This window comes from Enterobacter sp. PP-008-ECC_S150 (genome assembly GCF_045257065.1).
In the GTDB taxonomy this organism is placed as follows: Bacteria; Pseudomonadota; Gammaproteobacteria; order Enterobacterales; family Enterobacteriaceae; genus Enterobacter; species Enterobacter chengduensis.
Genome location: NZ_JBJHHG010000027.1, coordinates 1 through 55,927, shown reverse-complemented (window position 1 = coordinate 55,927; position 55,927 = coordinate 1). Strand labels below are relative to the sequence as shown.

The window sequence follows — 55,927 nt, the reverse complement described above, 5'->3', positions numbered from 1 at the left end:
TAAACTGATCTGCATCGTTGTAGCGTTCCAAATACCACCAATCCCGGTTTTCATCTCGTGGCGTTTTAAACTCGAACGGGGAGACGGTTTGCTGTTTGGAGGGTGCTTTCCTTGCCGCTGGTTTCTTCGTGGGCTTTGGCTTGGGTGCTGGCTTCACTTTTTCCGGCGCTGGCGCTTCCTCTTCCGGTGCTTCGTCAAGGTCACACATCGGATCGTCGCTTTGCTCCTCCGGCTGAACGGCTGGCGCGGATTCTTTGGCGTTACCAAACACGGGATGTTTCAGACAATCCACCCAGACAGGCTTTTTTGCCGTCCCGGTGTTACGTTCGAGAAGAAATAATTCTGGAGTGAGATCGACAACTGTCCATTCGTAAGTTTTTCCAAATCTCTTTTTGGTTAGCAGTCCGGCGGCTTCCATTCTGCCAATTGCACTGCTCACTGTACCAACGTCAGAAACACCGATTGCCTCAGCGATACTTTCAATGGTGTCGTAGTGCTTACCAGTTGTATAATACTTATTGTCTGTTGATTGGTCGGTGAATAAATGAAATCTCTTTCGGAGGATCATGTATGATAATTTATCGTTACCGATTAGCTTTACTGACTCGCCTGTTTTGAGATTTGTAATTCGAGTTGCTGATAATAATGCTTCTTCGATTGAGGCGTATTTGTATACTTCCCCGTCGATAAAGTTGTTCTTTGCCATCGTTGTTTGCTCCTATGTATGCTCAGTAAATTACGAATGCTCTTCATTTAGTTTTCTCCGCTTCTCATTCGTGGGGTGGGTGTTAACGCTGGAACGCTGCTATTACGCGCCAGCTTTCGAGTATTTGACCGCCAGACTTTGGCATTCTTCAAGAAGGAGTGCGCTTACGCTCATTTTTCGGCGCTTCGCTTCTTTGAATAAAATCTGAAATGTCTCATCCGGGATCATTAACGATGTGGACGGCGGTAGTTTGGTTTTCTTCTCGATCATTCTGGTTTCTCCTTCTGGGTTAGCTGGTCACTGGGGTGAAGTTTGGCGTTGCTCGCCATTCATCAAAGCGTCGGATCGCTTCTTCGAACATCTCCACTCTATCTGGCTGTTCTCGCTTACGTGCTCGGACAAGTGAACTGTAAACAAGTGTTCGTGTTGTTCGGCCTGTGATCAAATCCGCGTAGATTTGGTCAACATTGAAGTAACGCATGTTGTTTGCTCCTGTTTGGTTTTCTCCAGACGCAAAAAAGCCCCCGCACCAAAAAACCTGGTGGAGGCTGCAATTCATGCGTATGGAATGTTGTTAGATGAGGTAGATGATAATGATTATCACCATACTTTTAATAATACACTAAAAGCACACTTGCTGTCAAGCTATTTTTCAATAACTTCGAAAAAGTCAAGCGCATTACATGCTTTTTACCAAAAACCTGGAGTTGCTGTCAATCGAAATTTATGATAGAACTTGCCACCAGAGACGACAGCCATAATAAACACACAAAACAGTCTGTAACGCTCTCTGCGGCGTTCTAACGCATTCAGGCTACCAATCACCAACCACCCTATTAAAATCGCTCTACGGGCTTCCTGTGCGTTCTGGTGACGTATGGCGCACCTCTGGCACTTACTCCCGAAACCAATAGCACAACTACAGAGGGATAACGGTAGTTATCAGGATAGTAGGTGTTGGTATTGGATTGAGGCTGGATGAACTGGAGCCATCAGCGAACAGTGAAGCCTTAGCCACTGACTTACTGAAACCTTGCATGGGTGAACGTTAGTTCATGAATGGATGGTTGAAGTTAGTCAGCTTATCAGATGGACAATCAACGGTAGTTGGTTGGTCAGATGGTAATTCCGCGCACAGCGCAATGGTATTCGCCCACGGCGAAAGCGATCTCTTGCCGATGGCAAATAATCGTTCGTGCCTGACTCTCGTCAGAAACGAAGTTTGCACGAGTTCAGAAGATACAGAGTAACGCTTTGCTGCGTCGTGAGCGGCTGACCGAGGAGCCACCCAAAGGCGAAACAGGTCACTTGCCAGGCGATACACGCCAGCAAATGATCTTTGCGACAAGCGCAAAACACAGATCTTTTAGAAATCTCTTTCTTTAGAATCGATTTCTAAAATCTCTTTCTATTGGGCGGGTTTTTCCCTGGTATCAGAGCCGAATACTTGGGTTTTTCCCGTGTATCCATTCTGAACAGTCGGGTTTTTCCCGTGTATCCTTCATCCTGCTAATTTCGATAGACGGGTTTTTCCCCGTGTATTACGAGAGTACCAAAACGTTACTTTCAGCCCTTCCCCCAACGGCAGACCGTCGCCCTGCTCACTACGAATCGCACATACAACAACACCTAAGATTAATCTTAGATTAACCAAAGGTTATCCCTATCAAACTGGAGCGTAATCCGCTGGTAATTCGCAGGTAAAGAAAGCCATTAATACGGGGGAAAGTTGCCATAGCCATCAAGATAGTAACAAATGAAACTATAACTCATGTTACATAAAACCTTACGCCGTGCGGCTCACAGCGATCATTGTCCACAATGAGCACTTCATGATAGGTGCAATGTGTTGAACGAGTTTTCTAAATTGAAACGATGTTTCTTTTTCCATGCTCAGAATCCATTCATTTGATAATCATTCTCAACAACTCAAATCACATCGCCACAAATGAGAAAGCTTCTCATTTACAGTGCAATGCCTCTACCTCAAGGTTGTGTAGTAATGTGAGATAGAACACCCAACCTATTGATTTAATTAACACACATCGCTTTACCTTCACCCTTCCTCTCTATGGTATGCAATGAATCTGCATAAACCGTGCATAGCCTCGCCAGTATTTGGCAACGTTCAAACATCTGTTTAGACTTGCCAACATTATGATTTTGTTAAGGATATTTCGTATTTGTGCGAGTTTTGAACAGGAGGCCGTGCTTCTTCGCGTTCAGTAGTGCTGGAAATGGCGCAACCTTCCACCACCTTCAATAAAAATGTGAGATTGAATAGTTGTAACTCACTGAAAATGATCATAATCTTATTTCACAGTTTCAAGATTGATGGAGATAAGTTGATGGCGACCACGAAGATAATCACCCAAGCAGAGGCGTTTAAGCTGATAAGCTGGCTTGAGAGTCATAACAAACAGCTATTCGCAGACGTAGCGGTAACAATGGCCTCTTTATGCTTACGTGTCGGGGATACGGTGAATTTGAAGTTCAGCCAGTTCAAGGAGGGAAATACGCTGGAAGTGCTGGAGAGTAAGACGGGCAAGAAGAAAGAAATCATCGTCCCTGCCAAGGTGTGGGAGATTGTAGAACGTCGCCGCCAGGCCTTCCCGAAAGACGAATACGTTTTCACGTCACACAGCAACCGTGCATCAGGAAAATCGCCTGTCAGCCGTGAACAGGTGAACCGTGAGATCAAACAGGCTGCGGAGAGTGTCGGGATTAAAGGAACGGTAGGCTGTCACAGCTTTAGAAAATTTGCATCTACACAAATTTTTGAGCAATCCAATGGCAACCTTGCCTTAGCAATGAAAGCGCTGAACCATTCAGATCCTAAAGTGACCATGAACTATTTGAAGATTGACGTTAAAAGCGTGGGCGCTGCCCTTGCAAACATTTGGGAGTGATCAACATGAAACGCTTACTTTACGTGCTGGTACTGCTGCCGCTGGCGGCTCATGCAGGACAAATTACGATGACTCACCCAGAGGAGGAACAGACGGAGAACGGAAAAACGCTATGCACGTATCAGAACAGCAATTACCTGTTCACCTACGTAACTGAGGGGAAATGTCCCTATACGAAAACCTTCAATACAGAGGATTCGGAAGAGTGAAAAAGGAAGAAGAGCTAATCACCAGCTTTATCTGGTGTGGTGCTACGGTGTGCGTTTATACGCAGGTAGTGAAGTTTGCAGGGACGACAATACAGCGTCACCTGTTACCAACAAACCTTAGAAGAGCAGTTGATCAGCAAGTGGCAGGGGCCGCCAACCACCAAGAAGCCAGCCCCCGCCGTATTCAACATTCCCAACGGAGAGAAGGAAATGCAGAACAGCAGCATTATGGCGTTAGCGCTCGCGCTGTGCAACGCAGAACGAGGTCAAGCGGTTAAAGTACCAGCAATGACAGGAAGCCAGCTTCATTTGCTTATGATGTGGCTACGGGCTTTACAGGAATGATACGAGGGGGCATGATGCCCCCTTTTTTATTGTTAGAGTAATTATCAATCAATAGGATAGGCATCATCAAAACAATCATCACACACCGGATGATCTTGTACATAAGAAGTTGCAGGGTTATCGCAAAATTCACACTGTTCACCTGGTGGTGGTGTAGACTCATCACAAGCTACGCAGTAACCATCTTCTTCGTTGTACTCAGCCCCGCACTCTTCACACGTAATCATACCCATTTCTAATCTCCCATTGCAGTAGGTTTCAACACCTGAGATCACCCAAGGTTAAAAGGGATTATGGGGTTAATGACGTTGTTTCACAATACGGAATAGGTAAACTCACCGGATACCTTACCAATTAAATAAAGGGAATTAGCGCTGTGTCACCATGTACATAGAGGGGGTGTTTAGGCTCACCTGTTGCATTGATTTTAAAGCATTTTGTATCAGCGGGCAGTAAAGCACGTATTGCAGCAGAACGTTGCAAATGCCGTCCCTCATTGCCCCATGCAGCAACCACTACGCCAGCATTAACTACCGTTTCAACTATGTAGAGATCATTATCAGCACCAACCGGATCAGCAGCTTTCATCATCTCAAAGCGGTTTGTATGTACGAATGCAAAGAGGTTAACGATGCGTACACCGCCCATCCCCCACCTTTGAGCAAACGAGATACAGCGCCCAAGCGTGGGATCATCTTGTTCAGCGTCAGCATAAGAAGGGTTCAGACCTATAAAGACCGCATAGGGCTTTGTTTCATCCCAAGTTCTGGCTATCGAATAGCGATACTGTTTGCAATCTGAGAACACTGCGTATTTTAACATTTCCATTTGAATACCTTTGTTTGAGTGGCTCTATTATCCATAACAGGTTTATCAAGTTGCTAAGCGCCAGGCCTCCGTTAATACAAGAAACTTCCGACGGCTTCATGCGTTAGCGACTGCGTACAGCACATCAACCAGCTTCACGGCATCCACATCATTCCAGACCCAATAAGATGGTAACTGATGATGGTTATCGCTATCAGGTTTCCCCAAAACACTCTGAACGATAGCTTGGTGATCTTGCGATGCGGTCACACGCACACTATGTGCCATTTGCATGAAACAAGTTAACCCTTTCAGGTCATCACGTCTGATGTTTTTCTTATGCGTGTCTACGTTCTGGGATGTGACAGTGATCTGCATAGTCTCTTCTCTCTGATGGTTAGGATTAATCTCAGGTTATCCAGAGAGCAGAAAATGTGCAACTAACAGATTTTGGACAATAGCAGCCAATAAGCCCATTGGTGATCGCCTTAAAACATAGCGTTAGCCGCTCGCGCTAATTTAATCTCTGCCTCTTCTTCCTGCTTCTTAGCAAGCCAGGCTTTACCCTCTGGCGTAGCCAGGAATTTACGGGCATGAATTTTACGGTTGTTGCGCTTTGTCGCGGCGCTTTTGGTAGCATTTGCCATGTTCTCACCTCGATTTGCTAATTTTCCTATACGGATCAGTACACTGGAGGCTATCCAAAATTGAGGAACAATGACAAATACAAAACCTTTGGGTAATACATCACCTTTACGTGCCGTGATGGGCACATAAGAGAAAGGGAGCGTAGCGACTTCATTAGAAGTTCCGGCAATGTATCAATAACGTGATTTATCAGGTGATCGTTGTGTTCCGGTGATCGCTACCGTGGCAGAGCCGGATTCTTTCCCGATCCGGTTAGTGTCCCATCATTTACGCCTGTTTATCCATCCATCCCAGCGCCACACAAAGCCCAGAGGCTTACGAATGGATCTGTTATGAACTGCCTGATCTTCGTGTTGCTTCACAGCAAGAATGATCAAGTAGCCCCCGCACGAAGGGGATCACGTTACAGCTTCGTTATCATGTTGTGTGGGCCTGGCTGCCCTATTAGCACGATTCAGTTTTACAAAGCAAGTGATGCTGGTCATGCAAGATTCACATGCTTCTACAGGTTGGACGCTTCGCACACCTGCCCATGCAATGTATACTGATAACCGCCCATACATCACACAGGCGTTTAGACGTGTTAAGGCAAAATCAAAAGTGACGGGGAAAATCACGTAAGCCTTTGATTTTGTTGAAATGGTGCCGATAATAGGAACCAACAAAAAGAACCATCATGCTGATTTTAAAAGAAAATTTAATATCGAAGAATAAACCTATACACATCACTATACACACTGGCGGAGGCGTTCGTTTTTTATACTGAAACACTGTCAGTAAAATCTTTTTTGCATTTAACTGTTCACACTCTTCACCTCGATAATTTTCCATTTAAAATCATAATATTAAGTGGTGATGAGTTGGTGAAGAGTGAACAGTCGACTCTTCACCTTTGTGATTTTTGCGCACGCAGGTTTCGCCTGGTCAGACAATGAGGGGGGGGTAAAAAAGTTTTTTTAGGTTTTACTGTTCACTCTGTTCACCTTTCATTTTTATACAGTAATTTCATGGTGTTAAGTGGTGACCAGTCGGTGAAGGGTGAACAGTCGATTGTTCACCCGGCAGGATAATCAGGTATAAAAAGACCGGCGGCTGCCGGTCTGAGGTAGGTTATGGTGCTGCGGTTTCGTCGCATTTCGGCAGCCAGTCGCCGTTGCTGTCTTCCCTGAGCGTCAGGTTGGTTTGCGTGCCCTGCTTGGTGTGCCGCTTCTCGTAGTTCAGCCCGTACTCTTTCAGCATCATCGGCAGCCCCAGCCCGAACATTTTCAGGCTCAGCACGTGCTTGTAGCCGTTCGCCTCCATATAAACCAGATAAGCGTGATAGAGATAGTTACGGGGTTGTCGCGGGATAATATTGGCGTTCCCCATAAACATCCCGTTTGTCTGCGGCAGCGCCTCCAGATAGCCGCAAAAATCAAATGTCGGGTCAGCATCGCGCTTGATGCTGAGTGCTTCATCGGAGTTCTGCTGTGACTGGAGCAGTGCGCGGGCGCTCATCGGGTCGCTGAACTGCTGCATAAGCTGGCGCACGATGACGGCCAGCTCCTGTGCGATTTTGTCCTTAAGCTGCGGGTCACGCTCCTCCGGGGCGATTTGTTCCGGGAAGTGAATAATCACCCGTCGACGGGAGACACCACCGCTGCGGTCGGTGAAACGCATCGGGTTATTATTCACGGCCAGAATCACCGCCGGGATATAGGCCGAATACGCATCGCGGTATTTCGGGTCGACCGACACGGCATCGCCGCCGGTGATGGCCTTAAGTCCTGCACCGTCCCCGCTCCATTTCTCCTGGTCAGGCAGGCGTATCAGCGAGAAGCCAATCAGCGCCGCGCGTTCGCGGGGTGATTCCAGCGTCTCGATGGTCGCTGACGTGGCGTTATCCTCCCCGGCGAGCAGGGTCGCAATTTCAGCCAGTATACTTTTACCGCTGCCACCCGGACCGGTGACTTCGAGAAAGAGCTGCCAGTCGTAGCGGTTCGCCAGCACCATAAACAGCGCGGCCAGAATAACGTCCCGCTTTTCAGCGTTCCCGCTGGCCGCACGGTCGAGCCAGCGCCAGAAATTCGGCGCGTGGGTTTCCAGCATTTCCCCCTCCACCGGTGGCGTAAAGTCCACGTCACACAGCGTGCGCAGCCAGTGTGATTTTTGGTGTGGGCTGAATTTCCCGCTTTGGGTATCGAGCACGCCGTTGCGAAAACCAATCAGACGGCGCGCCGGGGCGGCCTGCTGGGGTATAATCAGTTTCAGGGTGTCGACCACCGAGGCAATTCTTCCTGACGAGAACGGGGCACGCAGGCGCTGGAACAGCCCGGCCACATCGCGTGCAAAATCCGACGGCGGAATGATTTTCCATGTCCCGGCTTCATAACGGGACAGGAGCTGGCCGTTGGCGTCCACGGCCAGCGCTTCGCCGTAATGCTCATGCACCCGCATCGCCTTTTCACTGGTGCTCATGGCGGTAAATTCCGCCTCGCTCATGGTGTCGAAAGGGCTTTGCGCCGCTGGCCTGATGGTGGCATAAATCGCCTTGCGCGTGGCGTCCTCGCCCTGCTGCATAAACGCATCATTCCAGTCACCGAATACCGGCGGGAGGGCAACCGTGCCCTCACAGGCCTGTGCCGCCGCTGCGGCTTTAGTCTGGCCGTTCCCGCTGAGGTCACGGTCGGCGGCGAGGACAATCTGACAGGCCGGGTGTGTCTGACGGGCAAGGCTCGCCAGAGAAAGGAGGTTCACGGACGAGAGCGCGACCATGACGGTTTCGCCGGTCAGGTGATGCACGGTGAGTCCGGTCGCATAGCCCTCCGCTATCCACAGCCGTTTCCCTGCCTCTTTTTTCCCTTCGAGGGTGTGGCATGTCCCTTTTACCGCTCCGCCTTTCAGGGTGCGTTTGAGACCCTCAGAATTGATAAGCTGCACGTTAACCAGCACGCCGGTGTCGTCATACAACGGCACCACCACATCACCGGCGTGGAACGTCACGCCGCCGGTTTTGTGTGTACCGGTCAGCATGACACACTCATGACCGGGGAAGCCCTTGCGGGTCAGGTAGGCGTTGCCGGTGGCCGTGCGGGTTTTCTCCAGAAGCTTTGCAGCAAGCGTGGCGGCCGCCTTGCGGTCGGCATCAGTTTCAGCCTCAGCGGCGGCAATAATGTCCTCAGCAACCGGCGGCAGGCTGCCGGTCAGGGCGCTCACCTTACCGGCGGCCTCGGAGGCCGACACGCCGAACACCTTTTCGACCAGTTTCAGTCCGTCACCCGCGCCGCACTGGTTGCAGAACCACGTCCCGCGCCCCTCTTTATCATCAAAGCGAAAGCGGTCAGAGCCGCCGCACACCGGGCAGGCCTGATGCCGGTTTTTCATCACTGTCACACCCAGCGCCGGGAGAATGCGCGGCCAGTGACCGCACGCCTGTTTTACGGTGTCCGTTACGTTCATTTTCATCGTTATTTTCCCTCAGTGCAGTACAGGCGACTGGATATGGCGGGTGCAAAGCTCATCCATTACGGCGAGCCCCAGAAAGGACAGAGACGGCGCGGCTTTAAGTGGCCCGGCTTCCATTAAATCTTCCAGCAGCGCACAGGCAATCAGACGACCTTTTTCCTCGCCATGCTGGCGCAGATAAAACCCTTCCAGCTCGGCGGCAATCGCGCTTTCCAGCGCGTCGAGGGTGAGGTGCGGGTGGCGGTGCTGACGTTCGCACACCGACAGCCAGGCACAGGCCACAGCGCGGCGATACAGGGCGGCGCGTAATACAGGCGATAATGGCTTTTTCATGCGTTAGCCTCCCCGGTCAGCCAGCGCTGATTACAGCGTTCGACCACGCCGTCGAGCTGGGCGGTCATCAGGTAAATCACGGAGGTGAGCTGCGACTGTTGTGCCGGGTCGCGGCGAAGGGTGGTGCAGTCCTGCTCCTGCATCAGGGTATTAACGAAGTGGCCGACATTGCGAAGATGTTCCAGGCATTCGAGTTCCTGAATGGTGATGGTGGTGTGTTTCATGCACGTCCCTCCGCAACCGGCAGACGGCCAGCAAACGAGAGGACGTAATCACGCACAAGAGAAAGGCGTGCAGCGTGCTCGTCACCGGCAACGGTGCGGAGCATACAGATACGGGGCTTGCGGTCTGCACGACGAACGGCGGCAAACACAAAGACAAACTGCGGGTGTGACGGGGTGAGGATCGTAGCCATAGCGGCAACCTCCATAGTTAGCTGATAACAGCTACCACCGAAGTTCTCACGCAATGGTGGTAGCCCAGACGGGGGTGAGAAACCGGCAACTATGGAAACCGGCCAGCCCGAAAGCTGCCCCGCCTGAGCCACCATTATTTTGACGGCGCAACAGACAAAGAACCGTTGCCCGATAAATGGGTGCACAAAAGCATAGACACAAAAAAAGACGCATGGCGCGTCCGGTGTCGCCATAGTTAAACTCGGGTTCTCACGCCCGGCTGTCGATTTTGCGACAGCAGGAAAACTGTACCAGGAAACACACAACAGAAGCAAGCCAGAAAAAGGGATTGTTTGCTGAACGGTCATCATCATGCGTCGTAACCCCGGTTACGTTCGGCAATGCGATCCGCCATCCATCCGGTAATTTCTGACTGCGCCCACGCCACGTTTTTGCCGCCCAGTGAGATTTGTTTCGGGAATGCCTCCCGACTGATGAGGTCGTAAATGGTCGACCGGGACAGGCCGCACAGGTGCATCACTTCCGGCAGACGGATAAAGCGTTCCTGAACGGCGTCAGAGACCGGCATCAGCGGTGCGGCAGGGGCAGAAGACGGGGAAGAAAAAGCGGTGTGCATCGGGCTACCTCATAAAGTCCATACAGTGCCGGTCGTGTCCGTCCGGCCTCGGGTAGCTCTCTATTTTGTGAATATTTTCTCTCAGGGCAACAAGTCTTTTTGTAGCACCTCACCACACAACAGGCTGATTTTTATACAGTGGCTAACACTGGCAATGTTCTCGCACATCCTGAACATGTTCTGGCACATCCTCGCACAATTTCATAGAAGCAAAAGTGGTTCATTTCCTTTTTCTAATCAAAAAAAAGATTAAGAGTGAGAATATGTTATCTGAAAAAGGTGAACAGTGGTGAACAGACGGTGAACAGTCACACTCTCAACTGTTCACCCTTTAATTCACTGTATTACTTATCTTTTTTCTTATGGTGAACAGTGGTGAACAGTAAACAGTAAAAAAACAAACAGAGAGGTGGTTTTCCTGAGACCTTTCTCTGGCAAGCCGGGTTTTTGAGTGCTGCTTGTGCCAGCGCTGCCACAACTGCAACCGGTCGCGATGTTGTGTGGTGCACGGCAGAATCTCTTCATCTTGATATCCCGAGGAGAACAACCATGACTGACTCAACCCTGCCTGAATACCTGAAACCTGCGTTTAACCGTCTTGATAAGGCAAAAGCCGTCCACACTGAAAATGCCCGCAATCTGGATGAGGTCACCACGGCCATCGCCCGCACTGCGGAGCAAAAAGCAGGGCTGGAGCAGGAGAACGGCATTGATACTGGCGAATGGCGCAGTGCCTTTCGCGCCGCCGGTGCAGTGCTGACGGATGAACTCAGAAACCGTCACCTGATGCGCGTTGCTTCCCGTGAGCTGGCACAGGAATGTGACGCGATGGCAGAAGTACTGAATTTTGAACGCGATAAACTGGAAGCAGCCTGTAGCGTTTCGGCACGGGACTACCGCCAGGAGCATTACGACCTCCTGAGAAAATATGCTTCCGGTGAGCTTGATAAGGCACTCAGGGAAGCCTGTGGGCCGCTCATCCGGGCGATGAAGCTGAAAATGCTGTCACGCAGTGGCGAGCCTGAAAGGGAAGCGGAAGCCGCACTGGGGTATGTGGAGCCGGAGAAGGAAATCATGCAGGAGGTCGTGTCCTGGCTTATGGATGCGGCCACGAAACATCACATTCGCCTCAGTGATGAACCCGTACTTTATCGCGCCGGGCTGTCGGCCGAAACACTCCCGCACATGGATTATAAGACAGCCTCAACGCCTGCACGCCGCACCCGATTCTATAACGAGCTGCGTGAACGTGAGACCGACCTTAAAGCGCGTGGCCTTCTGCCATGATGCACTGCCCGTTCTGCAAAAGTCCGGCGCACACACGCAGCAGCCGATATTTGTCGGAAAGGGTCAAACAGAGTTATTACCAGTGCACGAATATTGTGTGTTCGGCTTCTTTCCGGGCGATGACGGCAGTGGACAAAATCATACAGTCACCGGCACTGGCCGACCTGAGCGATGACGAATTTATCGTGTGTGAGTCCGGTAAAATTAAAAAACAACGTTTTCATTAATCACGGGGATTTCGATGACAACCTTAACGCTGGAGCAGGCTTATGAAGCCTGCCAGAACAACAAATCCACCTGGCTGAATCTCAAAGCAGAGCTGGCTGCGACCGAAGAGGAATACCGGGAACAGCTTCAGGCGGACACAGAACATCCTGCCGGTCGTCTTCAGGTACTGCGCGACACAATTGAAGTCAGACAGTGGGAAATTAACGGCGCGGCCGGGCGCTATATACGCTCGCATGAAGCCGTGCAGCATATCAGCATCAGTGACCGGCTTGATGAGTTTATGCAGGCGCACGGCGATATGCTGGCCTCCATTCTGGCACCGGAACTGATGGATATCAGCGGGCAGTCAGACCGGATGAAAGAGCGTGCGGTTGACCGGTCACTGATTTATCTGCGTGAAGCCCTTCTGGTCTGGCTGACGGGAGGAAAAAAAATAGAATATTGTGCACAGGACAGTGCAATTTTAACGGCCATCGGTTTCAGGCCTGACGCGGCTTCGCGGGTGGATAATCAGGTAAAATATTCACCCGCAAAAAACATGATTTTTGCCCGCCGTCGTGCAGAACTGGCCGCACAGTAGTCCACTAAATAAATCCCCGAAAATACCGCTATTTTTCCGAAAAAAAGCCATGCATGTCTAAGGTGCATGGTTTTGCATGAGTTTTTACGCCACTGAATATCTCTCCCGCGCCAGTACTGGCGCGTCCTGAGTCCTGTCATGCACCTGCATTAAAAGCGCCCCGTTAAGCGGGCAGGCGTGGCGGGGAGAGCATTGCGCGCTGGAACAATAATTAATAATTTATTTTTCCTAGCTTATGCATGTCTCTGCGCCTCGCAAATTCGCGGGGATGATGGAGAGAGATAGTGCTACTCGAGGGGCGTAAGTTTGTGAGGATTTAATGCAGAGGGGAAAACGGGCTGCACTGAGGAAGTGTAAATCAGCCCTGTAGTGGCCCGCCCCCATCAAGCCATCTGTTTGAATTCAGCCCCTCAAAGCTGGCAGTAGTGACGGGAAAATGTTGCTCGCAGATATAGAAATATCATATTCGGGTTAAACGTTGTGATGGCCGCGGGTGAGTTCAAGGACGAACTTATGTGCGTGCAGTAAGGAGCCACAATGAAAACTTCTACTTGATATTTTTTTAAAATAATTTAAGAGTAATCTCGTATCTTTTTAACATAAGAAAGGGATTCGTCAGATGCACGAAAAATTAACAGAGCTTTATGAGAAGTTATCAAATCTGCACACAACTGTAAGTGAGATAGCATTCCCGCGTGAAAATTTAATTGAACTGGGTACTTATACATTTCCGTTCCTAAATTCCGAGGATTTAAAATACCTTCCTGAAATGCTTGCACATAAGGTTGGGAAAATAAAAAAATACACACCAAGCAATGATGACATTGCTTCTATTGATTCAATCATTGAGGCAATAAATCAAGCACAGCCGAATCTTCAACATTTGAATCATGGGCAACCTAATGTATCTGGCCCAGCAATTCAATCTTATTTATTATCGATGTTATTTATTAGCAATGAAATAAATGAACTGTTTTCATTCGAAGTGCTTTCGAATAGGGAACTTTTACCAAAAAGAATACTAAACAGATTAGAACTCTATAACTCTAATCTAAACTCCATCGCAGAGGAAACAGGAAGTATTCAGGAGAAAATAAACACAATCAATGAAGCCTATGATGCTGCTGAGGGTCTACCAACCACTTTAAAATCCCTTCGCGAAACAAATGAAGAAATTTCAAAACTAAAAGACAACTCATTTGAAAATGAAAGTTCAATTCAAAAAAACCTCAATGCTTCAGAAACTGCATTAAATGAAATAAATACAACCAAAAACAAAATCAAAGACCTTAGTGAAAACATCACTTCTGATGCAGAAAAATACCTTAAAAACCTTAAAAATCAAGCACAAAACTATATTGATAAATGCGAGGAAGCTTTCCGAACAACGACATCCAAAGGTTTGGCCGGTGCTTTTGAAGATAAAGCCAAGAAATTAAATCGTAGTATTCAATTTTGGGTAGCAGGTTTAATTGGAGCTTTAACATCAGGTGCATTTGTGGGATATACTCGCTTACACGCGCTAGAGGGATACTTAGCTGATCCTAACTCAACCGGTTTAAAATTAGTAATACAATTAATACTATCAGTATTAAGTGTGGGTGCCCCTCTATGGTTTGCATGGCTAGCGACAAAACAAATAGGTCAACGTTTTAGATTAGCCGAGGATTATGAATTTAAGGCCTCGGTATCTAAAGCATATGAAGGGTATAGAAGAGAAGCACTACAGTTAGATGAGGATTTCTCGCAACGATTATTTGGTAATGCTTTATCACGTTTAGAAGAGCCACCACTTCGGTTTGTAGAAGAAACGGCACACTCTTCACCATTGATGGAAATACTATCATCTGATAACTTCAAAAAGTTGGTTGAACAAGGTGGTGAAAAATTCGATGCAGTGCTCGAAAAAGCTGGATTACAAAAGAAAAATAACGAAAGAAATGAGAAAGTAAAAGAACATCAAGAAACAATAACGGAAGAAAACAATTAGATTATAAAGGCCATCATTTTATAACGATGGCTTTATTTGTGCAGCTTTGATTTGGCCTGGCACAGAGCCAGGCCTATTTTGACGGCCGCTGTGTGCCAGGAACTGGCGTTAATAACATCCAGTTGTGTTTAATAATGGGTTAAGGTAATAACCTAACTTTTACTCTGGTGGTATAACTGAGCAATACATTGGTCCAGTGTATTTTATTGGCTCGCCATTGAGTTCGTCAGCCATCCTATTCTTTTCATTAATCCACTCAGTAAACACTTCTAAACGATCATGAAGCAGAGGATGCTTATCGGTACATGCTGCAAGCAGAAATGCAATTGCCTGGCCAACCTCTGTGCAAATAAGTAGTGCATAGTTCACATGCCAGCTATTTCGCCCATAAACACCAACAAGCTCAAAACCATGATACCTTTCATCGACTTCCCTCATGTCACTCAAGTGACTAAAGACTGCTTTTTTATTTGGATGTGCCCCATAATCGATAGCTGCTTCATAGTGTGCCATCACATATTCAGCCATTTCAGGGGAAATCGATTTTAATTCATTTGAAGCTTTCTTTACGGAAAACATTTTACGACACTTCTGGAGTGCATTCTCAGATTTGTGCCTATTTAACCAAATCTTTCCCATCGCTTCGTTATGAGCTATCAGGTAAGCATAACAGGCGGATTCCAGAGCAGTACGAACAATCGGAAAGACTGTTACCAGATGTCCAGATAGTGCCTGTCGTACAGTGCTCAGCAGTAACGTATAGGAATTCATTGCCAGAAAACCGGCAATAGGGTTTACATTAAATTCACAGTCAAAAATTTCATCATGAAATATCCTATCCATTTGAAGAACCATATACATTAATTGAGGGTATTCATTTGCGTGATCGTTAGAATTTTCAAGTGTTGCATTTAGATAATCTAGGAGAGTTCCTGCATCCATCCTCATATTCTGTTCTCCAAAAATAATAACTTATTGATCTGACATCATCGTTTTAACTCAACAAAAATATAAAGAATATCATTTCACACATTGATAACTTTCGCTACTTATTCACGCTAGACTTTTATATTTTGCTGTGTTCTACCTACAATAAATTCCGGCTCAACTCTGAACTAATACATTTGAATACCATTGTATCATCGCTCGCCTTCCCTCCAGATATTGAGCATGATTATATGTTCCACGTATATTATTTTTATCAACATGTGCTAACTGTATCTCAATCCAGGCTGATTCAAATCCTTGCTCATGCAAAATAGTAGAGAACGTATGTCTAAACCCATGTCCAGTTACCTTCCCTCCATAGCCTATACGCTTGATAACCTGATTTATACTCGCTTCACTCATGGGCTTGTTAGGATCATTTCGTCCTGGAAAAACATAACGATAGTTCCCTGTCATGATCTTGAGTTCATTGAGTAAATCTAGCGCTTGAGCCGACAATGGCACAAGGTGTGCCTTACGCATTTTCATCCTTTCAGAAGGAATTTCCCAAAGAGCGTTATCCAGATCAAATTCCGACCACAACGCAGCACGTAATTCGATGGTTCGAACACCCGTGATCATCAGTAATTTAGTAGCTATCTGGACAAGCCTGCTCCCTGTGTAGCTATCTAAAGCACGCAGAAAATCGGGTATCTCATCAGCTTTTAGGAACGGGAAGTGATTGGATTGATGTACTTCGAGGGCGCTGGAGAGATCGGCCGCAGGATTAAACTCTGCCCTGCCCGTAGCAATTGCGTAACGAAAAACTTCCGAGCAACGCTGCCGCACTTTGCGCATTTTCTCCAACGCACCGCGTTTCTCAATTTTACGCAGCACATTAAGCAGTTCCAGCGGTTTAATTTCGCCGATGGGTCTTGCCCCTACATAAGGGAAGATGTCGTTCTGAAACGCTTCCATGATGTCTGAAGCATATCCAGCCGACCATTTAGCAGATTTCATCTGGTGCCACTCTGTAGCTATCTTTTCGAACGCGCTTTCAGACTCGGTTTGCAAAGCAATCTTCTGCTCTTTTCGAACCTCACTCGGATTCTTTCCTTCGGCGACCAGCTTTCGGGCATCGTCACGACGAGAACGGGCATCTGCAAGTGTGATCGTCGGATACACACCCAGCGAGATCATTTTTGGTTTACCGGCAAAACGATAACGGAACCGCCAGCTCTTGCTTCCATTAGGTTCTATAAGCAATGACAAGCCTTGCCCATCCCCAAGCGTATAGGGTTTATCTTCAGGCTTAGCACGGCGAATCTGCATATCGTTTAAAGGCATGTGTATAGGAATCCAAGACCGAACAGGAACATATACATAATTCTATACACATTATGTATCGGATTCTACTGGATGGTTACGGACGACGATGGACTTAAAAGCAGTAAAGTCTTTATAAATCAGGGTATTTATGGACGAATACGGACGTTTGAGGAAGTTGAGATGGTGCCGATAATAGGAGTCGAACCTACGACCTTCGCATTACGAATGCGCTGCTCTACCAACTGAGCTATATCGGCCCTGAGAGGCCGGTTACGAGTGTAACCACGGGGCAAAAGGTTAGATCTATCCGGGTGATGCGTCAATGCCCTTTTGAATCAAACGGCTATTTTTGCATCACCCGTGATTATTTACGCACGAATCGTATCGTCACCGAAGCCGATCCACTTGTAGGTGGTCAGCGCTTCCAGCCCCATCGGACCGCGCGCGTGCAGTTTCTGCGTGCTGACCGCCACCTCAGCGCCGAGGCCAAACTGGCCGCCGTCGGTGAAGCGGGTGGAGGCATTCACATACACCGCCGAGGAGTCCACCTCATTCACGAAGCGATCGGCATTGCGCAGGGTGCGCGTCAGAATCGCGTCGGAATGCTGCGTGCCGTGTTCACGGATGTGCGCAATGGCGTCGTCGAGATCGCTCACGATTTTCACGTTCAGATCCAGCGACAGGAACTCGTCGTCATACTGTTCCGCCTGTACAGGAACCACGTTTGCCGGACCATCCTGCAGCAGCGCGAGTGCGTTGGCATCAGCGTGGAGCGTCACGCCGCTCTCTGCCATCTGTTTGCTCAGGGCGGGCAGGAAGGTGTTCGCAATCCCCTGGTGCACCAGCAGCGTTTCTACGGTGTTACAGGTGCTTGGACGCTGGGTTTTCGCGTTCACAATAATCTTCAGCGCCGGTGCAATTTCAGCGCTGTCGTCCACCACGATATGGCACACGCCGATACCGCCGGTGATCACCGGAATCGTCGACTGCTCGCGGCACAGCTTGTGCAGGCCCGCGCCGCCGCGTGGGATCAGCATGTCGATGTATTTGTCCATGCGCAGCATTTCGTTGACCAGCGCGCGGTCCGGGCTCTCGATCGCCTGTACGGCACCCGCCGGTAAGCCACACTCTTTCAGCGCCTGCTGAATGACTTTGACCGTCGCGGCGTTGGTGCGCCAGGTCTCTTTCCCACCGCGCAGAATGGCGGCGTTGCCGGTTTTCAGGCACAGAGACGCGACATCCACCGTCACGTTGGGACGAGCTTCATAAATCACGCCGATGACGCCGAGCGGCACGCGGCGGCGCTCCAGGCGTAAACCGCTGTCGAGCAGCCCGCCGTCGATCACCTGCCCTACCGGGTCGGCCAGGTTGCAGACCTGGCGGACATCGTCGGCGATGCCTTTCAGACGTACCGGCGTCAACGCCAGGCGGTCGAGCATTGCTTCGCTCAGGCCGTTTTCACGCGCCTCAGCTAAATCCTGTTCATTGGCTCGCAGGATCTCAGCGGATTGAGATTCCAGATAATCAGCGATTTTTTCCAGCACGCGGTTTTTCTCGCGGCTGGAAAGGAGCGCCAGTTTGTAAGAGGCAGCCTTCGCGGCAGCGCCCATTTGTTCCAGCATGTTCTGGCTCCTTAACGAATAATCATGTCATCGCGGTGTACGGCAACCGGGCCATATTCATAGCCCAGAATGGCATCGATTTGCTGCGAATGGTGACCCGCGATGCGGCGCAGGGCATCGCTGTTATAGCGGCTGACGCCGTGGGCGATGTCGCGGCCTTCGAGGTTACGGATGCGGATCACTTCACCACGGGAGAAGTTGCCTGTCACGCTTTTAATTCCTTTAGGAAGTAATGAACTTCCTCGTTCCAGAATCGCGGCGGTTGCCCCTTCATCCACGACCAGCTCGCCCGCAGGCGGTGCGCCAAATATCCAGCGTTTACGGTTTTCCAGCGGGGATTCCTGCGCGTGGAAGCGGGTACCGACGGAGATGCCTTCCATCACGTCACCAATCACGCCAGGGCGGCTGCCCGCTGCGATGATGGTGTCGATACCGGCGCGGCATGCCACGTCAGCGGCCTGCAGCTTGGTCCCCATGCCGCCCGTTCCGAGGCCGGACACGCTGTCACCGGCGATGGCGCGCAGCGCATCGTCGATGCCGTGAACGTCGGTAATCAGCTCGGCTTCCGGGTTGGAGCGCGGATCGGCGGTGAACAGCCCCTGCTGATCGGTCAGAAGCAGTAATTTATCCGCTCCGGCCAGAATGGCGGCCAGCGCGGAGAGGTTATCGTTATCACCCACTTTGATTTCAGCGGTAGCAACGGCGTCGTTCTCGTTAATAACCGGAACGATATTGTTGTCCAGCAGCGCGCGCAGGGTATCGCGGGCGTTCAGGAAGCGCTCGCGGTCTTCCATATCGGCACGCGTCAGCAGCATCTGCCCAACGTGGATGCCATAGATAGAGAACAGCTGTTCCCAGAGTTGAATAAGGCGGCTTTGCCCCACGGCGGCCAGCAGCTGTTTAGAGGCGATCGTCGCGGGGAGTTCGGGGTAACCCAGGTGTTCACGCCCGGCGGCAATCGCCCCGGAGGTCACAATCACAATACGATGCCCTGCGGCATGTAATTGAGCGCACTGACGTACAAGCTCAACAATGTGGGCGCGATTTAGGCGGCGCGATCCGCCTGTTAACACACTGGTACCGAGTTTTACCACCAGCGTCTGGCTGTCACTCATGATTCTCTGCCGTTCAACGATAAGGGAAAGTAATGTCAAACGAACGTTTTAACAGGAGTCAGCCCCGTTGCCAACTGCCTTAGCACATCGCGAAACACTTTGTTGCGCGGGATCAGGAAGCGTAGCGGGAGAATTTGACACTTTTATTACCGAAATAATAAATCACAGTTTTTTAAAATTATTCTTAGTTTGTCATAAAAGTTTCATTTCAGAACGATAAAACCCTTCCTGTTTTTTCACGGGACTTAAGCATGAGCTTAACGTTCAGCGAATTTTTTAGCGCGTTTATAAGACAGGATCGAAAATGAAAAAGAGCACTCTGGCATTAATGGTTATGGGCGTAGTGGCTTCTGCATCCGTTCACGCAGCTGAAGTTTATAATAAAGATGGTAATAAACTGGACGTGTACGGCAAAGTGAAAGCCATGCACTACATCAGTGATGATGCCACCAAAGACGGTGACCAGACGTACGTTCGTTTCGGTTTTAAAGGCGAAACCCAGATTAACGATCAGCTGACGGGCTATGGCCGTTGGGAATCTGAATTTGCCGGTAACAAAGCTGAGAGCGACTCCTCTCAGAAAACGCGTCTGGCGTTCGCAGGCCTGAAGCTGAAAAACTTCGGTTCACTGGACTACGGTCGTAACCTGGGTGCCCTGTATGATGTCGAAGCCTGGACCGATATGTTCCCTGAGTTCGGCGGCGACTCTTCCGCACAGACCGATAACTTTATGACCAAGCGTGCGACCGGTCTGGCAACCTACCGCAATACCGACTTCTTCGGCGCGGTTGATGGCCTGGACATGACGCTGCAGTACCAGGGCAAAAACGAAAACCGTGACGCCAAGAAACAGAACGGTGACGGTTTTGGTACCTCTCTGACCTATGACTTCGGCGGCAGCGATTTCGCCGTCAGCGGCGCTTACACCAGCTCTGACCGCACCAACGCACAGAACCTGCTGGCGCGTGGACAGGGTCAGAAAGCAGAAGCCTGGGCTACCGGTCTGAAATATGACGCAAACGATATTTACCTGGCTGCAATGTATTCTGAAACCCGTAATATGACGCCAATTTCAGGCGGGTTCGCAAATAAAGCACAGAACTTTGAAGTGGTCGCACAATATCAGTTCGACTTTGGCCTGCGCCCATCCCTGGGCTACGTCCAGTCTAAAGGCAAAGATATCGAAGGTATTGGTGACGAAGATCTGGTGAAATATATTGACGTTGGCGCGACCTATTACTTCAACAAAAATATGTCCGCGTTTGTTGATTATAAAATCAACCAGATTGACGATAAAAATAAACTGGGCGTAAGCAGCGATGACATCGTTGCCCTGGGTATGACCTACCAGTTCTAATATTTTCCGAATAAGAAAATCCCGGCAGATGTGCCGGGATTTTTTTGCCCGGTGGCGCTGCGCTTACCGGGCCTACGGGATAGTACATTGTATAGGCCGGGTAAGGCAAAGCCGCCACCCGGTGCTATGATGCCATCAGGCAGTCAGCTTCACCGCTTCGCTGGAAAAATCATCCGCGGGCTCGAACTTGAGATCCAGGGTTGCCAGCAGCGCGCTTGCCTTAGCGTGGAACTCTTTTAGCGTATATTCCAGGCGGTCAATCACTTCCTGATCTTTAATAGTCGTGGCCTGCCAGTTGCCGTCTTTATTAAACAGACCAAACTGGTAGCTATACGTAAAGCGTTTTTCCTCTGCTTCCATTTCCATCCACCAGCCCCAGAATTCACGTTTTTCGGGTGCAGGCTTCACGTTGACGCATACGGCCAGGCAGTCGAAAAAAAAGCGATTCTCTTCACACTGCTCTTCTCGAATATACGGGCCGAGAGCCATAAACTTCTTAATCAGCCTACTTTTCGGGTGTCCACTCGGTAACGTCATTGCGATCTCCTTTTGTGAAGCCACTGTTTTACCAAACCAGCGAAATTTAGCAATCTATTAACACACTCTCTGGGCGATCCAGCGCGTAATTTCTTTCAGCGCTTTGTCGAAATTCTGATAGACCGGGCTGAACGGCACTTCAAGCAATTTGCCATCGGCAGATGACGAAGTGATTAAGCGCGACTCCTCTTCCGGACTGAACGGATCGTTTTTCCAGAAACCGGACAGCATCGGCGTTGGGCAGCGACGCCCCAGTAACCCCTGCGTTTTTAATGAGTAGCGGTTGAGCTCAACGCGCAGCGCTTCGTCTGATGCATCATGCATGCCAAGACGGCTGGCCAGCACGTCAAGGTACATTTCAGGGACGCTTCCCTGGCGTGCGGGATCGCTTAACAGGGCGTGAACTACCGGCCCCAGGCAGGCGACGGCTTTCAGGCGAGATGATTCAAGGTAGGCCAGACGCACCGCGACGTTTGCGCCAAAGCGGAAGCCAAATGCCGCCACGCGGGTGTGGTCAACCCACGGAATGTTTTCCAGCGCTTTTAGCGCATGCTGGTGCAGCAGGCTGGAATCCTGAGTGAGCTTCCATTTGGAGGAGAAGCCGATTGAGGGCATATCCAGCGTCAGCATCGCGATCCCTTTTGGTGCGAAGTAGCGCTCATACAGGCTGTAATAATCGATTTGCAGCGAATCCAGCCCGCCGCACATAAGGACGGTCGGGAACGGACCTTCACCTTCGGGCATATGCAGGAACCCGGTAACGGATGCCCCACCCGGAATGGTAAACTCAAGCTCGCGCATCTGGCCAGGCAGGCGTTGAGCCGCCTCTTCGTAGGCACGATTCGCCAGCGCCTGAGCCTGCTCAGCCAGTTCGTCCCCTTTTAAATGCGGGTACGCGGCAATGCCGTAGAGGTTAGCGGCGTGCAGCCAGTGCTTGCCGCTGCGCGTGGCATCCTCTTCCTGGCTGGCTTTTTGCTGCCAGAGCATCGCCTGCTTAGACCACTCGTAGATCCAGTTTCCGCCGCGGTAGCCCACCACCGTATCGTAGAGTTCGCTGTCGGTACGTTCGGCTTCACTCATTACGATACGCGCCTGCACGTCAAGGATTTCACGGGGATCGATACCGCGCCAGATCCACATCAGGCGGTTAATCATGCGATACCAGTGGGGCACGTTTTTGCCGTCTAACGCGGACTGGACGGCAGGCTGGATACCCGGATTAAAGCGACGCACCAGCGTCGACGTTTCAGGGTGTTTGAAACGGGGTTTGAAGAGAGTCTCGGTGAGATTCGCCTGCGTCATTGCGTTGCCTCCATGAATACGTCATTTGGAGACTATTGTAACGCGTGGCAGGCCAAAAAGAACAACGCCCGACAGAGCCGGGCGTGTAAAGATACGTACGGGTATTAACGGCCTGAAATAGGCGGTACGAAGACCACGCCCATATCCCATGGCTGTTCAATCCAGGTATCCTGCGGGATATCAATGACGTAATCGTCAACCAGCGGGCGGCCAGCAGGCTTCGCGAAGATCGTGACGAAATGTGCTTTCGGATACATTTCGCGGATAGCGACCGCGGTACCGCCGGTGTCCACCAGATCGTCGATAACGATAAAGCCTTCACCGTCGCCTTCCGCGCGTTTCAGCACTTTCAGCTCACGCTGGTTGTCGTGGTCATAGCTGGAGATGCAAACGGTATCGACATGACGAATACCCAGCTCACGTGCCAGCAGCGCCCCCGGTACCAGACCGCCACGGCTGACGGCAATAATGCCTTTCCACTGTTCGGAAGGCATCAGACGCGCAGCCAGTTTGCGTGCGTGAATCTGCAACATGTCCCAGGTGACGACGTATTTTTCGCTCATGTGAAGTGTCCCAGCCTGTTTTTATACGGCTTAAAAAGTGTTCGAGGGGGAAATAGGTTGCGCGAGATTATAGAGATCTGACGCACTAAAAACCAGTGTTTAGCGCCTTCTGCCTCAGTTTTTACATGCTTTATGCTACCAGCCAGCAGAGAAAGTGGTATTCTCAGATTCATCTCGCAAGCCTGACTTGTGGTAACTATTAACCTGCTAACCCTGTGGCCTGCAACCCTATTTGCAGCGCCTCGACAAGGAGACTTATCGTGTCTGAACTGTCTCAATTATCTCCGCAGCCGCTGTGGGATATTTTTGCCAAAATCTGCTCCATTCCACACCCTTCCTACCATGAAGAACAGCTTGCCGAACATATTATGGGTTGGGCGAAGGAAAAAGGCCTGCACGCGGAACGCGACCAGGTTGGCAACATTCTGATCCGCAAGCCCGCTACCGCTGGAATGGAAAACCGCAAGCCGGTTGTGCTGCAGGCGCACCTGGACATGGTGCCACAGAAGAACAACGACACCGTTCACGACTTCACTAAAGACCCGATTCAACCCTACATCGACGGTGACTGGGTGAAAGCGCGCGGCACCACCCTGGGCGCGGATAACGGCATCGGCATGGCCTCTGCGCTGGCGGTGCTGGCCGACGACAGCGTTGAGCACGGTCCACTGGAAGTGCTGCTGACCATGACCGAAGAAGCGGGCATGGACGGCGCGTTCGGTCTGCAGGCGAACTGGCTGCAGGCGGATATCCTGATCAACACCGACTCTGAAGAAGAAGGTGAGATCTACATGGGCTGCGCGGGCGGGATTGATTTCATCTCTACCCTGCCGCTGTCACGCGAAGCGATTCCTGCGGGCTTCCAGACCTTCAATCTGACGCTGAAAGGGCTGAAAGGCGGCCACTCCGGCGGCGATATTCACCTGGGTCTGGGCAACGCCAACAAGCTGCTGGCGCGCTTCCTGGCAGGCCATGCGGCCGAGCTGGACCTGCGTCTGGTGGACTTCAACGGCGGTACCCTGCGCAACGCGATCCCGCGCGAAGCCTTCGCCACTGTGGCAGTACCGGCGGCAAAAGCCGACGAGCTGAAAAAACTCTCCAGCGTGTACTTGGATATCCTGAAAAACGAACTGTCGGCGAAAGAGAAGAACCTGATCGTGGTGCTGGAATCCGTCTCCACGGATAAAGCCGCGCTGACCGAGCAGTCTCGTGACACCTTCGTTCAGCTGCTGAACGCGACGCCAAACGGCGTGATCCGCAACTCAGACGTGGCGAAAGGCGTGGTGGAAACCTCCCTGAACGTGGGCGTGGTGACCATGAGCGACGACAGCGCGGAAATCATCTGCCTGATCCGCTCCCTTATCGACAGCGGTAAAGAGTACGTGGTGAGCATGCTGGAATCTCTGGGCGCGCTGGCCGGCGCGAAAACCTCCGCCAAAGGCAGCTACCCGGGCTGGCAGCCGGATGCAAGTTCTCCGGTGATGGCGCTGGTGCGCGAAACCTACCAGCGTCTGTTCAACAGCACGCCGAACATTCAGGTGATCCACGCGGGTCTGGAATGCGGTCTGTTCAAGAAACCGTATCCGGATATGGATATGGTGTCTATCGGGCCAACCATTACCGGTCCGCACTCGCCGGATGAGCAGGTTCATATCGAAAGCGTGGGCCATTACTGGACCCTGTTGACTGAACTGCTTAAAGCGATTCCTGCGAAGTAATTCGCCGTTTGATGCCCGGTGGCGCTTCGCTTACCGGGCCTACGATTACAACACTCTACAACCCTAATACCAGCTGACGTTCCAGCTGCGGATCCAGCAGCGTGACGTGCAACCCCACCAGCCTCACCCCTCGCCCGCCCCGGCGTTCTTCCCATGCTTTTTTCGCCGTCGCGACAAGATCGTCTTTGTTCAGACGCGGCCAGACGTGTTCCTGCGTGGTCTGCTGGAAGTCGTTGAATTTAAGCTTGATGCCCTGACGAGCAATGAGCAGGTCCGGCTTTACCTTGCTTAAGCGTCGCTCCAGCTCCGGGTAAAGCTGTTCCGTGATAATGGTTTCGCATTCGGACCAGTCATGAATATCTTCAATGAGGGTGCGCTCAACCCCCACGGATTTCCGCAGCCGTTCGCTGTTTACGTCGCGATCGTCAATCCCCTGGCTGCGCTCCCACAGCACGCGGCCAAACTTACCAAAACGCTTGAGCAGCATGGCAAGGTCGCTTCGCTGCACGTCTTCGCAGGTGCGTAACCCCATGCTTTCCAGCTTTGCGGCGGAGACTTTCCCGACGCCGGGGATTTTGCCGAGCGGCAGCGTTTTTAAAAATGCGGGCACCTCTTCCGGGGTGATGACGTACTGACCGTTGGGCTTATTTAAATCGGAGGCGATTTTGGCAAGGAATTTAACGGGGGCGACACCCGCCGATGCCGTCAGATTTAGCTCGTTGAAAATTGTCTGGCGGATCTCCTGCGCCATCAGCGTGGCGGAGCCGTGGCAGTGCACGCTGTCGGTCACATCCAGATAGGCTTCGTCCAGCGACAGCGGCTCAATCAGAGAGGTATAGCGGGAGAAGATTTCCCGAATATGAAGAGAAGCCTCCTTGTAGGCTTCAAACCGGCCGGGCAGAAGCGTGAGATGAGGGCAAAGCTTTAGGGCCATCGCCGTCGGCATCGCGCTGCGCACGCCAAATTTGCGCGCAGGATAGTTGGCGGTGCTGATGACGCCACGCTGAACGCGGCTGCCGCCAATGGCGATGGGAATATCCCGCAGCGCCGGGTTGTCTCGCATCTCCACTGCGGCAAAAAAGCAGTCCATATCGACATGGATTATTTTGCGCATAGTAAGCCCTCACTCATTACTGGATAAGTATACAGTAAGTAAATGAGGGTTGAGAAGTGTGCATGGGAATTGTCGGGTGGCGGCTTTGCCTTACCCGACCTGAAGACTAAATAATGCGTTGTTTATCGCGCGCCATTCTTTTTTTCCGCGCATCGCACGGCTCAGGGCAGTCGCAGACCTTTTCCATCCCAAGGGAGGAAATACCGCCGCAGCTGCCCTGAATGCTTTTCCGCTTAACGATCCAGCCTAACGACATACCGAAGATGACAAGCACAAAAACCACGAAGGTTGCCAGAAACGTCAGCATTATCAGCCTCCAAAGTCATCAAGCATGATGTTCTCATCTTCGACGCCCAGGTCTTTCAGCATCTTGATCACGGCGGCGTTCATCATCGGTGGACCACACATATAGAACTCGCAGTCTTCCGGCGCCGGGTGCTGCTTGAGGTAGTTTTCATACAGCACGTTGTGGATGAACCCCGTGTAGCCCGTCCAGTTATCTTCCGGCTGCGGATCGGAAAGCGCCACGTGGAAAGTAAAGTTCGGATTATCTCGCGCCAGCTGTTCGAACTCATCATCATAGAACATCTCGCGCAGGGAACGCGCCCCGTACCAGAAGCTGATTTTGCGCTTGCTGCCGAGACGCTTGAGCTGGTCAAAGATGTGCGATCGCATCGGGGCCATACCGGCACCGCCGCCGATAAAGACCATTTCCGCGTCGGTATCTTTCGCGAAGAACTCGCCGAACGGACCGGAGATGGTCACCTTATCGCCAGGCTTCAGGGACCAGATGTATGACGACATCACGCCCGGCGGCGCATCCGGCACGTTTGGCGGCGGCGTGGCAATACGCACGTTGAGCATGATAATGCCCTTCTCTTCCGGGTAGTTGGCCATCGAGTAGGCGCGCAGCGTCGGCTCTTTTACCTCAGAGACAAAGCGGAAGAGATTAAATTTGTCCCAGTCGGCGCGGTACTCGTCCGGCACGTCGAAGTCCGCATAGGCCACGGTATGCTCAGGACACTCAATCTGAATGTATCCCCCGGCGCGGAACGGCACATCTTCCCCTTCCGGTACCCGCAGCTTGAGCTCTTTGATAAAGGTGGCCTTGTTATCGTTAGAGATAACCTCGCACTCCCATTTTTTCACGCCGAAGATCTCTTCCGGCAGCTCAATCTTCATGTTCTGGCGCACCGCGACCTGGCAGGCCAGACGGCAACCCTCTTTCGCTTCACGCTTCGAGATATGCGACAGTTCCGTCGGCAGAATATCGCCGCCGCCCTCTTTTACCGTCACGCGGCACTGTCCGCAGGAACCGCCGCCGCCGCAGGCTGAGGAGACAAAAATGCCGTTACCGGAGAGCGTGTTGAGCAGCTTATCTCCCGCAGGCGTGCGGATCTGATTCTGCGGATCGTCGTTAATATCAATCACCACGTCGCCGGAATTCACCAGCTTCGCCCGCGCCGCCAGAATCAACCCTGACAGCACCAGTACAATCAGCGTGAACATCACCACGCCAAGGATTATTTCCATCTGTTAGCCCTTATAGCTGCACACCGGAGAAGGACATAAAGCCCAGCGCCATCAGACCGGTGGTGATAAAGGTGATCCCTAAGCCACGCAAACCCGCAGGCACGTTGGCATATTTCATTTTCTCGCGGATCCCCGCCATGGTGACAATCGCCAGCATCCAGCCGATGCCGGAGCCGAAACCGTACACCACGGATTCACTGAAGTTGTAATCACGCTGAACCATAAACGAGACGCCGCCAAAGATGGCGCAGTTTACGGCGATCAGCGGCAGGAAGATCCCCAGCGCGTTGTACAGCGACGGGAAGTACTTATCGAGGATCATCTCGAGGATTTGCACCAGCGCTGCAATCACCCCGATAAAGGTGATGAAGTTCAGGAAGCTGAGATCGACCCCTTCCACCAGCGCGCCGTCCCGCAGCACAAAGTTGTAGACCAGATTGTTAATCGGTACGGATAAGCCGAGCACCACGGTAACCGCAATACCCAGACCAAACGCCGTCGACACTTTTTTGGAAACCGCAAGGAACGTACACATGCCGAGGAAAAACGCGAGCGCCATGTTTTCAACAAACACCGCGCGCACAAACAAACTCAGGTAATGAGCCATCGTCGGTTACTCCTTTTCCTGCTGTTCTGGTCTCAACGTACGAATCAGCCAGATCAGCAAACCGATAATGAAAAATGCGCTAGGGGCCAGCAGGAACAGGCCGTTTGGCAGATACCAGCCGCCGTTTTGCACGGTGTCCAGGACCGTGATGCCAAACAGCTTGCCGCTGCCGATCAGCTCGCGCAGGAACCCCACGGTCAGCAGGATCGCGCCGTAGCCCAGGCCGTTGCCGATACCGTCCATGAAGCTCGCCAGCGGCGGCATTTTCATGGCGTAGGCTTCTGCGCGGCCCATCACGATACAGTTGGTAATAATCAGGCCGACAAACACCGAAAGCTGTTTTGATGTTTCGTAGGCAAAAGCGCGCAGCAGCTGATCGACTACGATCACCAGCGAGGCGATGATCGCCATCTGAACGATGATCCTCACGCTGTTGGGGATGTGGTGGCGGATCATCGAGATAAACATGCTGGAGAACGCCGTGACCAGCGTGACCGCCAGCGTCATTACCACCGCCGTTTCCAGCTTGGTTGTCACCGCCAGGGCCGAACAGACGCCCAGCACCTGGAGCGTGATCGGGTTATTGGCTAACAGTGGGCCAATGAGCACCTTTTTAACTTCTTTTAGTTCACCGGTATCAGCCATTGTTCAGCGCTCCTTCACGTACGTTTTTCAGGAAAGGACCAAAGCCCAGCTCGCCCATCCAGAAATCAAAACTGTGCTGCACGCCGTTTGATGTCAGCGTGGCGCCGGAAAGCCCGTCAACGGCGTAGTCGTCGCCCGGACGAGCCGCCCCTTTCATCACCTTCAGCGCAGGCTGGCCGCTATCGTCGAGCACTTTCTTGCCGACGAACTGTGCCCGCCAGTTAGGGTTTTCTACTTCGCCACCCAGCCCCGGCGTTTCGCCCTGATCGTAATAGGTGATGCCTTTAACCGTGCGGCCATCGGTGTCCAGCGCCACAAAGGCGTACATCATTGACCACAGCCCGTTACCGTAAATCGGCAACACCACTTTCTGAATACGTTTTTGAGCATCGCGAACCAGATAGATTTCGGCAAGGTTGCTGCGACGCTTAATCCCGGCGGGATCGTGAGATGCCTCCAGCGTCAGGCTCATCTGCGGATCTTTCAGCGCCAGCGCCTGGTTGAATGTTGCCGGGTCTTTATCCAGCAGTTCACCCGTTTTTAAATCCACCAGACGCGCCGAAATACGTTCGGCAAAGACGGCCGAAACGTCGTCCGCGCTCATCCCGTCCTGCATCAGCCCGGCGACGGCCAGGATGTTGCGCTGTTTATCCAGCGCACGCTGCTTCTGCTGCAGGGGTTTTAACCCCACCGCAGAACCGGCCACGACTATCGAACAGACCAGACAGAGCACCAGCACCACCAGCAGCGTTTTGCTGATGCTGTCGTTATTTTTAACCTCAGCCACGCGCCTTCCTCCGCTTGATATTGGCCCGCACCACCAGGTAATCGAAGAGTGGCGCAAACAGGTTGGCAAACAGAATGGCCAGCATCATCCCTTCCGGGTACGCCGGGTTGACCACGCGGATGAGGACACACATCGCGCCAATGAGCACGCCATAGCTCCATTTACCTTTGTCGGTAAACGAGGCCGAGACGGGGTCCGTTGCCATGAACATCATGCCGAACGCGAAGCCACCCAGCACCAGATGCCAGTACCACGGCATGGAGAACATCGGGTTGGTGGTGGAACCGATGAGGTTAAACAGGGTGGCGGTCAACACCATGCCGATCATCACGCCCGCCACAATCCGCCAGGAGGCCACGCGACCGAAAAGAATGATCGCGCCGCCCAGCAAAATCATAAGAGTCGAGACTTCCCCGATGGAGCCCGGTATGTTGCCAATAAAGGCATCAAACCAGGTAACTGGCTGACCCGTTGCGTTGTTCACCAGCGTTTCGCCGCCGCGTGCCGCCCACTGTGAAAGCGGCGTCGCGCCGGAAAAACCGTCTGCCGCCGTCCAGACCAGGTCGCCCGAGATTTGCGCCGGATAGGCAAAGAACAGAAACGCGCGTCCCGCCAGCGCCGGGTTGAGGAAGTTCCGCCCGGTGCCGCCGAAGATCTCTTTGGCCATCACCACGCCGAAACTGATGCCCAGCGCCGCCTGCCAGAGCGGCAGCGTCGGGGGGACAATCAGGGCAAACAGAATCGAGGTCACGAAGAAGCCTTCGTTGATCTCGTGTTTACGGATGATGGCGAACAGCACTTCCCAGAAGCCACCCACGATAAATACCGTGAGGTAAATCGGCAGGAAGAACACCGCGCCCAGCGTCATCATGCTGATCCAGCCCGCATCTGCAGCGAAGCTTACCCCCAAGGACTGGGCCAGACGGTAGTGCCAGTCAGCCTGAATGACCTGCGCCAGCTGCTGGGCATCGTACATGTGGTGCAGCGCCGGAATGGTCTGCAGGCCGACGTTGTACATGCCCCAGAACATGGCCGGGAAGACCGCAAACCACACCAGGATCATCATCCGCTTAAGGTCGATGGCGTCACGAACGTGCGCCGCCCCTTTCGTTACCAGCCCGGGCGTGTAGAAAATGGTCGCCGTTGCTTCATACAGCGGGTAGTACTTTTTGAGCTTCCCTTCGGTAAAGTGCGGCTCAATTTTTTCAAAGAGGTGTTTTAAGCCCATCGTTATCCTTCCTGCTCAATGCGGGTTAACACCTCGCGCAATACGGGTCCATATTCGTATTTACCTGGACACACATAGGTACAGAGCGCCAAATCTTCTTCGTCCAGTTCGAGACAGCCCAGCGCCTGCGCGCCGTCGGTATCGCCGGCAAGGAGATCGCGCAGCAGCACGGTGGGCAGAATGTCCAGCGGCATCACGCGCTCGTAGTTGCCAATTGGGACCATGGCGCGCTCGCCGCCGTGCGTGCTGGTGGAGAAGTTAAAGAGCTTATGACGCAGGAAGTGGCCCAGCGTGGTGCGGGTGACGGAATATTTCTCTGCGCCAGGCAGAACCCAGCCAAACAGCTCTTTCTCACGCCCTTCCTGCACAACGCTGACCTGCAAATGGAAACGTCCCAGGTACGCGTGCGCCTGGACAGCATGGCGGCCGCTAAGCACCGAACCGGAAATCAGGCGGTTTTCACCTGCTTTCGTCTCCCCCACCAGCAGCTCATTGATGTCTGCGCCCAGCAGCGTCTTCACCAGGCGCGGGTTTACCGCCTGCGGCCCGCCGATGGCGATGACGCGTTCCGCGTCCAGCTCACCGGTGGTGAAGAGTTTCCCGATGGCGATGACGTCCTGATAATTCAGATGCCAGACCTGTTTCGTCAGGCTTACGGGCTCAAGGAAATGGATGTGCGTACCGACCAGCCCCGCCGGATGCGGGCCCGAAAATTCATTAAACGTGACCTGCCCCTGCGGATGACCGCCGAGCTTGCCGCCGCCGGCCTGGCAAACGTGGACTTTTCCCGGCGTCAGACGGGTTAGAACGGTAAGCCCGGCATCAAAGGCTTTGCGCTGCGCCAGGATAACCGGCTGCGGATCCACGCTGAGCGGGTTGGTGTCGATTGCCGTAACGAAAATCGCGGCCGGTTGCGTGCCCGGAACGGGGGATTTGCTGAAGGGTCGCGTACGAAGCGCGGTCCATAAGCCGGAGGCCAGCAGCTGAGCCTGAACAGCATCACGGCTCAGCGACGCGAGGTCTGCGGCATCGTAATAGGCGAACTCACGGTGTTCATCGCCCTCAATGCGGATAACCACCGACTGCAGAACGCGCCGTGCGCCACGGTTGATGGCCACAACGGTGCCGCTCGCGGGGGCCGTGAACATCACGCCGGGATTTTTTTTATCCTCAAAGAGCGCCTGCCCTTTGATAACGCGTTCGCCCTCCTGTACCAGCATTGAAGGACGCATACCCAGGTAGTCCTCGCCCAGAATGGCGACATGACGGACATTCGCGCCTGTCGAAACGTGCTGCACGGGCACGCCTGCAATCGGCAGATCAAGTCCTTTTTTGATTTTAAACATGTGGTTAGCAGGTTTCCATGAACAACAATCCAGTGGCCGCGAAGTGTAACATTTTCCCCTTCTCGCGGGCAGGGAATCCGCCGTCGCGCGCGCCAAATTGCGAGCTAATGCGCAAAGTTCCTGGCGCCATCGCGATTTTGATGGTTTATAAAGTAAAACTAATTTGTAAACTCACCGCCCGGCTCTTGCGAAAATCTATGGCGGTGCTAATGTGAGCGCTCCTAACAGATTAGTCTGATTTCGGGTCTCTTTTGCCGTCCTGGCAAGTTGGTCATGGTTTTATCAAGGAACTAGTAGTATGCGTAAAATCGCATTGTTCATTGCGATGCTTCTGATTCCGTGCATGTCGTTTGCCGGACTGCTCAGCAGTAATAGCTCAACGACGCCGGTCAGCAAGGAATATAAACAGCAGTTAATGGGATCGCCGGTTTATATTCAAATCTTCAAGGAAGAACGCACTCTCGATCTGTTTGTGAAAATGGGCGAGACATATCAGCTGCTTGATAGTTACAAAATTTGTAACTACTCCGGCGGGCTGGGGCCAAAACAGCGTCAGGGCGATTTCAAAAGTCCGGAAGGGTTTTATAACGTTCAGCGCAGCCAGCTCAAACCCGACAGCCGCTTCTATAAAGCCATCAACATCGGCTTCCCGAATGCCTATGACCGTGCTCACGGTTATGAAGGTAAATACCTGATGATTCACGGTGCCTGCGTATCTATCGGCTGTTATGCGATGACCGATTCCGGCATTGATGAGATTTTCCAGTTCGTGACCGGCGCGCTGGTCTTTGGGCAGCCTAACGTACAGGTCAGCATCTATCCGTTCCGCATGACCGATGCCAACATGGCGCGTCACAAGTACTCCTACTACGCGGACTTCTGGCAACAGCTGAAGCCGGGTTATGACTACTTTGAGCAGACCCATAAGCCGCCCGTTGTCTCTATCGTTGATGGCCGTTACGTGGTCAGCAAACCGCTGAGCCACGAAGTCGTCCACCCACAGCTGGCGTCAAATTATACGGTCCCCGAGACAAAATAGCACCCACTCGCCTGGCATGATCTTTTGCCAGGTTTCGTTGCCCGTCAGCGGCTGGGTTGCGATAACAGTGACCACATCGTTCGGTGTGGTCTCCTTCTGAAAGTCTATCTCCACATCCTGATCGAGCAGCGTCGCAACGCCAAACGGCGCGCGGCGGGTGATCCAGAACAGATTCGTCGAACAGAACGCCATCACATAGCGGCCGTCAGAGAGCAGCATGTTGAACACGCCTTTTTCGCGCAGCTCGGTCGCCAGCGTCGCGATGTATTTGAACACGGCAGCCATATTGCCTGGCGTGCGGGGATAGCGCTGCGTCAGCTTGTGCAGCAGCCAGCAGAAGGCTTTTTCGCTGTCGGTTTCGCCAACCGGACGGAAGTTGCCCGTCTCCAGCGACTTGTAGCCCGTGAGTTGCCCATTGTGCGCGTAGGTCCAGTTACGACCCCACAGCTCGCGGGTAAACGGATGGGTATTTTCCAGCGCCACTTCGCCGCGGTTTGCCTGGCGAATATGGGCAATCACCGAGCGGGACTTAATGGGATAGTCCTGCACCAGTTTGGCAATCGGTGAGTTAAAGCTGGGCTGGGGATCTTTGAACGTGCGACACCCTTTGCCTTCGTAGAAGGTGATGCCCCAGCCGTCTTTATGCGGCCCGGTTCCTCCACCGCGCTGAACCAGCCCGGTGAAGCTAAAGCAGATATCGGTTGGCACATTGGCGCTCATCCCGAGCAGTTCGCACATACATCACCTCCACAACAGCGGGGGCAAGAGTGCCCCCAGCGAAGTCTTACTTAGCCATCTCTTTTTCGATCAGCTGAATCAGGATGTGGATCACTTTGATGTGAATTTCCTGAATACGGTCAGCATAGCCGAAGTGCGGAACGCGAATTTCAACGTCCGCCGTACCGTCCATCTTACCGCCATCTTTCCCGGTCAGGGTGATGACTTTCATCCCTTTTTCACGCGCGGCGGTAATCGCTTTGATCACGTTGCCAGAGTTGCCAGAGGTAGAGATACCCAGCAGCACGTCACCTTCACGGCCTACCGCTTCAACGTAGCGAGAGAAAATATGGTCGTAACCGAAGTCGTTGCCGACGCAGGAGATGTGGCTCACGTCGGAAATCGCAATCGCCGGGTAGCCCGGGCGGTTTTCGCGATAGCGGCCGGTCAGCTCTTCTGCAAAGTGCATCGCATCGCAGTGGGAACCGCCGTTACCGCAGGAGAGCACTTTGCCACCCGCCTTGAAGCTGTCGGCCAGCAGGACCGCCGCGCGCTGAATAGCGTGAATATTGGCATCATCTTTCAGAAAGTTAGCCAGCGTTTCCGCCGCTTCGTTCAGTTCGTTACGAATAAGATCCTGGTACATGAGGATAATCCTTCAGTATTGATGAAATAACACAGTGGAGTGTACCGGATAGAGGGAAAAGCGAGAAGCTAAAGCCATGCGAAACGTCCGGCGTTTTGCTTTTTCGTGCCGCTTAAAACGCGAACAATGTGAACCAGGTTGTAATTATTTTGTAAACACATTGCTAAAGGAAATAACATCAACTACAACCATATCATCACAAGTGGTCAGACCTCCTACAAGCAAGGGAGCTTTTCTTTATGATGATTTTGAGCATTCTCGCAACCGTTGTTCTGCTCGGTGTGCTGTTCTATCACCGCGTAAGTTTATTCCTGAGCAGCCTGATTCTTCTGGCCTGGACGGCTGCGCTTGGCGTCGCAGGTCTCTGGAATATCTGGCTTTTAGTCCCTCTTGCCATCATTCTTCTGCCGTTTAACTTTGCCCCGATGCGTAAATCAATGATCTCTGCGCCGGTGTTCAAAGGCTTCCGCAAGGTGATGCCGCCGATGTCGCGTACTGAGAAAGAAGCGATTGATGCGGGCACCACCTGGTGGGAAGGCGACCTGTTCCAGGGCAATCCGGACTGGAAGAAGCTGCACAACTATCCTCAGCCGCGCCTGACAGCTGAAGAACAGGCCTTTATTGACGGCCCGGTAGAAGAAGCGTGCCGCATGGCAAACGACTTCGCGATTACCCATGAAATGGCAGACCTGCCGCCAGAATTGTGGGCGTACCTGAAAGAGCATCGCTTCTTTGCGATGATCATCAAGAAAGAGTACGGCGGTCTGGAGTTCTCCGCCTACGCTCAGGCTCGCGTCCTGCAAAAGCTGTCGGGCGTCTCCGGGATCCTGGCGATTACCGTTGGCGTGCCTAACTCCTTAGGCCCGGGCGAACTGCTGCAGCATTACGGTACCGAAGAGCAGAAAAATCACTATCTGCCGCGTCTGGCACGCGGTCAGGAAATTCCGTGCTTCGCGCTGACCAGCCCGGAAGCGGGCTCCGATGCGGGCGCAATTCCGGATACCGGCGTGGTCTGCATGGGCGAGTGGCAGGGCGAGCAGGTGCTGGGCATGCGCCTGACCTGGAACAAGCGTTATATCACCCTGGCGCCAATCGCCACCGTGCTGGGTCTGGCCTTCAAGCTCTCTGACCCCGAAAAACTGCTGGGCGGTGAAGAAGATCTGGGCATTACCTGTGCGCTGATCCCAACCTCTACCCCAGGCGTTGAAATTGGTCGCCGTCACTTCCCGCTGAACGTGCCGTTCCAGAACGGTCCTACCCGCGGCCAGGACATCTTTGTACCGATTGACTACATCATCGGTGGCCCGAAAATGGCAGGTCAGGGCTGGCGTATGCTGGTGGAATGTCTGTCGGTGGGTCGCGGCATTACCCTGCCGTCGAACTCAACCGGCGGTCTGAAGTCGGTCGCGCTGGGGATTGGCGCTTACGCCCACATCCGCCGTCAGTTCAAAATCTCCATCGGCAAGATGGAAGGTATCGAAGAGCCGCTGGCGCGTATCGCGGGCAACGCCTACGTGATGGACGCCGCCGCCACGCTGATTACCTACGGCATTATGCTGGGCGAAAAACCGGCCGTGCTGTCGGCAATTGTGAAGTACCACTGTACCCACCGCGCGCAGCAGTCAATCATTGACGCGATGGATATCGCAGGCGGTAAAGGCATTATGCTTGGCGAAGGCAACTTCCTGGCGCGCGGCTATCAGGGCGCACCGATCGCCATCACCGTGGAAGGGGCTAACATCCTGACACGCAGCATGATGATCTTCGGTCAGGGCGCCATTCGCTGCCATCCGTACGTGCTGGAAGAGATGGCCGCTGCGCAGAACAACGACGTGGATGCCTTCGACAAGCTGCTGTTTAAACATATTGGTCACGTGGGCAGCAACAAGGTGCGCAGCTTCTGGCTGGGCCTGACGCGCGGCCTCACCAGCGCTACGCCCACCGGCGATGCGACCAAACGTTATTACCAGCATCTGAACCGTCTGAGCGCCAACCTGGCCCTGCTGTCTGACGTTTCCATGGCGGTGCTGGGCGGCAGCCTGAAGCGTCGCGAGCGTATCTCTGCCCGTCTGGGCGACGTGCTGAGCCAGATCTTCCTGGCCTCTGCGGTCCTGAAACGCTACGACGATGAAGGCCGTCAGGAAGCGGATCTGCCGCTGGTTCACTGGGGCGTGCAGGATGCGATGTATCAGGCTGAACAGGCGATTGACGACCTGCTGGCGAACTTCCCGAACCGCTTCGTGGCGGGCGCGCTGCGCGCGGTGATCTTCCCGACCGGCCGTCACCATCTGGCGCCGTCCGACAAGCTGGACCACAAGGTGGCGAAGATCCTGCAGGTACCGAGCGCAACCCGCTCCCGTATCGGCCGCGGTCAGTATCTGGCGCCGACGCCGCATAACCCGGTGGGTCTGCTGGAAGAGGCGCTGCTGGACGTGATGGCCGCCGACCCAATTCACCAGAAGATCTGTAAACAGCTGGGCAAAAACCTGCCGTTTACCCGTCTGGACGAACTGGCAAAACAGGCGCTGGCCGGTGGCATTATCAATAAAGATGAAGCTGCTTTGCTGGTGAAAGCCGAAGAGAGCCGTCTGCGCAGCATTAACGTGGATGATTTCGAACCGGACGAGCTGGCGACGCAGCCGGTAAAGCTGCCGGAGAAGCACCGCAAACCTGAAGCGGCGTAACGCGTTTCGCTTAGACAAACCCCGCCTCGCGCGGGGTTTTTTATTGCCACATTTTCTCGTTATGTCGTGCTACAGTGTCAAAAAGTGGTCGTTTGAGGAGTCTGAATTGTGCCTGGTCTGAAGATTTCGATTTTGCAGCAACCTTTAGTGTGGATGGATGGCCCCGCCAACCTGCGCCACTTTGATCGACAGCTGGAAGACATTGCCGGGCGTGATGTGATTGTCCTGCCGGAAATGTTCACCACCGGCTTCGCCATGGAGGCGGCAAAACAGTCCATGCCTCAGGATGAGGTGGTGGCCTGGATGCATGCCAAAGCGCAGCAAACCAACGCGCTGATTGCGGGCAGCGCCGCCCTGCAGACCGAACGCGGGCCGGTAAACCGTTTCCTGCTGGTGGAACCAGAAGGAAAGGTGCATTTTTACGATAAACGCCACCTGTTCCGCATGGCGGATGAGCATCATCACTATGAAGCCGGTAACGAGCGCGTGGTGTTCGAATGGCGCGGGTGGCGCATTCTGCCGCTGGTCTGCTACGACCTGCGCTTCCCGGTGTGGTCGCGCAACCGCAACGATTATGACCTGGCGCTGTATGTCGCCAACTGGCCTGCCCCACGCTCCCTGCACTGGCAGTCTCTGCTGGTGGCCCGCGCGATTGAGAACCAGGCGTACGTGGTGGGCTGTAACCGCGTGGGAACCGACGGTAACGGGCATCACTACCGCGGCGACAGCCGGGTGGTGAATCCGCAGGGCGAGATTATTGCCACCGCCGAGCCGCACCAGGCGACGCGCATTGATGCGGAGCTGTCCTTGACGGCGCTGAAGGAGTATCGGGAGAAGTTTCCGGCGTGGCAGGATGCGGATCCGTTTAGCATTGGGTGAAAAAAAAGCCGGGTGGCGGCTACGCCTTACCCGGCCTACCAATGTTGCTCGCTTCTTTTAACTCACCAGCGCCTGCCCGTCCTTGCGGCTCTCCGTCGCGGCCACGTAGTGCCCTTCCGGCAGACGGTAAATCACCTGCGCACCGCCGAAGTTGTAATCCTGCAGCGGATCTTCCACCACGATGTGATGCCCACGCTCGCGCAGGGCGGCAATCGTATTGCGATCGAACGTCGATTCAACGATCACTTCCCTGCCCTGGACCACGCGCCAGCGCGGCGCATCAATTGCCGCCTGCGGGTTTTGCCCGTGCAGCATGATGCGCACCGCCATCTGCATGTGCCCCTGCGCCTGCATCGGGCCGCCCATCACGCCGAAGGACATCAGCGGCTGGCCGTTGCCGTCCATCGCAAAGCCCGGAATGATGGTGTGGAACGGACGCTTGCTGCCCGCCAGCGCGTTCGGGTGACTGGGATCCAGCGAAAAACCACAGCCCCGGTTTTGCAGGCTGATCCCGGTGTCCGGCACCACAATCCCTGAACCGAAGCCCATATAGTTGGACTGAATAAACGAGACCATCATCCCGCTGGCGTCGGCGGTGCTGATGTAGACCGTGCCGCTCTGCGTCGGGGAACCGTAGGAAAAATCAGACGCCTTATCATGATCGATAAGCGCCGCGCGCGACTTCAGATAAGGGTCGCTCAGCAGCTCTTTTGCCGCGAACGTCATGTGATCTTCATCCGCCACGTAGCGGTCGAGATCCGCCAGCGCCAGCTTCATCGCCTCAATGGACAGGTGCAGGGACTGAACGGAATCCGGATGATGCTTCTCAATGCCGCACTGCTCCAGAATGCCGAGCGCAATCAGCGTGGCGATCCCCTGGCCGTTTGGCGGCAGCTCCTGCACCGAACCGCCCGCGAAGTCGCGTGACAGCAGGTCTACCCAATCCACGCGGTGGCTGGCGAGATCCTCAGCCGTCAGGTGCGCGCCGTGCTCTTTGGCGAAGGCGGCAATTTTCTGCGCCAGCTCGCCGCGGTAAAACGCGTCGCCGTTGGTTTTCGCAATCAGCTCAAGCGAGTTTGCCTGCGCCGGGTTACGGAAGATCTCTCCCACGCGCGGGGCGCGGCCTTCCGGCGCGAAGCAGGCGCTGAAGCCGGGCTGATCTTTCAGCTTGCTATAGCCGCGCTGCCAGAGATGGCCAATCAGCGGCGAGACCGGGAAACCGTTGCGCGCGTAGTCAATGGCAGGCTGCGCCAGCGTGGTCAGCGGCAGCGTGCCGAAGCGTTCCGCCAGCGCCACCCAGCCGGATACCGCGCCCGGGACGGTTACCGCGTCCCAGCCGATTTCCGGTACCGCGGTTTTTCCGGCAAACAGATCCGCATGCCAGCTCGCAGGCGAACGACCGGACGCGTTCAGGCCGTGCAGCTTTTTACCGTCCCAGACGATGGCGAAGGCGTCGCTGCCGATCCCGTTGCCGGTCGGCTCAACCACCGTGAGCGCCATCGCGGCGGCAATGGCCGCATCCACGGCATTCCCGCCCAGCTGCAGCATCTTCATGCCCGCCTGCGCCGCCAGCGGCTGCGACGTGGCAACGGCGTTATGGCCCAGCATCGGCGGGCGTCGTGAATCGTAACCGGACGTAAAATCTAGCGCTTTGGTCATCATGACTCCTTAGTCGTGGCGCGGATCGAGCGCATCGCGCAGCCCGTCGCCGAGTAAATTAAAGCCCTGCACGGCAAGGAAAATCGCCACGCCGGGGAAAATGGACATCCACGGCGCCTGCTCCAGAAAACCTTTTGCGGTGTTGAGCATGGAGCCCCAAGAGGGATTAGGCGGCTGCTGTCCCAGCCCTAAAAACGACAGGCTGGCTTCGGCGATAATCGCCGAGGCGATCGCCAGCGTGGCCTGCACCAGGATCGGCGACATCACGTTCGGCAGGACGTATTTGATAATGATCCAGCGATCCGGCAGGCCAATCGCCCGCGCGCCCTCGATGTACTCTTCGTTGCGGATGGCGATCACCTGCCCGCGCGTCAGGCGGGCGAAGATCGGCATCGCCGAAAGGCCGATAGCGATCATCGCGTTGGTCAGGCTTGGGCCTAAAAACGCCCCGAGCGCGATCGCCATGATCAGGAACGGACAGGCCAGCAGCGCTTCAATGAAGCGCGAGATCGCCCCATCCCACATCTTCTGGAAATACCCCGCCACCAGCCCCAGCGGCACGCCGATAACCACGGCAATCACCACGGACATACAGCCCGCCATCAGCGAAGTGCGCGCCCCCCAGATAATGCGGGATAAAATGTCGCGCCCCAGCTCGTCGGTGCCGAACCAGTACATCGCCGACGGCGCTTTACGCACCGCCAGGAAGTTGGCTTTAACCGGGTCGAACGGGGCAATCCACGGCGCCAGCAGCGCCACCAGCACGAAGAAGCCCACCACAAGCGCGCCAATCACCGCGCTTTTATTGCCGAGGAATTTTTTCAGCACCCGGTTTTGCGCGCGCGGCAGCGCGGGCACAGCGGTTTGCGTCGTCAGTTCCGCCATGGTTAACCTCGCATTTTCGGGTTGATAAGAACGTAGAGCACGTCGGCCAGCAGATTGAGCATCAGGAAGCCAATCGCCACGATCAGCACCACGCCCTGCACCACGGCGTAGTCACGGTTGAATACCGAGTCGACGATCATCTTGCCAAAGCCGGGAATGGTGAAGACCTGCTCGGTCAGCACCGCGCCGCCCAGCAGCTCGCCAAAAAGCAGCGTGGTAAGGGTGATCACGGGCACCAGCGCGTTGCGAAACGCGTGCTTCAGGATCACCGCCTTCGGCAGCAACCCTTTCGCCCGCGCGGTGCGGATGTAGTCCGCCTTCAGCACGGCAATCATCGACGCGCGGGTGTGGCGCATCAGCGTTGCCGCGAGGCCGGTTCCGAGCACGGACGCAGGCAGCAGCAGCGTTCGCAGGTTCTGGAGCGGATCTTCACTGAACGGCACGTAGCCGGACGCGGGTAGCCACTGCAGATTCACCGAAAAGACCAGAATCAGCAGGATCCCCAGCCAGAAGTGCGGGATCGAGATCCCCGAGATCGCCACGAAGTTTGCCCCGTGATCGACCCAGCTGTTTTTGTTCACCGCCGCGAGAATTCCCATGCTGATGCCAAACACCAGCGCGATAATCATCGCCAGCAGGGACAGCTCCAGCGTGACCGGCAGCTTGCTGGCAATCAGCTGCGTCACCGGTTCGTGCGTGCGCAAGGAAACGCCCAGATCCCCCTGCAGCGCCCGCGTCAGCCAGTGGAAATACTGCACGGGGATCGGCGCATCCAGATTCAGCTCTGCGCGCAGCTGGGCGATGACCGCCGGATCGCGCTCCTCGCCGGCCATGGCGATCAGCGGGTCGCCGGGCAGCAGCTTTTGCAGCCCGAACACCATCATGCTCACCAGCAATAGCGTCGGGACGGCCAGCAGCAGGCGTTTGCAAATCAGTTCCAGCATGGGTTCTCCTCAGGACGGTTATTTCGCCAGCGTCAAACCCGCCAGACGCACGATGCCGTCCGGGTACGGCTTAAAGCCCTGCACGCTTTTGTTGAGACCGAAAATGCGCGGCTCGAAGTAGAGGTAGGCAATCGGCATGTCGGTTTGCAGCTGCTTCACCACCTTGTCGTACAGCGGCTGGCGCGCGGTCTGGTCGGTGCTCTGGCGCGCCTGCGTCAGCCATTCGTCCACCTGCGCATTGCTGTAGCGGCCGTCGTTCAGGGTGCCTTTACTGTTAATAAAGCCGTAGATGCTGCCGTCCGGATCCGGGCGTCCCGACCAGCCGGAGAAGCTCAGCTGATAGTCGCCGCTCTGCTGGCGATCCAGCAGCGTGGCGAATTCGGTCATCTGCAGGTTCAGGTTAAATCCCGCCTCGGCGACCATCGCCTGCAGCACCTGGCCCACCTGCTGGGAGGTTGGGTTGTTCGGCACCAGCAGGTTGACGGTCAGCGGCGCGCTGACGCCTGCCGCCTTCAGCAGCGATTTGGCTTTGTCGACGTCACGCGGCGGAACCGGCAGGTTGACGTGATACGGGCTGACCGGTGAAAACGCCTGGTTTGCCGGGGTATAGAGCCCCTCGAAGACCACCTGGTTTAAGGCATCGCGGTCAATGGCCTGGGAAAACGCCTCACGCACGCGGGCGTCCCTGAACGGATCGTTCGCCGGCACCTTGCCGTTGTTGATGTTGAAGGTGATGCCCTGATAGCCCAGACCCGTTACCTTCGCCAGCGCCAGCTTGCTGTCGGCTTCGACGGTTTTCACGTCGCTGGCGGCAATGCCTTCGGTCAGGTCAAGATCGCCCGCGCGCAGGTTCGCGAGGCGCACGGAGGCATCCGGGATCGGCAGATAGATAATTTTGTCGAAGTGGTAGGCGCCTTTGTTCCAGTAGTTGTCGAAGCGGGTGAGTACGATGCGGTCCTGGGACACGCGGCTGTCGAACTTGTACGGGCCGGAACAGACCGGATGGGCGGCAAAATCGGGCTTTTTCGCCGCGTCGGGGGCCATCATCGCGCCCGCGCGGTCGGTGAGCTGCATCAGCAGCGCGGCATCCGGCGTTTTCAGGTGCAGGGCAATCTGCATCGGACCGGTAACCTCGACCGACTCAACGGAGGAGATCTCGCTTTTGCGCAGGGAGCCTTTTAAGGTCAGGGCGCGGTCGAGGTTGTATTTTGCGGCGGCGGCATCGAATTTCTCACCGTCGTGGAAGGTCACGCCTTCGCGCAGATTGAGCGTCAGGGTTTTACCGTCCGCACTCCACGCCCAGTCTTTCGCCAGACCGGGGACGACCTTCAGGTTTTCATCCACGTCCACCAGCCTGTCGCACAGGGAGGCAAACACGAAGCGGCCATAGTAGGTGCGCGCCAGATGCGGGTCGAGCATGTCCGGGTCGGCGCCCAGGCCGATTCGCAGCACGCTTTCAGAATGGGCGGGCAGCGCCGCGCCAAGCAACATTACACTTCCCAGTACGGTCAAAAGAGAATTACGCATTGTCATTATCATGAGTTCCTTGAAGGAAGGGACGAGTGAGTGGCCGCGTGTTCAAACAGCGCGCGGCGGCGCAGAAAAGCGGCGGATGGCGGTGCGATCTGGATAACGCTGCGATCGCGGTTAATCTCCTGCCAGCGATGGCACGCAACCTGACGCCCGCCGTCGAGCATCTGATTGATCGGCTCAACCTGGCGACATTCATCGGTAACGTACGGGCAACGGGTGTGGAAACGACAGCCGGACGGCGGGCTGGCCGGATTCGGTAAGTCGCCCTGCAGCAGCGGCGCGTCGCGCTCTACGCCCGGCTGCATCTGCGGCGCCGAGGCGATCAGCGCCTGGGTATAGGGGTGCAGCGGTGCGTCAAAAATCTCGTCGACGGTGGCAAGCTCGACGATTTGCCCGAGGTACATGACCGCCACGCGGTCGCTCATGTGGCGGATCACCGCCAGGCCGTGGGCGACGATCACCATCGTCAGCCCCAGCTGGTGCTTCAGGCTCTCCAGCAGGTTGACCACCTGCGCCTGCACGGACACATCCAGCGCGGATACCGGCTCATCCCCCAGCAGCAGCTTCGGCCCCGAGGCCAGCGCGCGCGCAATGCCAATACGCTGGCGCTGTCCGCCGGAAAACTCGTGAGGATAGCGCCCGGCCCAGGCGGCAGGCAGACCAACGGTTTTGAGCAGTTCAGCAACGCGGTACTGACGGTCCGCTTTTTTCATGTTCTGGTGCAGCCACAGCGGCTCACCGACGATCTGCTCCACGGTCATGCGCGGGTTCAGCGAGGCAAAAGGATCCTGAAAGATGATCTGCAGCTCGCGCCGGAGCTGGTTGAGGCGTGCCCCCGAGGCATGCGTGATCTCTTCCCCCTGGTAAAACACGCGCCCTTCGCTGGCTGCCAGCAGGCGCAGCAGCAGACGACCAAGCGTGGATTTCCCGGAGCCAGACTCCCCGACAATCGCCAGCGTTTCGCCCGGCATCACGGCAAGCGAAACGCGATCGACCGCCGTGACAAACCGTGCCGGAGCAAAGAGTTTTTTCGGGCCGGGGAAAAGCTTGCTGAGGTCACGGGCTTCAAGGATGGGCGTGGTCATGCGGTCTCTCCCAGGGCAATGTGGTGTTCGAGCGGCACGCGGAAGCAGGCGACCTGATGACCCGCGCCGAGCGTGTTGAGCGACGGTTTTTCATCATGGCAGCGGGACTGCGCAAACGGGCAGCGGGTGGCAAAACGGCAGCCTTTCGGCATGGATTCCGGCAGCGGGACCGAACCGGGAATGGTAGAGAGCTGGCCTTTGCGCGCCCCCAGCGAGGGGATAGATCCCATCAGGCCGATGGTGTACGGGTGCTGCGGGTCGGCGAAGATGGCCTCCACGCTCCCCTGCTCCACCACCTGCCCCGCATACATCACCGCCACCTGCTGGGCGACTTCGGCCACCACGCCTAAATCGTGGGTGATCATCAGCACCGCCGTGCCCGTTTCTTCTTTGAGGGTGTTGAGCAGGGCGAGAATTTGCGCCTGGATGGTGACGTCGAGCGCGGTGGTCGGCTCGTCGGCAATCAGCAGTTTGGGGTGGTTAATCAGCGCCATCGCAATCATCACCCGCTGGCGCATGCCGCCGGAAAGCTGGTGGGGATACGCCTTCAGGCGCATCCCGGCCGCCGGGATCTGTACCTTCTCGAGGATCTGCAGCGCGACCTTCATCGCCTCTGCGCGCGAAACGTTCTGGTGTCGCATTACCGCCTCGCTGAGCTGATCGCCCAGCGTGAACGCCGGATTGAGCGAGGTCATCGGCTCCTGGAAAATCATCGCCAGCTCGCTGCCGCGAAGATCGGCATACTCCCGCGGCGAGAGCTTTCTCAGATCGTGGCGGCGAAACTGCATCTCACCGCTGACAATCTGCGCGCTGGCGGGCAGTAACCCCATCAGCGCTAGCGAGGTGATACTTTTCCCGCAGCCGGACTCCCCCACCAGCGCCAGCGTTTCGCCCGCTTTGACCGTCAGGGAAATGCCGTCCAGTACGCTTACCGGGGAGCCGGCAAATTTAACGTTGAGATTTTTTAGCCGGAGTACGGGCGTGGCGTCCTTAAAGGGGATTGTCGTCATGGCGTGAAGTCGTCCTCAAGGTGGATCGCCTGAATCAGGGCGGTTTGCAGGCTGAGCAGGTGTTCGCGCATGGCGGCTGCGGCTTCATTGGGCTGGCGATGGATAATCGCAGCCATGATCTTATGGTGGTGGTCGTTATAGCTGTCGACGCGCTCGGGCGTGCGGGCTAATTCACGCAGATGCTGCCAGCCCGGTTCGCGCCGCACGGCATCAATGGCATCAAACAGGCCGAGCATCAGACGGTTGCCCGCCGCCTCGGCAATCGCCCGGTGAAAGGCACTATCCCACAGTTCGTTGAGATCGCGGTCGTCCGGGCTGACCTTGTCGATGCGTTCCAGCATGCGCTGCATGAGCGCGAGGTTTTCCCTGGTGGCACGCAGTGCCGCAAGCCGGGCTAAGCCGGGTTCGAGCTGTAGACGAGCTTCCATCACTTCCAGCAGGTTGGTCTGCTGAACCAATCCCTGCAGGGCCAGCGGTTCCACAGGTGCCGCCGGGCCAATAAAGGTCCCTTTGCCCTGCTTGCGCCAGATGCGCCCCTCTTCTTCCAGCACGTCCAGCGCACGACGCACTTCACGTCGTCCTACGCCGAGAGTGTCCGACAGCTCACGTTCCGTGGGCAGCGGAATGCCTGGTGTTGACTCATGCTGGTTGATTAGCCCGCGCAGCTGCTCAAGCGCGGTGCTGGAATTGGCCAGAAACCGTGACGGTTTTTCCATATTGGTTCGCTCGCTTTCATCATGACTTTATTTTTATTAACGATAAGCTATTGATATGGAATGACTCTTATCGTGCTAATGATTAAGCAATAACCAAACCAATCCGCAATTGGTTCGGTATTTTTTTATAAAGCGAAAGATAACCAGATGATTCTGCGTGAATTATTTTTACTGAAAGAGACGTTCTGACTGAGGTATGTTGAGGGAGGCGGTGACGAAATGCACAATACAGGTGCAAATAACGCACCATTTTTGTGCAATTGTTAATTTATTGCACTACATATATTAACTTTTTGTTAATGATGGGCGAGAGGATGAGATGACAGAACGCTGAAACGACGAAGGCCTGAATCATTTCTGATTCAGGCCTTCTGAATAGTGGCGGAACGGACGGGACTCGAACCCGCGACCCCCTGCGTGACAGGCAGGTATTCTAACCGACTGAACTACCGCTCCACTGTTCCCGTTTGGGGAACGAGGCGCATATTACGGTTCGCCTCCGATCTCGTCAACGCTTTTTCTCACGTTTTGAATCGTTTGCTGCAAAAATCGCCCAAACGATGATTTTACAGGCATTCAGGCGTTTTTTCAGGCACGCCACAAACAGCTGCCGCCCTTCTTCTGCACCAGATCAAGCCGCGATTCGTGGTTAAGCAGCTCTTCATCGCTGGCTAAAATAACCCGCAGCCGGCTCGCCTGACGGACAACACGCTGAATACCCGCTTCGCCCTGCGTCTGCTGAGACTCATTTTCCATACTGAACTTCATTGACGTCTGCCCGCCGGTCATCGTCAGATAGACATCGGCAAGGATCTGGGCATCGAGCAACGCCCCGTGGAGCGTACGCTTGGTATTGTCTATCTCATAGCGCGAACAGAGTGCATCAAGGCTGTTACGCTTGCCCGGGAACATCTTCCTTGCCAGCGCCAGGCTGTCCGTCACCTTACAGAAGGTGTTCGTCTTCGGGATATCACGATTAAGCTTGCTGAATTCATAGTCCATAAAGCCGATATCGAACGATGCGTTATGGATGACAAGCTCGGCGCCCTTGATGTATTCCAGGAACTCGTCAGCGACATCCGCAAACGTCGGCTTATCCAGCAAGAACTCATCGGCAATTCCGTGAACGCCGAACGCTTCGGGATCCACCAGCCGATCGGGCTTGAGGTAGACGTGGAAGTTGTTCCCCGTAAGACGACGGTTCACCACTTCAACGGCGCCGATCTCGATGATCTTATGCCCTTCATAGTGCGCGCCGATCTGGTTCATACCGGTGGTTTCGGTATCGAGGACGATCTGGCGAGTAATTGCAGTGCTCATAGCGGTCATTTATGTCAGACTTATCGTTTAACTGAACGTTTCGAATACAGGAAGTCTACCAGAGATGCGTAAACAGGTAGAAATTTTCACCGATGGATCTTGTCTCGGCAACCCAGGTCCCGGCGGCTACGGCGCGATTATGCGCTATCGCCAGCATGAAAAAACCTTTAGCGAAGGCTATTTTCTGACCACCAACAACCGGATGGAGCTGATGGCGGCCATCGTGGCGCTGGAGGCGTTAAAAGAACATTGCGACGTGGTGTTAAGTACCGACAGTCAATACGTGCGCCAGGGGATCACCCAGTGGATCCATAACTGGAAAAAACGCGGCTGGAAGACCGCCGATAAGAAGCCGGTCAAGAACGTCGATCTGTGGAAACGGCTTGATGCCGCCCTGGGGCAACACCAGATTAAATGGGAGTGGGTTAAAGGGCACGCCGGCCATCCGGAAAACGAACGCTGCGACGAACTGGCGCGTGCGGCAGCCTCTAACCCAGCGCATGAAGACGCGGGGTATCAGCCTGACGCCTGATCAGGGCTTTCTGTACTGCCGCGTGGCACCAACGGTCTGGCGGATCGGCGTTTTCGATTTGCTCTGCTTCATGGGATTCAGCGTAAGGGGAATGGTTCGCTTACGCGCGACGATAAACTGCATGCAGCCTAACGCAGGCAAATGCGCACTCAGCAAGACGCCCCCCTGCCGCGCCCAGGGCAGCACCTGAAAACCGCCGTAGCAGAGCACTTCAAAGTTCAGCAGCGAAAGCCAGTCGAGCTGGCGCATCAGGGTAAACATCCGGCTGTTGTAAGGCGGCGTCCGGCGCAGCACGGGCACCAGCTTACGCAGCCCCATCAGGCTCAGCGGATTAAATCCGCTCAGTACCAGCCAGCCGTCGTCAATCAGCACGCGATCGGCCTCGCGCAGCAGACGATGCGGATCGCTGCACCAGGGTAACGTGTGTGCCAGCAAACACGCATCGACGGATTTTTCCGCAAACGGCAGATGCAGCGGGTCTGCTTTCACCTGTACCGGCGATCCGCCGAGAGAGACATTCACCTGATGCGAGATAGCGCAGCTTTCGGTATTGATTTCCGCGCTGAGATTGCCAATCTTAAGCAGGTGAAAGCCATACATTTTCGCCAGCCAGGGCTTCAGCTGTTGCTCTAAGGCCTCGCGATAGTATTCACCCCAGGGCAATTCTGCCCAACGTTCCGGTGCTGCGACAGCCTGAGGTATCCTTGCCGGTTTCATCAACACACCCGCCACGCTAATAGAGGTAATGTATGAATCTTATCAGTATTTCCGCTTTTGAGGACAATTACATCTGGGTTTTGGTTGACGATGAACGTCGATGCGTCATTGTCGATCCCGGAGAAGCGGCCCCGGTTCTGCGCGCAATAAAGGAGAACGGCTGGCAGCCTGAGGCCATTCTGTTGACGCATCATCATAACGACCATACTGGCGGCGTGCCTGAACTGCGCGACCACTTTCCGCATCTGGTGGTTTACGGACCGGCCGAGGCACAAGATAAGGGGATCACGCAAGTAGTCGAAGAAGGCAAAAAAATCCTCATACGCGAGTGGGAGTTTTCCGTATTTGCTACGCCCGGTCACACTTTAGGACATCTATGTTTCTACAGTAAGCCTTATCTTTTTTGCGGCGACACGCTGTTCTCCGGCGGCTGCGGAAGACTGTTTGAAGGCACGCCAGCGCAAATGCATCAGTCTTTACAGAAGATTAACGCCCTGCCCGACGACACCATTATTTGTTGCGCCCATGAGTATACATTAGGAAATATGAAGTTTGCGGTGAGCCTCTTACCTGAGGATCGAGCGATTCAGGATTATTATCACAAAGTGAAGGAGTTACGTGCAAAAAACCAAAAAACACTCCCCGTAATTCTGAAAAACGAGCGGCAAATTAATTTATTTTTACGAACAGATGATATTGATTTAATTAATAAAATCAACAAAGAAACAAATTTGCAACAACCAGAAGAGCGATTTGCATGGTTAAGGTCAAAGAAAGATAACTTCAGATAATTGCGGGTTGCCTTTTCAAAATTTCGCCGTTATCATCGCTCGTCTTTTAAGCAACTATTGACACACACATGAAGGCAAAAGCGATATTACTCGCCTCTGTCCTGCTTGTAGGTTGCCAGTCGCAGAACGGCAGCAACGTACAACAGCACGCACAGAGCCTTTCTGCAGCTGGTCAAGGGGAAGCAGGGAAGTTTGCAAGTTCGGCGCGCTGGATGGACGATGGAACATCTTTCGCGCAGGATCAAGACTTGTGGACCTCTATTGGCGACGAGCTAAAGATGGGAATTCCGGAAAATACCCGGATTCGCGAACAGAAACAGAAGTATTTAAGTAATAAGAGCTATCTCCACGATGTAACGTTACGGGCAGAGCCGTATATGTACTGGATAGCCGGGCAAGTTAAGAAACGTAACATGCCTATGGAGCTGGTACTCCTACCCATAGTGGAGAGCGCTTTTGACCCACACGCGACGTCTGGCGCCAATGCCGCAGGCATTTGGCAGATCATTCCGAGCACCGGGCGAAACTATGGTCTGAAACAGACCCGCAACTATGATGCGCGTCGCGATGTTGTCGCTTCAACGACAGCCGCTCTCGACATGATGCAACGTCTGAACAAGATGTTTGACGGCGACTGGCTGTTAACGGTCGCAGCGTACAATAGCGGCGAAGGTCGTGTACTGAAGGCAATGAAAGCGAATAAAGCACGGGGTAAATCCACCGATTTTTGGTCGCTCTCACTGCCACAGGAAACAAAGATTTACGTACCGAAAATGCTGGCACTGAGCGATATTCTCAAGAACAGCAAGCGTTACGGTGTACAACTGCCAACACCAGACGAAAGTCGTGCACTGGCGCGCGTTCGCCTCAGTAATCCAGTTGATATTCAACAGGTTGCTGATATGACGGGTATGTCGGTAAGTAAATTGAAAACCTTTAATGCTGGCGTTAAAGGCTCAACGCTGGGGGCAAGTGGCCCGCAGTATGTAATGGTTCCGCAGAAACATGCCGATCAGTTACGTGAGTCTTTAGCTTCTGGTGAAATCGCTGCCGTTCAGTCAACGCTGATCGCGGATGCATCATCAGTTAACAGCCGCAGCTATAAGGTTCGTTCAGGTGATACGCTTTCGGGCATTGCGTCACGTCTTGGCGTGAATGCGAAAGATCTGCAGCAGTGGAATAATCTGCGCGGCTCAGGTCTGAAAGTGGGTCAAACGCTGACGGTGGGTGCAGGTAGCAGCGCACAGCGTCTCGCCAGCAATAGCGATAGCATTACCTATCGCGTGCGCAAGGGCGATTCACTGTCCAGTATCGCAAAACGACACGGCGTGAACATCAAGGATGTGATGCGCTGGAACAATGATACTGACAATCTGAAACCTGGCGACCAGCTGACGCTGTTTGTGAAGAACAGCGCCACGCCAGACTCCTGATAACACGATCTAAAGATAAAAAGGCACCGATTCCCCTCGGTGCCTTTTTTGTTTATCCCGCTTTGTGCGCTTCAGCCATGATGATGTCGCTGGTGAATGAGCCATCGTCCTGCAGTTCAAAGTATGCCTTTACCTCTGCGGATGCACTCTCCTGATACAGCCTGATCGCCTGGCTTAATGCTTCCGGGGTGCGCATACGCGCGATCCACGAGCTGAACTCCAGCGGCAAGCGGTCGGTAATCAACGCGCGCGCGATCAGCCCCGCTTCAGTAATAAGCGACAACCACTCTCCGCTGGCGTAGTTTTGCACGTGCGAGGTATCGCGCAGCGCCTCTACCGTTTGAAGCCAGATATTGCGCACCGGATGTCCAGGGGACATCACATCCATAATAATGAAGGTGCCGCCCGGCTTCAGGACACGTTTAACCTCGCGTAATGCCTGGCCGACATCATGCCAGTGGTGCGCGGAATAACGGCTGATCGCCACGTCAAACGACGCATCGTCAAACGGCAAGGATTCGGCATAGCCCTGGCGTGTATCAATGTTGTTCAACCCTTTCGCCTTCGCCGCCTCGGCAACAACGTCCAGCATCTGGCTGGATAAGTCATACGCGGTTACGTGCGCCACCTGCTGCGCGGCCGTAAAGCTGGCATGCCCTGCCCCGCAGCCTACATCCAGCACATGCGCCTGCGGAAATGCCGACAGGCGCTCACCGAGACGCACCAGATCGCGACCGGAAGCGTGTACGGCGCTGCTCAGATAGGCGCCTGCCTGAGAACCAAACTGTTTTTCTACGTTGTCATGATGGGAGTGTGTTGTTGTCATCGTACTGTCCTTTGTGAGTGAAAAATAAAGGGCAGCACCCGCACAGGCCTGCCCCACGGCAGACCTGACGCACCATTATTTATCAGGTTTGCCGGGACTGAATTCGACGAGTAGAGGGTTGTGATCGGAGGCGCGCGTCACCAGCACGGAGGCGTCGTGAACGCTCAACCCACGATAGAAGACAAAATCGAGAGGACGACCAAAGGCTTTTTTGCGCTGGTCATCGCTAAAACGTACTTCACGCAGCGACATTTCGCGCGCAAAGCGATACAGCGCGTTCATGCGCGGACGGCTCCAGGCATTGAAATCGCCTGCCATAATGATGGGCCCGCTGTGATGCGCTATCTGATCGCCAATGGGAAGTAACTGCTTACTATAGACATCCACGCCCAGGCTGAAGTTTACCGCGTGGATATTCACCACCATCAGCATTCGGGTATCCGGCAGCGGATAGACCGTCACCAGCGCAGATTTCGCAAGGCGCAGGATGGGCTCGCGTTCGCGCAGCGGGCAGCAGTAGACCGGATGTGCCGCTGAAAGCGTCATCACGCCCGAGGGATGGTGTGGCAGGACAAACGCAGGCACCTGGTCGGCGGCAAGATAGTTCGTGGTGGCAAACCGCACCAGCTCAGGGGTGGTTTGCGCTTCCTGGAGCAGAACCAGGTGGGCATCTTTGCCAAAATTCTTGAGGACCGATAACCACTCCGCACGCTGCTGCTTGAAGATATTCCACACCAACACGCGGATTTTTTCATCGCTGCTTAACGGCGTGCCGGCGGGTAATGCCTGGCTTATGCTCGCAAACGAACCCGGAGGCAAGATCCTCTCCGCGGGCATTCCGGCAACATAACGCATGGCATAGGTATTTTTTCGCACTTTTGGAAACAGCCTCTGTAACATGAACCAGCCCGGAAAACGGACTGGTTCTAATGTTATAGGGACTTTAGGTCACACTTTCAACGCAATTTCTGAGAAACCGCTTTCCAGTTTTGTAAGCAAGCGCTTACTGATATTAACCCAGCACCACGCGAGCAGTTTTATCAAGGCGTCCACTCAGGCCTATCAGCAGCAGGGCCACCAGGACGATCGCCGCACCAACCCACGGGGTCTGGGTTAAACCAGCGTGTTCGACGGTTTGTCCGCCAATAATGGAGCCCAGCGCGATGCCGATATTAAAAGCGGCAATGTTCAGGCCCGATGCCACATCTACCGCATTTGGCGTATAGCGTTCGGCTTTCTGGACAACGTAAACCTGAAGCCCTGGCACATTACCAAAGGCGAAGATCCCCATGACCAGCACCGTGACCAGCGCGGCGTACTGTACCGAAGCGGTGAACTGGAAAATCATCAGCAGAACGGCCAGGGCGGCGAAGATGAACTTCAACGCAGGTACCGCACCGTGCTTATCTGCCAGCTTGCCGCCCCAGATATTACCAATAGCAACGGAAATACCGTATCCCAGCAAAATCCAGCTTACGGCACTGGGTGAAAAGCCCGCCAGATCCTGCATCATCGGCGCCAGGAAGGTGAAGGCGGTGAATACGCCGCCATAGCCCAGCGCCGTAACCGCGTAGATGAGCAGCAAGTGCGGATGCGTGAGCACCTTCAGCCGATCGCGCAGGCTGGCGCTCGCCCGGCCGGGAATAGTCGACGGTACCAGCAGCAGGCTGGTCACCAGGGCAATGACGCCCAGCAAGGAGACGGCCAGGAACGTTTCGCGCCAGCCGAAGTGTTGTCCGATAAACGTCCCCAACGGTACGCCCGTGACGAGCGCAACGGTCAGCCCACCAAACATTATCGCAATGGCGGATGCCGCTTTCTCTTTGGGTACCAGGCTCGTTGCAATAGTGGATCCAATCGAGAAGAACACACCGTGTGCAAGGCCGGTCAACAAACGCGCTATGACCAGCGTGGCGTAGTCCGGCGCCTGCCAGGCCAGCATGTTGCCGACGGTGAACAGCACCATTAATGCAACTAATAGCTGCTTACGTGGGAAACGTCCGGTGAGGGCCGTCAGCACGGGCGCACCGACGGCGACGCCCAGAGCGTAGATAGAGACCAGCAGCCCGGCGGAAGGCAACGAGATCGCAAGCTGATTAGCAATGGTGGGAACCAGTCCCACGATAACAAATTCGGTCGTGCCAATTGCGAAGGCACCGATCGTCAGGGCAAGTAGCGCCAGTGGCATAAAATACTCCGTATCATCAGGATTAAGATGACAGGCAGTATGGGCCAGTGCTTAAATAACAAAAATGGTCAAAATATCAATACAATTTTGCGGGTGGTGCAACAATGAAAGCAACGTCAGAAGAGCTGACAATCTTTGTCGCCGTCGTTGAAAGCGGCAGCTTTAGCCGCGCGGCCGAACAGCTGGGGCAGGCTAATTCCGCCATTAGCCGCTCGGTAAAAAAGCTGGAGATGAAGCTGGGCGTGAGCCTGCTCAACCGAACGACGCGTCAGCTGAGCCTGACGGAAGAAGGAGAGCGTTATTTCCGCCGCGTGCAGTCGGTACTGCAGGAGATGGCCGCAGCGGAGACGGAGATTATGGAAACCCGCAGCACGCCGCGTGGGTTGCTGCGCATTGACGCGGCCACGCCGGTCGTACTTCACTTTTTGATGCCGCTGATCAAACCTTTTCGCGAACGCTATCCTGAAATGACGCTTTCTCTGGTCTCTTCCGAGACGTTTATCAACCTCATCGAGCGAAAGGTAGATGTGGCTATCCGGGCGGGGACCCTGACAGATTCAAGCCTGCGTGCCCGCCCTCTGTTTGCCAGCTACCGCAAAATTATCGCATCGCCAGAGTATATTGCCGAACATGGTAAACCGGAGACGGTTGAAGAGCTGAAGCAGCATCTCTGCCTTGGCTTTACGGAGCCAGCGTCGCTGAACACCTGGCCTGTTGCCTGCCATGATGGGCAACTTCATGAAATTACTAGCGGGTTGTCGTCTAACAGCGGGGAAACGCTGAAGCAGCTCTGCCTCGAAGGCAATGGTATCGCCTGCTTGTCAGACTATATGATTGATAAGGAGATTGCGCGAGGTGAACTGGTGGAATTGATGGCCGACAAACGCCTGCCGGTCGAAATGCCTTTTAGCGCGGTGTATTACAGTGACAGAGCGGTGAGTACGCGCATTCGTGCCTTTATTGATTTTCTGAGTGAACATATAAAAACAGCTCCCGGAGGAGCTGTGTGAGGGTTCAGATTACAGAGGGTGGGTCAAACTTAATCCCAGTGAGGAGCTAAGCCTTCCGGGCTAACCAGGCGATCGTTGCACTCGAGTGCTGCGATCGCTTTTTTATCGTCAGCATCCAGGTGAAGATCCGTTGCTAACAGGTTGCTCGCCAGGTTTTCACGTTTAGTTGAAGATGGGATCACGGCGTAACCTTCACCCATTGCCCATGCCAGAATAACCTGGGCAGCGGTCGCACTATGTTTCTCAGCGATACGCGTAATCACTTCATCTTTCAGCGCCTTACCGTAGGCCAGCGTCATGTATGAGGTGATGTGGATCCCGTGCTGTTTTGCCCAGTCCACGACTTTTCTGTTTTGCAGGTATGGAGACAGCTCTATCTGGTTGGTCGCAATATTTTCTGCGCCAACAGCGGCGATGGCTTTTTCCATCAGCGGAATGGTGAAGTTGGAGATACCAATTTCGCGGGTTAAGCCCTGCTTTTTCGCTTCCAGCAGCACCTGCATGAATTCTTCGACGGAGACGGCATCGTTTGGTGATGGCCAGTGGATCAGCGTCAGATCGACGTAGTCAGTACGCAGTTTTTTCAGGCTCTCTTGCAGGCTTGGGATCAGCTTGTCTTTGCTGAGATTCTCAATCCAGATTTTCGTGGTGATAAACAGTTCATTACGCGGTACACCGCTCTCTTCAAGAGCTTGTCCAACGGCAGCTTCGTTTTCATAGATCTGTGCCGTATCAACGGCGCGATAGCCAAGCTCGAGTGCGGTTTTAACCGATGCGATAACAACGTCGTCTTTCAGGCGGAAAGTGCCCAGACCAAATGCAGGGAGAGTCATACTGTTCCTCAATCATTATGTTCGTAAACTGAGGAAGATTATCGCTGGCGTTGTTATAGAGAAAAATATCGAAAAACGCAGAGGATTTTTGCTGATTTCGCAATAATTAAACGTCAGATAAGAAAAAAGCCCTGAGCGTTAGCTCAGGGCTTTTAATAAGTGGCGGAACGGACGGGACTCGAACCCGCGACCCCCTGCGTGACAGGCAGGTATTCTAACCGACTGAACTACC

At 54.1% G+C, this 55,927-nt stretch carries 57 protein-coding genes and 2 tRNA genes (1 of these 59 cut by a window edge); 16 read left to right on the top strand and 43 right to left on the bottom strand.

What is annotated here, in order from left to right; translation table 11 throughout:
• Both ACJBF3_RS22715 and ACJBF3_RS22710 read right to left on the bottom strand, forming a co-directional pair.
• A protein-coding gene (locus ACJBF3_RS22715) for a winged helix-turn-helix domain-containing protein (protein ID WP_045330366.1) crosses the window boundary here: on the bottom strand, nucleotides 1–706 show its 5' portion. Its footprint begins 128 nt before the window's first position; only the first 706 of its 834 coding nucleotides appear in the window; the start codon lies at nucleotides 704–706; its stop codon lies beyond the left edge, outside the window.
• A 102-nt stretch (nucleotides 707–808) separates the two neighbouring features.
• Nucleotides 809–976: a hypothetical protein gene (locus ACJBF3_RS22710; protein ID WP_165602410.1), complete on the bottom strand. Its 168-nt coding sequence runs from the start codon at nucleotides 974–976 to the stop codon at nucleotides 809–811.
• Nucleotides 977–2,943: 1,967 nt separating this feature from the next.
• Here ACJBF3_RS22710 and ACJBF3_RS22705 point away from each other — a divergent pair.
• The 3 genes from ACJBF3_RS22705 (at nucleotide 2,944) to ACJBF3_RS22695 (ending at nucleotide 4,169) form a co-directional block, all read left to right on the top strand.
• The gene (locus tag ACJBF3_RS22705; protein WP_227658507.1) at nucleotides 2,944–3,615 is read left to right on the top strand and encodes a tyrosine-type recombinase/integrase; all 672 of its coding nucleotides are present in this window, start codon (nucleotides 2,944–2,946) and stop codon (nucleotides 3,613–3,615) included.
• 5 nt (nucleotides 3,616–3,620) lie between these two features.
• Complete coding sequence (locus ACJBF3_RS22700; RefSeq protein WP_032750067.1) at nucleotides 3,621–3,824, top strand: hypothetical protein; 204 nt, start codon at nucleotides 3,621–3,623, stop codon at nucleotides 3,822–3,824.
• Nucleotides 3,825–3,899: 75 nt separating this feature from the next.
• Nucleotides 3,900–4,169, top strand: coding sequence for a hypothetical protein (locus tag ACJBF3_RS22695; RefSeq protein WP_032748138.1), 270 nt, complete (start codon nucleotides 3,900–3,902; stop codon nucleotides 4,167–4,169).
• Nucleotides 4,170–4,213: 44 nt separating this feature from the next.
• Here ACJBF3_RS22695 and ACJBF3_RS22690 read toward each other — a convergent pair whose 3' ends face one another.
• The 9 genes from ACJBF3_RS22690 to ACJBF3_RS22650 form a co-directional block, all read right to left on the bottom strand.
• A complete protein-coding gene (locus ACJBF3_RS22690; protein ID WP_123893700.1) occupies nucleotides 4,214–4,402 on the bottom strand; it encodes a hypothetical protein in 189 nt (62 codons plus the stop codon).
• Nucleotides 4,403–4,523: 121 nt separating this feature from the next.
• The gene (locus tag ACJBF3_RS22685; protein ID WP_077254484.1) at nucleotides 4,524–4,997 is read right to left on the bottom strand and encodes a DUF1643 domain-containing protein; all 474 of its coding nucleotides are present in this window, start codon (nucleotides 4,995–4,997) and stop codon (nucleotides 4,524–4,526) included.
• A gap of 96 nt (nucleotides 4,998–5,093) precedes the next feature.
• Nucleotides 5,094–5,354, bottom strand: a complete 261-nt coding sequence (locus ACJBF3_RS22680; RefSeq protein ID WP_032748139.1) for a hypothetical protein — start codon at nucleotides 5,352–5,354, stop codon at nucleotides 5,094–5,096.
• 110 nt (nucleotides 5,355–5,464) lie between these two features.
• Nucleotides 5,465–5,623 (bottom strand): hypothetical protein, encoded by a 159-nt coding sequence (locus tag ACJBF3_RS22675; protein WP_162934431.1) that lies wholly within the window; start codon nucleotides 5,621–5,623, stop codon nucleotides 5,465–5,467.
• Between the two features lie 1,111 nt (nucleotides 5,624–6,734).
• The gene (locus ACJBF3_RS22670) at nucleotides 6,735–9,068 is read right to left on the bottom strand and encodes a phage/plasmid primase, P4 family (RefSeq protein WP_063924031.1); all 2,334 of its coding nucleotides are present in this window, start codon (nucleotides 9,066–9,068) and stop codon (nucleotides 6,735–6,737) included.
• Nucleotides 9,069–9,080: 12 nt separating this feature from the next.
• On the bottom strand, nucleotides 9,081–9,401 hold the full coding sequence (locus ACJBF3_RS22665) for a DUF5375 domain-containing protein (protein ID WP_063924030.1): 321 nt from the start codon (nucleotides 9,399–9,401) through the stop codon (nucleotides 9,081–9,083).
• A complete protein-coding gene (locus ACJBF3_RS22660; RefSeq protein ID WP_063924029.1) occupies nucleotides 9,398–9,625 on the bottom strand; it encodes a hypothetical protein in 228 nt (75 codons plus the stop codon). Before ACJBF3_RS22660 ends, ACJBF3_RS22665 begins: the two co-directional genes overlap by 4 nt.
• On the bottom strand, nucleotides 9,622–10,170 hold the full coding sequence (locus tag ACJBF3_RS22655; protein ID WP_080473001.1) for a host cell division inhibitor Icd-like protein: 549 nt from the start codon (nucleotides 10,168–10,170) through the stop codon (nucleotides 9,622–9,624). Before ACJBF3_RS22655 ends, ACJBF3_RS22660 begins: the two co-directional genes overlap by 4 nt.
• Nucleotides 10,167–10,433, bottom strand: a complete 267-nt coding sequence (locus ACJBF3_RS22650; protein WP_004132554.1) for an AlpA family transcriptional regulator — start codon at nucleotides 10,431–10,433, stop codon at nucleotides 10,167–10,169. Before ACJBF3_RS22650 ends, ACJBF3_RS22655 begins: the two co-directional genes overlap by 4 nt.
• Before the next feature lie 549 nt (nucleotides 10,434–10,982).
• On the opposite strand from ACJBF3_RS22650, the gene ACJBF3_RS22645 reads away from it, so the two are divergent.
• From ACJBF3_RS22645 to ACJBF3_RS22630, 4 genes are all read left to right on the top strand, one after another.
• Nucleotides 10,983–11,720 (top strand): hypothetical protein, encoded by a 738-nt coding sequence (locus ACJBF3_RS22645; protein WP_063924028.1) that lies wholly within the window; start codon nucleotides 10,983–10,985, stop codon nucleotides 11,718–11,720.
• A complete protein-coding gene (locus tag ACJBF3_RS22640) occupies nucleotides 11,717–11,947 on the top strand; it encodes an ogr/Delta-like zinc finger family protein (RefSeq protein ID WP_074173801.1) in 231 nt (76 codons plus the stop codon). The genes ACJBF3_RS22645 and ACJBF3_RS22640 overlap by 4 nt, the downstream gene beginning before the upstream one ends.
• A gap of 14 nt (nucleotides 11,948–11,961) precedes the next feature.
• Complete coding sequence (locus tag ACJBF3_RS22635; RefSeq protein WP_063924027.1) at nucleotides 11,962–12,528, top strand: phage polarity suppression protein; 567 nt, start codon at nucleotides 11,962–11,964, stop codon at nucleotides 12,526–12,528.
• 619 nt (nucleotides 12,529–13,147) lie between these two features.
• Nucleotides 13,148–14,518 carry a hypothetical protein gene (locus tag ACJBF3_RS22630; RefSeq protein ID WP_063924026.1) on the top strand — a complete coding sequence of 457 codons (1,371 nt, stop codon included), beginning with the start codon at nucleotides 13,148–13,150 and terminating at the stop codon, nucleotides 14,516–14,518.
• Nucleotides 14,519–14,677: 159 nt separating this feature from the next.
• Here the strand turns inward: ACJBF3_RS22630 and ACJBF3_RS22625 are convergent, their stop codons facing one another.
• From ACJBF3_RS22625 to proB, 5 genes are all read right to left on the bottom strand, one after another.
• Nucleotides 14,678–15,460: a hypothetical protein gene (locus tag ACJBF3_RS22625; protein WP_406545282.1), complete on the bottom strand. Its 783-nt coding sequence runs from the start codon at nucleotides 15,458–15,460 to the stop codon at nucleotides 14,678–14,680.
• A gap of 162 nt (nucleotides 15,461–15,622) precedes the next feature.
• Nucleotides 15,623–16,792 (bottom strand): phage integrase central domain-containing protein, encoded by a 1,170-nt coding sequence (locus ACJBF3_RS22620; RefSeq protein WP_063924022.1) that lies wholly within the window; start codon nucleotides 16,790–16,792, stop codon nucleotides 15,623–15,625.
• A 163-nt stretch (nucleotides 16,793–16,955) separates the two neighbouring features.
• Nucleotides 16,956–17,031, bottom strand: a tRNA-Thr gene (locus ACJBF3_RS22615).
• A gap of 111 nt (nucleotides 17,032–17,142) precedes the next feature.
• Nucleotides 17,143–18,396, bottom strand: a complete 1,254-nt coding sequence (gene proA / locus ACJBF3_RS22610) for a glutamate-5-semialdehyde dehydrogenase (RefSeq protein ID WP_045330368.1) — start codon at nucleotides 18,394–18,396, stop codon at nucleotides 17,143–17,145.
• Nucleotides 18,397–18,407: 11 nt separating this feature from the next.
• Complete coding sequence (gene proB / locus ACJBF3_RS22605; RefSeq protein WP_008501877.1) at nucleotides 18,408–19,511, bottom strand: glutamate 5-kinase; 1,104 nt, start codon at nucleotides 19,509–19,511, stop codon at nucleotides 18,408–18,410.
• Between the two features lie 304 nt (nucleotides 19,512–19,815).
• Between proB and phoE the strand changes: the two genes are divergently transcribed.
• Nucleotides 19,816–20,868 (top strand): phosphoporin PhoE, encoded by a 1,053-nt coding sequence (phoE, locus tag ACJBF3_RS22600; protein ID WP_045330369.1) that lies wholly within the window; start codon nucleotides 19,816–19,818, stop codon nucleotides 20,866–20,868.
• A 135-nt stretch (nucleotides 20,869–21,003) separates the two neighbouring features.
• Here phoE and crl read toward each other — a convergent pair whose 3' ends face one another.
• The 3 genes from crl to gpt all read right to left on the bottom strand — a co-directional run bounded on the left by crl (nucleotide 21,004) and on the right by gpt (nucleotide 23,270).
• Entirely contained in the window at nucleotides 21,004–21,405 is a 402-nt protein-coding gene (gene crl / locus ACJBF3_RS22595; RefSeq protein WP_045330370.1) for a sigma factor-binding protein Crl, read from the bottom strand.
• Nucleotides 21,406–21,462: 57 nt separating this feature from the next.
• The gene (gene frsA / locus ACJBF3_RS22590; RefSeq protein WP_045330371.1) at nucleotides 21,463–22,707 is read right to left on the bottom strand and encodes an esterase FrsA; all 1,245 of its coding nucleotides are present in this window, start codon (nucleotides 22,705–22,707) and stop codon (nucleotides 21,463–21,465) included.
• 104 nt (nucleotides 22,708–22,811) lie between these two features.
• Nucleotides 22,812–23,270 carry a xanthine phosphoribosyltransferase gene (gpt, locus tag ACJBF3_RS22585; RefSeq protein WP_003863205.1) on the bottom strand — a complete coding sequence of 153 codons (459 nt, stop codon included), beginning with the start codon at nucleotides 23,268–23,270 and terminating at the stop codon, nucleotides 22,812–22,814.
• 260 nt (nucleotides 23,271–23,530) lie between these two features.
• Between gpt and pepD the strand changes: the two genes are divergently transcribed.
• On the top strand, nucleotides 23,531–24,988 hold the full coding sequence (gene pepD, locus ACJBF3_RS22580) for a cytosol nonspecific dipeptidase (protein WP_045330373.1): 1,458 nt from the start codon (nucleotides 23,531–23,533) through the stop codon (nucleotides 24,986–24,988).
• Between the two features lie 55 nt (nucleotides 24,989–25,043).
• Here the strand turns inward: pepD and dinB are convergent, their stop codons facing one another.
• From dinB to ACJBF3_RS22540, 8 genes are all read right to left on the bottom strand, one after another.
• A complete protein-coding gene (gene dinB, locus ACJBF3_RS22575; protein ID WP_045330379.1) occupies nucleotides 25,044–26,102 on the bottom strand; it encodes a DNA polymerase IV in 1,059 nt (352 codons plus the stop codon).
• A 106-nt stretch (nucleotides 26,103–26,208) separates the two neighbouring features.
• On the bottom strand, nucleotides 26,209–26,409 hold the full coding sequence (nqrM, locus tag ACJBF3_RS22570; protein ID WP_045330381.1) for a (Na+)-NQR maturation NqrM: 201 nt from the start codon (nucleotides 26,407–26,409) through the stop codon (nucleotides 26,209–26,211).
• 2 nt (nucleotides 26,410–26,411) lie between these two features.
• The gene (gene nqrF, locus ACJBF3_RS22565; RefSeq protein WP_045330384.1) at nucleotides 26,412–27,635 is read right to left on the bottom strand and encodes an NADH:ubiquinone reductase (Na(+)-transporting) subunit F; all 1,224 of its coding nucleotides are present in this window, start codon (nucleotides 27,633–27,635) and stop codon (nucleotides 26,412–26,414) included.
• Nucleotides 27,636–27,645: 10 nt separating this feature from the next.
• Nucleotides 27,646–28,242 (bottom strand): NADH:ubiquinone reductase (Na(+)-transporting) subunit E, encoded by a 597-nt coding sequence (nqrE, locus tag ACJBF3_RS22560; protein ID WP_008500255.1) that lies wholly within the window; start codon nucleotides 28,240–28,242, stop codon nucleotides 27,646–27,648.
• A 6-nt stretch (nucleotides 28,243–28,248) separates the two neighbouring features.
• On the bottom strand, nucleotides 28,249–28,887 hold the full coding sequence (locus tag ACJBF3_RS22555; RefSeq protein ID WP_045330387.1) for an NADH:ubiquinone reductase (Na(+)-transporting) subunit D: 639 nt from the start codon (nucleotides 28,885–28,887) through the stop codon (nucleotides 28,249–28,251).
• A complete protein-coding gene (locus tag ACJBF3_RS22550) occupies nucleotides 28,880–29,674 on the bottom strand; it encodes a Na(+)-translocating NADH-quinone reductase subunit C (protein WP_045330390.1) in 795 nt (264 codons plus the stop codon). Before ACJBF3_RS22550 ends, ACJBF3_RS22555 begins: the two co-directional genes overlap by 8 nt.
• Complete coding sequence (locus tag ACJBF3_RS22545) at nucleotides 29,667–30,902, bottom strand: NADH:ubiquinone reductase (Na(+)-transporting) subunit B (RefSeq protein WP_045330392.1); 1,236 nt, start codon at nucleotides 30,900–30,902, stop codon at nucleotides 29,667–29,669. The genes ACJBF3_RS22550 and ACJBF3_RS22545 overlap by 8 nt, the downstream gene beginning before the upstream one ends.
• Before the next feature lie 2 nt (nucleotides 30,903–30,904).
• Nucleotides 30,905–32,248, bottom strand: a complete 1,344-nt coding sequence (locus ACJBF3_RS22540; protein WP_045330394.1) for a Na(+)-translocating NADH-quinone reductase subunit A — start codon at nucleotides 32,246–32,248, stop codon at nucleotides 30,905–30,907.
• 298 nt (nucleotides 32,249–32,546) lie between these two features.
• Between ACJBF3_RS22540 and dpaA the strand changes: the two genes are divergently transcribed.
• Complete coding sequence (gene dpaA, locus ACJBF3_RS22535) at nucleotides 32,547–33,287, top strand: peptidoglycan meso-diaminopimelic acid protein amidase (protein WP_045330400.1); 741 nt, start codon at nucleotides 32,547–32,549, stop codon at nucleotides 33,285–33,287.
• Here dpaA and ACJBF3_RS22530 read toward each other — a convergent pair.
• Nucleotides 33,258–34,025, bottom strand: coding sequence for a class II glutamine amidotransferase (locus ACJBF3_RS22530; protein WP_045330402.1), 768 nt, complete (start codon nucleotides 34,023–34,025; stop codon nucleotides 33,258–33,260). The two genes, dpaA and ACJBF3_RS22530, sit on opposite strands and share 30 nt — an antisense overlap.
• A 46-nt stretch (nucleotides 34,026–34,071) precedes the next feature.
• The gene (lpcA, locus tag ACJBF3_RS22525; RefSeq protein WP_008500263.1) at nucleotides 34,072–34,650 is read right to left on the bottom strand and encodes a D-sedoheptulose 7-phosphate isomerase; all 579 of its coding nucleotides are present in this window, start codon (nucleotides 34,648–34,650) and stop codon (nucleotides 34,072–34,074) included.
• Nucleotides 34,651–34,889: 239 nt separating this feature from the next.
• Here lpcA and fadE point away from each other — a divergent pair, with 239 nt between their 5' ends.
• Nucleotides 34,890–37,334, top strand: coding sequence for an acyl-CoA dehydrogenase FadE (fadE, locus tag ACJBF3_RS22520; RefSeq protein WP_045330404.1), 2,445 nt, complete (start codon nucleotides 34,890–34,892; stop codon nucleotides 37,332–37,334).
• 108 nt (nucleotides 37,335–37,442) lie between these two features.
• Nucleotides 37,443–38,213 carry an amidohydrolase gene (locus tag ACJBF3_RS22515; RefSeq protein ID WP_045330406.1) on the top strand — a complete coding sequence of 257 codons (771 nt, stop codon included), beginning with the start codon at nucleotides 37,443–37,445 and terminating at the stop codon, nucleotides 38,211–38,213.
• Nucleotides 38,214–38,270: 57 nt separating this feature from the next.
• Here ACJBF3_RS22515 and ACJBF3_RS22510 read toward each other — a convergent pair whose 3' ends face one another.
• The 9 genes from ACJBF3_RS22510 to dnaQ form a co-directional block, all read right to left on the bottom strand.
• Nucleotides 38,271–39,872 carry a gamma-glutamyltransferase family protein gene (locus ACJBF3_RS22510; RefSeq protein ID WP_045330407.1) on the bottom strand — a complete coding sequence of 534 codons (1,602 nt, stop codon included), beginning with the start codon at nucleotides 39,870–39,872 and terminating at the stop codon, nucleotides 38,271–38,273.
• A gap of 9 nt (nucleotides 39,873–39,881) precedes the next feature.
• The gene (locus ACJBF3_RS22505; RefSeq protein WP_045330409.1) at nucleotides 39,882–40,757 is read right to left on the bottom strand and encodes an ABC transporter permease; all 876 of its coding nucleotides are present in this window, start codon (nucleotides 40,755–40,757) and stop codon (nucleotides 39,882–39,884) included.
• Nucleotides 40,758–40,759: 2 nt separating this feature from the next.
• A complete protein-coding gene (locus ACJBF3_RS22500) occupies nucleotides 40,760–41,701 on the bottom strand; it encodes an ABC transporter permease (RefSeq protein WP_008500268.1) in 942 nt (313 codons plus the stop codon).
• Between the two features lie 18 nt (nucleotides 41,702–41,719).
• Nucleotides 41,720–43,234 carry an ABC transporter substrate-binding protein gene (locus ACJBF3_RS22495; protein WP_072265598.1) on the bottom strand — a complete coding sequence of 505 codons (1,515 nt, stop codon included), beginning with the start codon at nucleotides 43,232–43,234 and terminating at the stop codon, nucleotides 41,720–41,722.
• A gap of 2 nt (nucleotides 43,235–43,236) precedes the next feature.
• Nucleotides 43,237–44,319: an ABC transporter ATP-binding protein gene (locus ACJBF3_RS22490; protein ID WP_045330413.1), complete on the bottom strand. Its 1,083-nt coding sequence runs from the start codon at nucleotides 44,317–44,319 to the stop codon at nucleotides 43,237–43,239.
• Nucleotides 44,316–45,329 (bottom strand): ABC transporter ATP-binding protein, encoded by a 1,014-nt coding sequence (locus ACJBF3_RS22485; protein ID WP_045330415.1) that lies wholly within the window; start codon nucleotides 45,327–45,329, stop codon nucleotides 44,316–44,318. The genes ACJBF3_RS22490 and ACJBF3_RS22485 overlap by 4 nt, the downstream gene beginning before the upstream one ends.
• Nucleotides 45,326–46,045, bottom strand: a complete 720-nt coding sequence (locus ACJBF3_RS22480; protein WP_024909454.1) for a FadR/GntR family transcriptional regulator — start codon at nucleotides 46,043–46,045, stop codon at nucleotides 45,326–45,328. The genes ACJBF3_RS22485 and ACJBF3_RS22480 overlap by 4 nt, the downstream gene beginning before the upstream one ends.
• A 379-nt stretch (nucleotides 46,046–46,424) precedes the next feature.
• A tRNA-Asp gene (locus tag ACJBF3_RS22475) sits at nucleotides 46,425–46,501 on the bottom strand.
• A gap of 132 nt (nucleotides 46,502–46,633) precedes the next feature.
• A complete protein-coding gene (gene dnaQ / locus ACJBF3_RS22470; RefSeq protein WP_055703371.1) occupies nucleotides 46,634–47,365 on the bottom strand; it encodes a DNA polymerase III subunit epsilon in 732 nt (243 codons plus the stop codon).
• Between the two features lie 64 nt (nucleotides 47,366–47,429).
• Here dnaQ and rnhA point away from each other — a divergent pair, with 64 nt between their 5' ends.
• The gene (gene rnhA, locus ACJBF3_RS22465) at nucleotides 47,430–47,897 is read left to right on the top strand and encodes a ribonuclease HI (RefSeq protein WP_023310485.1); all 468 of its coding nucleotides are present in this window, start codon (nucleotides 47,430–47,432) and stop codon (nucleotides 47,895–47,897) included.
• On the opposite strand, the gene ACJBF3_RS22460 is transcribed toward rnhA, so the two are convergent.
• Entirely contained in the window at nucleotides 47,898–48,614 is a 717-nt protein-coding gene (locus ACJBF3_RS22460; RefSeq protein WP_045330418.1) for a class I SAM-dependent methyltransferase, read from the bottom strand.
• Between the two features lie 32 nt (nucleotides 48,615–48,646).
• On the opposite strand from ACJBF3_RS22460, the gene gloB reads away from it, so the two are divergent.
• Nucleotides 48,647–49,405: a hydroxyacylglutathione hydrolase gene (gene gloB / locus ACJBF3_RS22455; protein ID WP_045330419.1), complete on the top strand. Its 759-nt coding sequence runs from the start codon at nucleotides 48,647–48,649 to the stop codon at nucleotides 49,403–49,405.
• A gap of 68 nt (nucleotides 49,406–49,473) precedes the next feature.
• Complete coding sequence (gene mltD / locus ACJBF3_RS22450; RefSeq protein WP_045330421.1) at nucleotides 49,474–50,838, top strand: murein transglycosylase D; 1,365 nt, start codon at nucleotides 49,474–49,476, stop codon at nucleotides 50,836–50,838.
• Nucleotides 50,839–50,890: 52 nt separating this feature from the next.
• Here the strand turns inward: mltD and ACJBF3_RS22445 are convergent, their stop codons facing one another.
• The 3 genes from ACJBF3_RS22445 to ACJBF3_RS22435 form a co-directional block, all read right to left on the bottom strand.
• Nucleotides 50,891–51,664, bottom strand: coding sequence for a class I SAM-dependent methyltransferase (locus ACJBF3_RS22445; protein WP_045330423.1), 774 nt, complete (start codon nucleotides 51,662–51,664; stop codon nucleotides 50,891–50,893).
• 75 nt (nucleotides 51,665–51,739) lie between these two features.
• Complete coding sequence (locus ACJBF3_RS22440; protein WP_045330435.1) at nucleotides 51,740–52,540, bottom strand: endonuclease/exonuclease/phosphatase family protein; 801 nt, start codon at nucleotides 52,538–52,540, stop codon at nucleotides 51,740–51,742.
• 136 nt (nucleotides 52,541–52,676) lie between these two features.
• On the bottom strand, nucleotides 52,677–53,852 hold the full coding sequence (locus ACJBF3_RS22435) for an MFS transporter (RefSeq protein ID WP_045330425.1): 1,176 nt from the start codon (nucleotides 53,850–53,852) through the stop codon (nucleotides 52,677–52,679).
• A gap of 104 nt (nucleotides 53,853–53,956) precedes the next feature.
• On the opposite strand from ACJBF3_RS22435, the gene yafC reads away from it, so the two are divergent.
• Nucleotides 53,957–54,862 (top strand): DNA-binding transcriptional regulator YafC, encoded by a 906-nt coding sequence (yafC, locus tag ACJBF3_RS22430; protein WP_045330431.1) that lies wholly within the window; start codon nucleotides 53,957–53,959, stop codon nucleotides 54,860–54,862.
• A gap of 29 nt (nucleotides 54,863–54,891) precedes the next feature.
• On the opposite strand, the gene dkgB is transcribed toward yafC, so the two are convergent.
• A complete protein-coding gene (gene dkgB / locus ACJBF3_RS22425; protein WP_045330433.1) occupies nucleotides 54,892–55,695 on the bottom strand; it encodes a 2,5-didehydrogluconate reductase DkgB in 804 nt (267 codons plus the stop codon).
• Nucleotides 55,696–55,927: the final 232 nt, after the last annotated feature.

Coding starts and splice junctions, on each gene's coding strand:
- ACJBF3_RS22710 (WP_165602410.1), bottom strand. CDS start 976: ATGATCGAGAAGAAAACCAAACTACCGCCGTCCACATCGTTAATGATC.
- ACJBF3_RS22705 (WP_227658507.1), top strand. CDS start 2,944: ATGGCGCAACCTTCCACCACCTTCAATAAAAATGTGAGATTGAATAGT.
- ACJBF3_RS22700 (WP_032750067.1), top strand. CDS start 3,621: ATGAAACGCTTACTTTACGTGCTGGTACTGCTGCCGCTGGCGGCTCAT.
- ACJBF3_RS22690 (WP_123893700.1), bottom strand. CDS start 4,402: ATGGGTATGATTACGTGTGAAGAGTGCGGGGCTGAGTACAACGAAGAA.
- ACJBF3_RS22685 (WP_077254484.1), bottom strand. CDS start 4,997: ATGGAAATGTTAAAATACGCAGTGTTCTCAGATTGCAAACAGTATCGC.
- ACJBF3_RS22680 (WP_032748139.1), bottom strand. CDS start 5,354: ATGCAGATCACTGTCACATCCCAGAACGTAGACACGCATAAGAAAAAC.
- ACJBF3_RS22675 (WP_162934431.1), bottom strand. CDS start 5,623: ATGGCAAATGCTACCAAAAGCGCCGCGACAAAGCGCAACAACCGTAAA.
- ACJBF3_RS22670 (WP_063924031.1), bottom strand. CDS start 9,068: ATGAAAATGAACGTAACGGACACCGTAAAACAGGCGTGCGGTCACTGG.
- ACJBF3_RS22665 (WP_063924030.1), bottom strand. CDS start 9,401: ATGAAAAAGCCATTATCGCCTGTATTACGCGCCGCCCTGTATCGCCGC.
- ACJBF3_RS22660 (WP_063924029.1), bottom strand. CDS start 9,625: ATGAAACACACCACCATCACCATTCAGGAACTCGAATGCCTGGAACAT.
- ACJBF3_RS22655 (WP_080473001.1), bottom strand. CDS start 10,170: ATGATGATGACCGTTCAGCAAACAATCCCTTTTTCTGGCTTGCTTCTG.
- ACJBF3_RS22650 (WP_004132554.1), bottom strand. CDS start 10,433: ATGCACACCGCTTTTTCTTCCCCGTCTTCTGCCCCTGCCGCACCGCTG.
- ACJBF3_RS22645 (WP_063924028.1), top strand. CDS start 10,983: ATGACTGACTCAACCCTGCCTGAATACCTGAAACCTGCGTTTAACCGT.
- ACJBF3_RS22640 (WP_074173801.1), top strand. CDS start 11,717: ATGATGCACTGCCCGTTCTGCAAAAGTCCGGCGCACACACGCAGCAGC.
- ACJBF3_RS22635 (WP_063924027.1), top strand. CDS start 11,962: ATGACAACCTTAACGCTGGAGCAGGCTTATGAAGCCTGCCAGAACAAC.
- ACJBF3_RS22630 (WP_063924026.1), top strand. CDS start 13,148: ATGCACGAAAAATTAACAGAGCTTTATGAGAAGTTATCAAATCTGCAC.
- ACJBF3_RS22625 (WP_406545282.1), bottom strand. CDS start 15,460: ATGGATGCAGGAACTCTCCTAGATTATCTAAATGCAACACTTGAAAAT.
- ACJBF3_RS22620 (WP_063924022.1), bottom strand. CDS start 16,792: ATGCCTTTAAACGATATGCAGATTCGCCGTGCTAAGCCTGAAGATAAA.
- proA (WP_045330368.1), bottom strand. CDS start 18,396: ATGCTGGAACAAATGGGCGCTGCCGCGAAGGCTGCCTCTTACAAACTG.
- proB (WP_008501877.1), bottom strand. CDS start 19,511: ATGAGTGACAGCCAGACGCTGGTGGTAAAACTCGGTACCAGTGTGTTA.
- phoE (WP_045330369.1), top strand. CDS start 19,816: ATGAAAAAGAGCACTCTGGCATTAATGGTTATGGGCGTAGTGGCTTCT.
- crl (WP_045330370.1), bottom strand. CDS start 21,405: ATGACGTTACCGAGTGGACACCCGAAAAGTAGGCTGATTAAGAAGTTT.
- frsA (WP_045330371.1), bottom strand. CDS start 22,707: ATGACGCAGGCGAATCTCACCGAGACTCTCTTCAAACCCCGTTTCAAA.
- gpt (WP_003863205.1), bottom strand. CDS start 23,270: ATGAGCGAAAAATACGTCGTCACCTGGGACATGTTGCAGATTCACGCA.
- dinB (WP_045330379.1), bottom strand. CDS start 26,102: ATGCGCAAAATAATCCATGTCGATATGGACTGCTTTTTTGCCGCAGTG.
- nqrM (WP_045330381.1), bottom strand. CDS start 26,409: ATGCTGACGTTTCTGGCAACCTTCGTGGTTTTTGTGCTTGTCATCTTC.
- nqrF (WP_045330384.1), bottom strand. CDS start 27,635: ATGGAAATAATCCTTGGCGTGGTGATGTTCACGCTGATTGTACTGGTG.
- nqrE (WP_008500255.1), bottom strand. CDS start 28,242: ATGGCTCATTACCTGAGTTTGTTTGTGCGCGCGGTGTTTGTTGAAAAC.
- ACJBF3_RS22555 (WP_045330387.1), bottom strand. CDS start 28,887: ATGGCTGATACCGGTGAACTAAAAGAAGTTAAAAAGGTGCTCATTGGC.
- ACJBF3_RS22545 (WP_045330392.1), bottom strand. CDS start 30,902: ATGGGCTTAAAACACCTCTTTGAAAAAATTGAGCCGCACTTTACCGAA.
- ACJBF3_RS22540 (WP_045330394.1), bottom strand. CDS start 32,248: ATGTTTAAAATCAAAAAAGGACTTGATCTGCCGATTGCAGGCGTGCCC.
- dpaA (WP_045330400.1), top strand. CDS start 32,547: ATGCGTAAAATCGCATTGTTCATTGCGATGCTTCTGATTCCGTGCATG.
- ACJBF3_RS22530 (WP_045330402.1), bottom strand. CDS start 34,025: ATGTGCGAACTGCTCGGGATGAGCGCCAATGTGCCAACCGATATCTGC.
- lpcA (WP_008500263.1), bottom strand. CDS start 34,650: ATGTACCAGGATCTTATTCGTAACGAACTGAACGAAGCGGCGGAAACG.
- fadE (WP_045330404.1), top strand. CDS start 34,890: ATGATGATTTTGAGCATTCTCGCAACCGTTGTTCTGCTCGGTGTGCTG.
- ACJBF3_RS22510 (WP_045330407.1), bottom strand. CDS start 39,872: ATGACCAAAGCGCTAGATTTTACGTCCGGTTACGATTCACGACGCCCG.
- ACJBF3_RS22505 (WP_045330409.1), bottom strand. CDS start 40,757: ATGGCGGAACTGACGACGCAAACCGCTGTGCCCGCGCTGCCGCGCGCG.
- ACJBF3_RS22500 (WP_008500268.1), bottom strand. CDS start 41,701: ATGCTGGAACTGATTTGCAAACGCCTGCTGCTGGCCGTCCCGACGCTA.
- ACJBF3_RS22495 (WP_072265598.1), bottom strand. CDS start 43,234: ATGACAATGCGTAATTCTCTTTTGACCGTACTGGGAAGTGTAATGTTG.
- ACJBF3_RS22490 (WP_045330413.1), bottom strand. CDS start 44,319: ATGACCACGCCCATCCTTGAAGCCCGTGACCTCAGCAAGCTTTTCCCC.
- ACJBF3_RS22485 (WP_045330415.1), bottom strand. CDS start 45,329: ATGACGACAATCCCCTTTAAGGACGCCACGCCCGTACTCCGGCTAAAA.
- ACJBF3_RS22480 (WP_024909454.1), bottom strand. CDS start 46,045: ATGGAAAAACCGTCACGGTTTCTGGCCAATTCCAGCACCGCGCTTGAG.
- dnaQ (WP_055703371.1), bottom strand. CDS start 47,365: ATGAGCACTGCAATTACTCGCCAGATCGTCCTCGATACCGAAACCACC.
- rnhA (WP_023310485.1), top strand. CDS start 47,430: ATGCGTAAACAGGTAGAAATTTTCACCGATGGATCTTGTCTCGGCAAC.
- ACJBF3_RS22460 (WP_045330418.1), bottom strand. CDS start 48,614: ATGAAACCGGCAAGGATACCTCAGGCTGTCGCAGCACCGGAACGTTGG.
- gloB (WP_045330419.1), top strand. CDS start 48,647: ATGAATCTTATCAGTATTTCCGCTTTTGAGGACAATTACATCTGGGTT.
- mltD (WP_045330421.1), top strand. CDS start 49,474: ATGAAGGCAAAAGCGATATTACTCGCCTCTGTCCTGCTTGTAGGTTGC.
- ACJBF3_RS22445 (WP_045330423.1), bottom strand. CDS start 51,664: ATGACAACAACACACTCCCATCATGACAACGTAGAAAAACAGTTTGGT.
- ACJBF3_RS22435 (WP_045330425.1), bottom strand. CDS start 53,852: ATGCCACTGGCGCTACTTGCCCTGACGATCGGTGCCTTCGCAATTGGC.
- yafC (WP_045330431.1), top strand. CDS start 53,957: ATGAAAGCAACGTCAGAAGAGCTGACAATCTTTGTCGCCGTCGTTGAA.
- dkgB (WP_045330433.1), bottom strand. CDS start 55,695: ATGACTCTCCCTGCATTTGGTCTGGGCACTTTCCGCCTGAAAGACGAC.